57 protein-coding genes and 1 rRNA gene (2 of these 58 cut by a window edge) are annotated in these 57,671 nt (G+C 32.0%); 18 read left to right on the plus strand and 40 right to left on the minus strand.

Annotated elements, in window-relative coordinates; genetic code table 11:
* A 16S ribosomal RNA gene (locus tag SAR11G3_RS00620) occupies positions 1-968 on the minus strand (it extends 518 nt beyond the left edge of the window).
* A gap of 389 nt (positions 969-1,357) precedes the next feature.
* Here SAR11G3_RS00620 and SAR11G3_RS00625 point away from each other — a divergent pair.
* On the plus strand, positions 1,358-2,659 hold the full coding sequence (locus SAR11G3_RS00625; RefSeq protein WP_013694779.1) for a M23 family metallopeptidase: 1,302 nt from the start codon (positions 1,358-1,360) through the stop codon (positions 2,657-2,659).
* A 1-nt stretch (position 2,660) separates the two neighbouring features.
* Here the strand turns inward: SAR11G3_RS00625 and SAR11G3_RS00630 are convergent, their stop codons facing one another.
* The 5 genes from SAR11G3_RS00630 to SAR11G3_RS00650 form a co-directional block, all read right to left on the minus strand.
* Entirely contained in the window at positions 2,661-3,101 is a 441-nt protein-coding gene (locus SAR11G3_RS00630) for a DUF4167 domain-containing protein (protein ID WP_013694780.1), read from the minus strand.
* An 85-nt stretch (positions 3,102-3,186) separates the two neighbouring features.
* Positions 3,187-4,041 (minus strand): peptide chain release factor N(5)-glutamine methyltransferase, encoded by an 855-nt coding sequence (gene prmC, locus SAR11G3_RS00635; protein ID WP_013694781.1) that lies wholly within the window; start codon positions 4,039-4,041, stop codon positions 3,187-3,189.
* A gap of 3 nt (positions 4,042-4,044) precedes the next feature.
* A complete protein-coding gene (gene prfA, locus SAR11G3_RS00640; protein WP_013694782.1) occupies positions 4,045-5,118 on the minus strand; it encodes a peptide chain release factor 1 in 1,074 nt (357 codons plus the stop codon).
* Between the two features lie 10 nt (positions 5,119-5,128).
* Complete coding sequence (gene ispG, locus SAR11G3_RS00645) at positions 5,129-6,232, minus strand: flavodoxin-dependent (E)-4-hydroxy-3-methylbut-2-enyl-diphosphate synthase (protein ID WP_013694783.1); 1,104 nt, start codon at positions 6,230-6,232, stop codon at positions 5,129-5,131.
* Between the two features lies 1 nt (position 6,233).
* Positions 6,234-7,451: an aspartate kinase gene (locus SAR11G3_RS00650; protein WP_013694784.1), complete on the minus strand. Its 1,218-nt coding sequence runs from the start codon at positions 7,449-7,451 to the stop codon at positions 6,234-6,236.
* Between the two features lie 62 nt (positions 7,452-7,513).
* On the opposite strand from SAR11G3_RS00650, the gene ubiG reads away from it, so the two are divergent.
* Positions 7,514-8,242 carry a bifunctional 2-polyprenyl-6-hydroxyphenol methylase/3-demethylubiquinol 3-O-methyltransferase UbiG gene (gene ubiG / locus SAR11G3_RS00655; protein ID WP_013694785.1) on the plus strand — a complete coding sequence of 243 codons (729 nt, stop codon included), beginning with the start codon at positions 7,514-7,516 and terminating at the stop codon, positions 8,240-8,242.
* On the opposite strand, the gene SAR11G3_RS00660 is transcribed toward ubiG, so the two are convergent.
* From SAR11G3_RS00660 to argJ, 4 genes are read right to left on the minus strand one after another with little or no spacing between them, the layout of a single operon-like run.
* Positions 8,239-8,664 (minus strand): DUF1178 family protein, encoded by a 426-nt coding sequence (locus SAR11G3_RS00660; RefSeq protein ID WP_013694786.1) that lies wholly within the window; start codon positions 8,662-8,664, stop codon positions 8,239-8,241. The genes ubiG and SAR11G3_RS00660 overlap by 4 nt on opposite strands.
* Before the next feature lie 19 nt (positions 8,665-8,683).
* A complete protein-coding gene (locus SAR11G3_RS00665) occupies positions 8,684-9,217 on the minus strand; it encodes a DUF3833 domain-containing protein (RefSeq protein ID WP_013694787.1) in 534 nt (177 codons plus the stop codon).
* Positions 9,210-9,626 (minus strand): (deoxy)nucleoside triphosphate pyrophosphohydrolase, encoded by a 417-nt coding sequence (locus SAR11G3_RS00670; RefSeq protein WP_013694788.1) that lies wholly within the window; start codon positions 9,624-9,626, stop codon positions 9,210-9,212. The genes SAR11G3_RS00665 and SAR11G3_RS00670 overlap by 8 nt, the downstream gene beginning before the upstream one ends.
* A gap of 2 nt (positions 9,627-9,628) precedes the next feature.
* Entirely contained in the window at positions 9,629-10,885 is a 1,257-nt protein-coding gene (argJ, locus tag SAR11G3_RS00675) for a bifunctional glutamate N-acetyltransferase/amino-acid acetyltransferase ArgJ (protein WP_013694789.1), read from the minus strand.
* Between the two features lie 83 nt (positions 10,886-10,968).
* Between argJ and secA the strand changes: the two genes are divergently transcribed.
* Positions 10,969-13,572 carry a preprotein translocase subunit SecA gene (gene secA, locus SAR11G3_RS00680; RefSeq protein WP_041862291.1) on the plus strand — a complete coding sequence of 868 codons (2,604 nt, stop codon included), beginning with the start codon at positions 10,969-10,971 and terminating at the stop codon, positions 13,570-13,572.
* Here secA and SAR11G3_RS00685 read toward each other — a convergent pair.
* A complete protein-coding gene (locus tag SAR11G3_RS00685; RefSeq protein WP_013694791.1) occupies positions 13,564-14,649 on the minus strand; it encodes an acetyl-CoA carboxylase carboxyltransferase subunit alpha in 1,086 nt (361 codons plus the stop codon). The two genes, secA and SAR11G3_RS00685, sit on opposite strands and share 9 nt — an antisense overlap.
* Before the next feature lie 142 nt (positions 14,650-14,791).
* On the opposite strand from SAR11G3_RS00685, the gene SAR11G3_RS00690 reads away from it, so the two are divergent.
* Positions 14,792-16,954 (plus strand): malate synthase G, encoded by a 2,163-nt coding sequence (locus SAR11G3_RS00690; RefSeq protein WP_013694792.1) that lies wholly within the window; start codon positions 14,792-14,794, stop codon positions 16,952-16,954.
* Here the strand turns inward: SAR11G3_RS00690 and SAR11G3_RS00695 are convergent.
* Positions 16,943-18,730 (minus strand): hypothetical protein, encoded by a 1,788-nt coding sequence (locus SAR11G3_RS00695; protein WP_013694793.1) that lies wholly within the window; start codon positions 18,728-18,730, stop codon positions 16,943-16,945. The genes SAR11G3_RS00690 and SAR11G3_RS00695 overlap by 12 nt on opposite strands.
* 191 nt (positions 18,731-18,921) lie before the next feature.
* Between SAR11G3_RS00695 and aroB the strand changes: the two genes are divergently transcribed.
* Both aroB and SAR11G3_RS00705 read left to right on the plus strand, forming a co-directional pair.
* A complete protein-coding gene (aroB, locus tag SAR11G3_RS00700) occupies positions 18,922-20,538 on the plus strand; it encodes a 3-dehydroquinate synthase (RefSeq protein WP_013694795.1) in 1,617 nt (538 codons plus the stop codon).
* Positions 20,531-21,811 (plus strand): HlyC/CorC family transporter, encoded by a 1,281-nt coding sequence (locus tag SAR11G3_RS00705; protein WP_013694796.1) that lies wholly within the window; start codon positions 20,531-20,533, stop codon positions 21,809-21,811. Before aroB ends, SAR11G3_RS00705 begins: the two co-directional genes overlap by 8 nt.
* On the opposite strand, the gene SAR11G3_RS00710 is transcribed toward SAR11G3_RS00705, so the two are convergent.
* Positions 21,795-22,058, minus strand: coding sequence for a BolA/IbaG family iron-sulfur metabolism protein (locus SAR11G3_RS00710; RefSeq protein WP_013694797.1), 264 nt, complete (start codon positions 22,056-22,058; stop codon positions 21,795-21,797). The two genes, SAR11G3_RS00705 and SAR11G3_RS00710, sit on opposite strands and share 17 nt — an antisense overlap.
* Before the next feature lie 38 nt (positions 22,059-22,096).
* Between SAR11G3_RS00710 and SAR11G3_RS00715 the strand changes: the two genes are divergently transcribed.
* The 3 genes from SAR11G3_RS00715 to SAR11G3_RS00725 are packed head-to-tail and all read left to right on the plus strand — an operon-like array spanning position 22,097 to position 25,507.
* Entirely contained in the window at positions 22,097-22,747 is a 651-nt protein-coding gene (locus tag SAR11G3_RS00715) for a J domain-containing protein (RefSeq protein WP_013694798.1), read from the plus strand.
* A complete protein-coding gene (locus tag SAR11G3_RS00720; protein WP_013694799.1) occupies positions 22,744-23,742 on the plus strand; it encodes an AAA family ATPase in 999 nt (332 codons plus the stop codon). Before SAR11G3_RS00715 ends, SAR11G3_RS00720 begins: the two co-directional genes overlap by 4 nt.
* Positions 23,732-25,507 (plus strand): cobaltochelatase CobT-related protein, encoded by a 1,776-nt coding sequence (locus SAR11G3_RS00725; protein WP_013694800.1) that lies wholly within the window; start codon positions 23,732-23,734, stop codon positions 25,505-25,507. The genes SAR11G3_RS00720 and SAR11G3_RS00725 overlap by 11 nt, the downstream gene beginning before the upstream one ends.
* Here SAR11G3_RS00725 and SAR11G3_RS00730 read toward each other — a convergent pair.
* Both SAR11G3_RS00730 and rpmB read right to left on the minus strand, forming a co-directional pair.
* On the minus strand, positions 25,481-26,017 hold the full coding sequence (locus SAR11G3_RS00730) for a queuosine precursor transporter (protein ID WP_041862443.1): 537 nt from the start codon (positions 26,015-26,017) through the stop codon (positions 25,481-25,483). The two genes, SAR11G3_RS00725 and SAR11G3_RS00730, sit on opposite strands and share 27 nt — an antisense overlap.
* A 39-nt stretch (positions 26,018-26,056) precedes the next feature.
* Complete coding sequence (gene rpmB / locus SAR11G3_RS00735) at positions 26,057-26,407, minus strand: 50S ribosomal protein L28 (RefSeq protein ID WP_013694802.1); 351 nt, start codon at positions 26,405-26,407, stop codon at positions 26,057-26,059.
* Between the two features lie 47 nt (positions 26,408-26,454).
* Here rpmB and SAR11G3_RS00740 point away from each other — a divergent pair, with 47 nt between their 5' ends.
* Complete coding sequence (locus SAR11G3_RS00740; protein ID WP_013694803.1) at positions 26,455-27,513, plus strand: sulfite exporter TauE/SafE family protein; 1,059 nt, start codon at positions 26,455-26,457, stop codon at positions 27,511-27,513.
* Complete coding sequence (locus tag SAR11G3_RS00745) at positions 27,513-27,950, plus strand: DUF3429 domain-containing protein (protein ID WP_041862292.1); 438 nt, start codon at positions 27,513-27,515, stop codon at positions 27,948-27,950. The genes SAR11G3_RS00740 and SAR11G3_RS00745 overlap by 1 nt, the downstream gene beginning before the upstream one ends.
* Here SAR11G3_RS00745 and SAR11G3_RS00750 read toward each other — a convergent pair.
* Positions 27,915-28,970 (minus strand): quinone-dependent dihydroorotate dehydrogenase, encoded by a 1,056-nt coding sequence (locus tag SAR11G3_RS00750; protein ID WP_013694805.1) that lies wholly within the window; start codon positions 28,968-28,970, stop codon positions 27,915-27,917. The genes SAR11G3_RS00745 and SAR11G3_RS00750 overlap by 36 nt on opposite strands.
* A 5-nt stretch (positions 28,971-28,975) precedes the next feature.
* Complete coding sequence (locus SAR11G3_RS00755; protein WP_013694806.1) at positions 28,976-30,541, minus strand: lysine--tRNA ligase; 1,566 nt, start codon at positions 30,539-30,541, stop codon at positions 28,976-28,978.
* A 112-nt stretch (positions 30,542-30,653) separates the two neighbouring features.
* Here SAR11G3_RS00755 and SAR11G3_RS00760 point away from each other — a divergent pair, with 112 nt between their 5' ends.
* Entirely contained in the window at positions 30,654-32,099 is a 1,446-nt protein-coding gene (locus SAR11G3_RS00760; protein ID WP_013694807.1) for a TrkH family potassium uptake protein, read from the plus strand.
* On the opposite strand, the gene argF is transcribed toward SAR11G3_RS00760, so the two are convergent.
* From argF to SAR11G3_RS00775, 3 genes are read right to left on the minus strand one after another with little or no spacing between them, the layout of a single operon-like run.
* On the minus strand, positions 32,096-33,019 hold the full coding sequence (gene argF / locus SAR11G3_RS00765) for an ornithine carbamoyltransferase (RefSeq protein WP_041862293.1): 924 nt from the start codon (positions 33,017-33,019) through the stop codon (positions 32,096-32,098). The genes SAR11G3_RS00760 and argF overlap by 4 nt on opposite strands.
* Position 33,020: 1 nt before the next feature.
* On the minus strand, positions 33,021-34,187 hold the full coding sequence (locus SAR11G3_RS00770) for an aspartate aminotransferase family protein (protein WP_013694810.1): 1,167 nt from the start codon (positions 34,185-34,187) through the stop codon (positions 33,021-33,023).
* A 5-nt stretch (positions 34,188-34,192) separates the two neighbouring features.
* A complete protein-coding gene (locus SAR11G3_RS00775; RefSeq protein WP_013694811.1) occupies positions 34,193-35,005 on the minus strand; it encodes an ABC transporter permease in 813 nt (270 codons plus the stop codon).
* 155 nt (positions 35,006-35,160) lie between these two features.
* Between SAR11G3_RS00775 and SAR11G3_RS00780 the strand changes: the two genes are divergently transcribed.
* On the plus strand, positions 35,161-35,670 hold the full coding sequence (locus tag SAR11G3_RS00780) for a GcrA family cell cycle regulator (protein ID WP_013694812.1): 510 nt from the start codon (positions 35,161-35,163) through the stop codon (positions 35,668-35,670).
* Between the two features lie 56 nt (positions 35,671-35,726).
* Here SAR11G3_RS00780 and SAR11G3_RS00785 read toward each other — a convergent pair whose 3' ends face one another.
* The 7 genes from SAR11G3_RS00785 to phnA form a co-directional block, all read right to left on the minus strand.
* Positions 35,727-36,947: an NAD(P)/FAD-dependent oxidoreductase gene (locus SAR11G3_RS00785; protein ID WP_013694813.1), complete on the minus strand. Its 1,221-nt coding sequence runs from the start codon at positions 36,945-36,947 to the stop codon at positions 35,727-35,729.
* A gap of 36 nt (positions 36,948-36,983) precedes the next feature.
* Positions 36,984-37,859: a DMT family transporter gene (locus tag SAR11G3_RS00790; RefSeq protein WP_013694814.1), complete on the minus strand. Its 876-nt coding sequence runs from the start codon at positions 37,857-37,859 to the stop codon at positions 36,984-36,986.
* Positions 37,860-37,969: 110 nt separating this feature from the next.
* Positions 37,970-38,818, minus strand: a complete 849-nt coding sequence (locus SAR11G3_RS00795) for a DMT family transporter (RefSeq protein WP_013694815.1) — start codon at positions 38,816-38,818, stop codon at positions 37,970-37,972.
* Between the two features lie 3 nt (positions 38,819-38,821).
* Entirely contained in the window at positions 38,822-39,937 is a 1,116-nt protein-coding gene (locus SAR11G3_RS00800; RefSeq protein ID WP_013694816.1) for a phosphonoacetaldehyde reductase, read from the minus strand.
* A 3-nt stretch (positions 39,938-39,940) separates the two neighbouring features.
* Positions 39,941-41,188 carry an aldehyde dehydrogenase family protein gene (locus SAR11G3_RS00805; protein ID WP_013694817.1) on the minus strand — a complete coding sequence of 416 codons (1,248 nt, stop codon included), beginning with the start codon at positions 41,186-41,188 and terminating at the stop codon, positions 39,941-39,943.
* The gene (locus SAR11G3_RS07410) at positions 41,148-41,381 is read right to left on the minus strand and encodes an aldehyde dehydrogenase family protein (RefSeq protein ID WP_081456266.1); all 234 of its coding nucleotides are present in this window, start codon (positions 41,379-41,381) and stop codon (positions 41,148-41,150) included. The genes SAR11G3_RS00805 and SAR11G3_RS07410 overlap by 41 nt, the downstream gene beginning before the upstream one ends.
* Positions 41,371-42,612 (minus strand): phosphonoacetate hydrolase, encoded by a 1,242-nt coding sequence (phnA, locus tag SAR11G3_RS00810; protein WP_013694819.1) that lies wholly within the window; start codon positions 42,610-42,612, stop codon positions 41,371-41,373. The genes SAR11G3_RS07410 and phnA overlap by 11 nt, the downstream gene beginning before the upstream one ends.
* 79 nt (positions 42,613-42,691) lie before the next feature.
* Here phnA and SAR11G3_RS00815 point away from each other — a divergent pair, with 79 nt between their 5' ends.
* Positions 42,692-43,567 carry a LysR family transcriptional regulator gene (locus tag SAR11G3_RS00815; RefSeq protein WP_013694820.1) on the plus strand — a complete coding sequence of 292 codons (876 nt, stop codon included), beginning with the start codon at positions 42,692-42,694 and terminating at the stop codon, positions 43,565-43,567.
* Here the strand turns inward: SAR11G3_RS00815 and SAR11G3_RS00820 are convergent.
* From SAR11G3_RS00820 to SAR11G3_RS00865, 10 genes are all read right to left on the minus strand, one after another.
* Positions 43,553-44,542, minus strand: coding sequence for an inorganic phosphate transporter (locus tag SAR11G3_RS00820; protein WP_013694821.1), 990 nt, complete (start codon positions 44,540-44,542; stop codon positions 43,553-43,555). The two genes, SAR11G3_RS00815 and SAR11G3_RS00820, sit on opposite strands and share 15 nt — an antisense overlap.
* Positions 44,543-44,546: 4 nt before the next feature.
* On the minus strand, positions 44,547-45,188 hold the full coding sequence (locus SAR11G3_RS00825) for a DUF47 domain-containing protein (RefSeq protein WP_013694822.1): 642 nt from the start codon (positions 45,186-45,188) through the stop codon (positions 44,547-44,549).
* 3 nt (positions 45,189-45,191) lie between these two features.
* Positions 45,192-45,989 carry a phosphonate ABC transporter, permease protein PhnE gene (gene phnE, locus SAR11G3_RS00830; RefSeq protein WP_013694823.1) on the minus strand — a complete coding sequence of 266 codons (798 nt, stop codon included), beginning with the start codon at positions 45,987-45,989 and terminating at the stop codon, positions 45,192-45,194.
* 3 nt (positions 45,990-45,992) lie between these two features.
* A complete protein-coding gene (gene phnE, locus SAR11G3_RS00835; protein ID WP_013694824.1) occupies positions 45,993-46,805 on the minus strand; it encodes a phosphonate ABC transporter, permease protein PhnE in 813 nt (270 codons plus the stop codon).
* Positions 46,805-47,560 (minus strand): phosphonate ABC transporter ATP-binding protein, encoded by a 756-nt coding sequence (phnC, locus tag SAR11G3_RS00840; protein ID WP_013694825.1) that lies wholly within the window; start codon positions 47,558-47,560, stop codon positions 46,805-46,807. The genes phnE (SAR11G3_RS00835) and phnC overlap by 1 nt, the downstream gene beginning before the upstream one ends.
* A gap of 76 nt (positions 47,561-47,636) precedes the next feature.
* Positions 47,637-48,548, minus strand: coding sequence for a phosphate/phosphite/phosphonate ABC transporter substrate-binding protein (locus SAR11G3_RS00845; protein ID WP_148225687.1), 912 nt, complete (start codon positions 48,546-48,548; stop codon positions 47,637-47,639).
* 216 nt (positions 48,549-48,764) lie between these two features.
* Positions 48,765-49,427: an HAD family hydrolase gene (locus SAR11G3_RS00850; protein ID WP_013694827.1), complete on the minus strand. Its 663-nt coding sequence runs from the start codon at positions 49,425-49,427 to the stop codon at positions 48,765-48,767.
* The gene (locus SAR11G3_RS00855) at positions 49,427-50,488 is read right to left on the minus strand and encodes an ABC transporter ATP-binding protein (protein ID WP_013694828.1); all 1,062 of its coding nucleotides are present in this window, start codon (positions 50,486-50,488) and stop codon (positions 49,427-49,429) included. The genes SAR11G3_RS00850 and SAR11G3_RS00855 overlap by 1 nt, the downstream gene beginning before the upstream one ends.
* A complete protein-coding gene (locus SAR11G3_RS00860) occupies positions 50,488-52,170 on the minus strand; it encodes an ABC transporter permease (RefSeq protein WP_013694829.1) in 1,683 nt (560 codons plus the stop codon). The genes SAR11G3_RS00855 and SAR11G3_RS00860 overlap by 1 nt, the downstream gene beginning before the upstream one ends.
* Before the next feature lie 52 nt (positions 52,171-52,222).
* A complete protein-coding gene (locus SAR11G3_RS00865; RefSeq protein WP_013694830.1) occupies positions 52,223-53,554 on the minus strand; it encodes an ABC transporter substrate-binding protein in 1,332 nt (443 codons plus the stop codon).
* A 168-nt stretch (positions 53,555-53,722) separates the two neighbouring features.
* Here SAR11G3_RS00865 and SAR11G3_RS07635 point away from each other — a divergent pair, with 168 nt between their 5' ends.
* From SAR11G3_RS07635 to SAR11G3_RS00875, 4 genes are read left to right on the plus strand one after another with little or no spacing between them, the layout of a single operon-like run.
* Positions 53,723-53,848, plus strand: coding sequence for a hypothetical protein (locus SAR11G3_RS07635; RefSeq protein ID WP_013694831.1), 126 nt, complete (start codon positions 53,723-53,725; stop codon positions 53,846-53,848).
* Between the two features lie 20 nt (positions 53,849-53,868).
* Positions 53,869-54,054 (plus strand): MBL fold metallo-hydrolase, encoded by a 186-nt coding sequence (locus tag SAR11G3_RS07845; protein ID WP_445082401.1) that lies wholly within the window; start codon positions 53,869-53,871, stop codon positions 54,052-54,054.
* Positions 54,042-54,500 (plus strand): MBL fold metallo-hydrolase, encoded by a 459-nt coding sequence (locus SAR11G3_RS06935; protein ID WP_255346862.1) that lies wholly within the window; start codon positions 54,042-54,044, stop codon positions 54,498-54,500. The genes SAR11G3_RS07845 and SAR11G3_RS06935 overlap by 13 nt, the downstream gene beginning before the upstream one ends.
* An 8-nt stretch (positions 54,501-54,508) precedes the next feature.
* Positions 54,509-55,633, plus strand: a complete 1,125-nt coding sequence (locus SAR11G3_RS00875; protein WP_013694834.1) for a sensor histidine kinase — start codon at positions 54,509-54,511, stop codon at positions 55,631-55,633.
* A gap of 2 nt (positions 55,634-55,635) precedes the next feature.
* Here the strand turns inward: SAR11G3_RS00875 and phoB are convergent, their stop codons facing one another.
* The 3 genes in view from phoB to pstB are tightly spaced (at most 11 nt apart) and all read right to left on the minus strand, a layout consistent with a single transcriptional unit that may run on beyond the window.
* Positions 55,636-56,322 carry a phosphate regulon transcriptional regulator PhoB gene (gene phoB / locus SAR11G3_RS00880; protein WP_013694835.1) on the minus strand — a complete coding sequence of 229 codons (687 nt, stop codon included), beginning with the start codon at positions 56,320-56,322 and terminating at the stop codon, positions 55,636-55,638.
* A gap of 11 nt (positions 56,323-56,333) precedes the next feature.
* Positions 56,334-56,999 (minus strand): phosphate signaling complex protein PhoU, encoded by a 666-nt coding sequence (phoU, locus tag SAR11G3_RS00885; protein WP_013694836.1) that lies wholly within the window; start codon positions 56,997-56,999, stop codon positions 56,334-56,336.
* 4 nt (positions 57,000-57,003) lie between these two features.
* Positions 57,004-57,671 carry the 3' portion of a phosphate ABC transporter ATP-binding protein PstB gene (gene pstB / locus SAR11G3_RS00890; RefSeq protein ID WP_013694837.1) on the minus strand. The gene runs 97 nt beyond the window's last position, so the window shows 668 of its 765 coding nt (coding positions 98-765); its start codon lies beyond the right edge, outside the window — the gene reads right to left on this strand; it ends in the stop codon at positions 57,004-57,006.

The raw sequence follows: 57,671 nt of genomic DNA on the forward strand, positions 1-57,671 counted from the left end.
AAGAAACTAATCTCTTAGTTTCGCGACAAACATGTCAAGGGTTGGTAAGGTTCTGCGCGTTGCTTCGAATTAAACCACATGCTCCACCGCTTGTGCGGGTCCCCGTCAATTCATTTGAGTTTTAACCTTGCGGTCGTACTCCCCAGGCGGATTATTTAACGCGTTAGCTATAATACAGAGAAATAATTCCCCACATTTAATAATCATCGTTTATGGTATGGACTACGAGGGTATCTAATCCTCTTCGCTACCCATACTTTCGTATCTCAGCGTCAGTAATGATCCAGAAAGCCGCCTTCGCAACTGGTGTTCTACATAATATCTACGAATTTCACCTCTACACTATGTATTCCGCTTTCCTCTATCATACTCTAGCTAAATAGTTTTAATTGCAGTTCCAAAGTTAAGCTTTGGGCTTTCACAATTAACTTATCTAGCCGCCTACATACTCTTTACGCCCAGTAATTCCGAACTACGCTAGGTCCCTTCGTATTACCGCGGCTGCTGGCACGAAGTTAGCCGGACCTTATTCTTCGGGTACAGTCATTATCTTTCCCGACAAAAGAGCTTTACAACCCAAAGGCCTTCTTCACTCACGCGGCATCGCTGCATCAGGCTTTCGCCCATTGTGCAAGATTCCCCACTGCTGCCTCCCGTAGGAGTCTGGGCCGTATCTCAGTCCCAGTGTGGCTGATCATCCTCTCAAATCAGCTATTGATTATAGCCTTGGTGAGCTTTTACCTCACCAACAAGCTAATCAAATGCGGGCTCATCTTTTGGCATTAAAACTTTCTCCGTTAGGACTTATCCGGTATTAGCACAGGTTTCCCCATGTTGTTCCGAACCAAAAGGCAGATTCCCACATGTTACGCACCCGTCTGCCGCTAGGTATTGCTACCCCGCTCGACTTGCATGTGTTAGGCGTGCCGCCAGCGTACGTTCTGAGCCATGATCAAACTCTCAAGTTTAATAACGGCGTACACAAGCTTTCGTGTATTTTAAAAAAATACACAACTTACATAAAATTACTTTTTTATAAGTTTACTTAAAGCGTGTACGACAAATTTTTTTTTGACAAAAAATAACCGTCCACGCTTCTCTTCCAAATTTACGATTTCAAGAGCTCAACAAAACTACTGAAAATTCTCTGGTTTAAGAAAGAATTTTCCTTAATTTTGTTATGTTTTTTGTATAAATCACACCTAAATAACAGTTATTATTCAGTGCAAGGACTCGAGTAAATATTGATAAATAGGCAACAAGTCAATAGCTAGAAACATAAAAAAATACCACTTTTAAAGGGCTTTTTTTCCTTTTTTAATTATTTATCAACTGTAAGTATATAAAATATAGAAAAATGAAAAAAAATCACCAAAAAATTCCTCGAAATTACCTAATAATATTTTTGATTTTAATTTTTTTTGCTCTTTTATTTTTTGTTTTTTCCTCCAAAGATTTTGTCTCCAAAGGCTATCTAAATGAGCGTGAAGAATCTACAAAAGAATCGAAAAAAGAATTTAAAGATGCCTATTCTTTTTTTTTCAATACCGATTTTATTCCTAATAAAAAAATTATTAAAGTTGTTGCAGGAGATTCACTGCAAAAAATTTTATTAAAAGAAAAAATTTCCAAGGTAGAGGTCAATAAAATTTATCAAAAGACTAAAGGTATAGTTGATTTAACAAAAATAAAGCAAGGGCAAACTATAACTATTATATTTCGAATAAAACAAAACAAGCCATCAATATCTAGAATAACTTTTCAAGTAGATGAACTTTCTACAGCTTACATTTACTACAGCAACAAAACAGATGATTACGAAGTTAGACTTAATCAAAAAAATTTGGAAAAGATAAATTTTTTAGCAAAAGGAGTTATTGTAAATAGCTTGTTTGCTTCTGCTCAAAAAATAGACGTAGATGCTGAAGTTGTAGTTGAGTTTGCAAGGATATTTGGATTTGAAATAGACTTTCAAAGAGACATACGAAAAAATGATGAATTTCGAATTTTTTATGAACGGTTTGAGGATGATGAGGGAGAAAATTTTAAAAATGGAAATATTTTATTTGCTTACTTAAAAAACAGTGGAAGAGAAATTAAACTTTACCGATACAAAGATAGCAAAAATAATATTGGTTATTTTACGCCTGATGGAAAAAGTATTGAAAAAGCTTTGATGAAAACGCCAATTAATGGTGCAAGATTATCTTCTGGCTACGGAATGAGAAAACATCCTATTTTAGGTTATAATAAATTACATCAAGGAACAGATTTTGCTGCACGTAGAGGAACACCAGTTATGGCTTCTGGCTCAGGAACAGTGGAGAGGGCATCGTGGTTTGGAGCGTATGGAAAATATGTTCGAATAAGACACAACTCAACTTATAAAACTGCTTATGCGCACCTATCTAAGTTTGGTAGAAATATTAAAGCTGGAAGAAAAGTTAAACAAGGACAAATTATTGGTTACGTAGGAAGTACTGGTAGATCAACCGGACCTCACCTTCATTATGAAGTGTTGGTAAATAATAAAAGAATTAATTCGCAAAGACTGAAGCTTCCTTCGGGAAAAAAATTGTCACAAAATGAAATGGAAAATTTTAATTTAGAAAAACAAAGAATTGATCAGTTGGCAGAAATTTCTAAGACTACTAAATAGTTTACTTCTTAACAGCTTCTTCAGTTACAGTCTTTGAGGCATCAGCTTCTGCTTTCGCAGCGTCTTGCGAAACTATATCATCTTCAGTTTCTGTATTTTCATTCTCTGGCTCATTTAAAGACTCCTCGCTTTTAATAACTGGCTTTGGTTCTGGTGGTAACAATCTTGCATAATGATCTGCATGTTGAAAATAGCTTTCCGCTAAAATAATATCTCCAACAGAAAGGGCGTCATTAGCCAATGTTTTGTATTTATCAAACATTTTAGTTGCATTTCCGCCCCCACGATTGCCGTTTCTATTTCTTGAAAAATTGTTGTTGTTGCCCGTTTCTCCAAGAGAAACTATTTGACCTGAACCACTATTTCTAAAATTAGCATTAGGTCTGCGACCATTACTTCTTGGGTTATTACGACCTCTCGGTCTTCTTACAAAATTTGGCATTTAGATTGTTTTTTAATTCTATTTTAAAATATTATTTAATAGATGTTTTAAAGTCACATATTCTTAAACATTTGTCAAAAGAAATTTATCCTATTTTAGATGCTAGAATACATCTTATTTCCCCATTGATTAATCGATATTTGTCTAGAACTCTAAAAGAGTTCTCTGCCAAAATCTCTTTTATTTTAAAAAACTGCTGGTCACCCAGCTCCAAAGCTAACAATCCATTTTTTTTCAAAGACATGGACGCAAAGGTAATAATTTTTTTATAATGAGATGTTCCATCATGACCTCCCTTCAGTGCAGTTTTTGGCTCAAAATTTTTAACATCTATTTCTAAATTGTCATACTCAGCTGAAGACAAGTAGGGAGGATTAGATAGAATTACGTCAAATTTTTTCAATGTAAGGAAATGAAAAATACTTTCTTTATGAAGCTCAACTCTTTTATTAAGCTTGTAATTCTTAACGTTAATTTTTGAAACTGCTAAAGCATCTGAACTAATATCTAGTCCGATACCAATACTTTTTTTAAGCTCTCTTAAGCAAGAAATTAGCAAACATCCAGACCCACATCCGATATCCAAAAGCTGCAATACTTTTGATTTGTCTTTAATTTTTTTTAAAACCATTTCAATTAGAATTTCTGTTTCTGGTCTTGGAATTAAAGCTCTCTGATCTACAAAATAAGTTTCATTCCAAAAATCTTTTTTATTTAAAATGTAGGCCACTGGTTCTTTATTTTTTCTTCTCTCTATCAGCTGACTCATTAGAAGTTCTTGAGATTTATTTAGAATCAAATTGTGTTGAGTAGATAGATTAATTCTATCAGTTTTTAAAACTGAAGCTAAAATTATTTCAGAATCTATTTTTGCAGTTTTGATATTAATATTTAATAAATTCTTACAATTTTTTTTTAAAGCCTCTAAAACTGTAGTCATGCATTACTTGACATTTTCTAACAACTCTTCCTGATGCTTTATTTGTAAAGCATCAGACATTTCTGCAAAATCATCACCTGCTAAAAAACCTGTTAGTTTGTGCAAGGTTAAATTAATTCTATGATCGCTAACTCTTCCTTGAGGAAAATTATAAGTTCTAATTCGTTCCGATCGGTCTCCAGTTCCAATTTGACTTTTTCTTGCAACCGAACGTTCATTTTCTAATCTTAATCTTTCAGCCTCATACAGCCTGGATCTTAAAATAGTCATCGCTTTGGCTTTATTTTTGTGTTGAGATTTTTCATCTTGTATTGCAACCACCACACCTGTTGGAATGTGTGTAATTCTAACTGCACTGTCGGTTGTATTAACAGACTGTCCGCCCGGCCCTCCAGATCGAAAAACATCTATTCTTAAATCGTTTTCATCAATCTTAACATCTACTTCTTCCGCTTCTGCTAGAACAGCAACAGTTGCTGCAGATGTGTGAACTCGTCCTTGGGTTTCTGTATCGGGTACACGCTGAACTCTATGCACCCCAGATTCAAACTTTAGTTTAGAAAACACATTTTTTCCTGTAATTGTGAAGACGATTTCCTTGTATCCTCCAGCCTCACTAGCAGAAACACTTAACACTTCTACTCTCCATCCATTGATAGATGATACTTTTTGATACATATTAAATAGATCAGAAGCAAATAAAGAAGCCTCCAAACCACCTGTGCCAGCCCTAATCTCCACGATGGCATTCTTCTCATCTGCCTCATCTTTTGGAAGTAAAAATACTTTGACTTTTTTTTCATACTCCTGTTCTTTTGATTTAATTTCTTCGAGATCATGTTCTGCCATCTCTCTAATTTCAATATCTGAATCCTTGTCTGATAAGATTTTTTTAAGATCTTCTTTGTCTTTTATGGCATCAATATAGCTCTTGATGGTCTCTATTATTTCTCCAATTGAAGAATATTCCTTAGAATTTTTAACAAACTCTTTTTTATCAATATCGGTTTTCGAAAGGCTAGATTCTAAATCATTATAGCGATTAACAATACTTTCTAATTTTTCTAAAGATATCATGAATTACTCCTTAGCTTTCTGCTCTAATTTCAGCAGCTTTATTTTCTACTAAAGATACAACGTGATCAATAATTTCTTCTGATGCCACCTTATGATCTGCGAGACCATGTAAGTAGATCATATTACTTCCCTTACCACCTCCTGTTAGACCAATGTCGGTTTGGGAAGCCTCACCCGGACCATTAACCACACACCCAATAATAGATAAGGTAAGAGATTCTTTAATGTGTGATAATTTTTTTTCTAAAATTTCCACAGTCTTGATTACTTCAAATGCCTGTCTTGCACATGAAGGACAGGAAATTATTTTTACGCCTCTATGTTTTAAGTTTAAACTTTTTAAGATCTCCAGCCCAGCCTTGACCTCATCTACTGGATCTGAAGAAAGAGAAACTCTAATAGTATCTCCAATACCATCCATGAGAAGCATTCCCATTCCGATTGAAGATTTAACAGTACCTACAAAATAACTACCTGCTTCTGTTATTCCAAGATGTAACGGGTAATTACACTTGGAAGCTAAGAGTCTGTAAGAGCTAGTTGCTAGAAAAATATCAGATGCTTTGACGCTAATTTTAAAGTTAAAAAAATCTAAATCTTCTAAAATTTTTATGTTTAGCATGGCGCTTTCAACCAATGCTTCTGGGCATGGCTCTTTGTATTTTTCCAACAACGTACTATCTAATGATCCTCCATTTACTCCAATTCTAATAGAACAATTAAAATCTTTTGCAGCTTTTACTATGTCTGCAACTCTATCCTTAGATCCAATATTTCCTGGATTAATTCTTAAGCAGCTTGCACCAGATTTTGCAGCTTCAATCGCTCTCTTATAATGAAAGTGTATGTCTGCAACAATCGGAATATTAGTTTGCTTTACTATTTGCGATAAAGCTTTTGTAGAATCTTCATCTGGACACGAAACCCTTACAATGTCAGCCCCTGCTTCTTCCAGGTCGTTGATTTGCTTCACAGTGCTGGGAATATCTGTTGTCAGGGTGTTAGTCATAGATTGAACCGATATAGGAGCATCACCACCTACCAAAACATCCCCTACATGAATTTGTTTAGATTTTCTTCTATTGATTGTTCTAAAAGGTCTAATTGTGCTCATTTTATTTATCTAGCTCAAAAATTTGATGAATTGTTTTCACTGCTTCCTTAGTATTTTTTTCATCAATCAATACTGAGATTTTAATTTCGGAAGTAGAAATAACCATAATATTTATTTTTTTGGACGATAATGCATCAAACATTCTATAGGCAACTCCGGGATGAGTAATCATACCAGCGCCCACAATTGAAATCTTAGAAACATGACCATCCGTTAATAGTTTATCAAAATTTAGCTGCTCTTTTAATTTTTCTAAAACTGAAGTAGTTTTTTGCAAATCATCTCTTTTGATTGTAAATGTAACATCTGTTTTAGAATTGTCTGCCGAAACATTTTGAACAATCATATCAATAACTATATTATTTTCATACAAAGGTTTGAAAATTGAAGAAGCAACCCCAGGCTTATCTTTTACCCCTTGCAAAGTAACTTTTGCATCATCACTTGAATAAGCCACTCCTGTGATAACCTTATCGTATGAAACCCTATCCTGGCTGCCAATTTTGGTTCCTGAATTATTAGAAAATGTAGATTTTACATAAATATCGACATCGTTAATCATGGCTTTTTGTACAGAACTGCTTTGCATCACTTTTGCTCCAAGTGAGGCCATCTCTAACATTTCCTCATATGAGATTTTTTCAATTTTTTTTGCCTTGCTCTCTAAATCCGGATTGGTAGTGAATACACCATCTACATCTGTATAAATTTCACAAAAGTCTGCTTCTAAACATTTTGCAATTGCAACTGCGGATGCATCTGAACCACCCCTGCCGATTGTGCTAATTCTGTTGCCTTCCGTTAGGCCTTGAAATCCTGGAATGATTGGAACAATATCTTGGTCTATACAGTCATTTAATACTTTTGAATTAACTGAAATGATTCTACTATTTTTATGATCTCCTTCAGTCACAATAGGTATTTGCCACCCTAACCAAGATCTGGATTTAATTCCAAATTTTTGCAAAGCTGCTGCCAACAGCGTAGCAGTAACTTGCTCACCTGAAGATAAAAGAGCATCATACTCATCGCTAGGAAAACTATCTGAAATTTTTTTAGATTTTTGAATTAAATCATTAGTGACACCAGCCATAGCAGAAACTACCACGGCAATTTTATGATTTTGATCAATTTTTGCTTTAATTATATTGGCAACATGTGAGATTCTATCTGTATCTGCGACAGAAGTACCACCAAATTTCATTACAATTTTAGACATATAAAGTATATTTTTAACATAATTACTCTGCTAAATAAAAATAAGCAATAACACAAAAGGCTATGAATAAAAAAACAGCTAATGAGCAAGAAGTTAAAAAGTTTTCTAATATGGCTTCTGAGTGGTGGGATCCTAATGGGAAATTTTCCCCTTTGCACAAGTTCAATCCTGTAAGACAAGAATACTTAATTGACAGAATTTCCTCTCACTTTTCATTGAGTCTTGATAAAAATTTTTCATTTTCAAACCTAACACTTTTAGATATTGGTTGTGGAGGAGGTTTGCTATGTGAACCTTTTGCTAGATTGGGCGCGCAAGTTACAGGAATTGATGCTTCCAAAAATAACATTGAGGTAGCAAAAATACATGCGCAAAAAACAAATTTGCAAATTCAATATTTAAACAAGCTTCCAGAAGAAATAAAAAATAAAAAATTTGATGTAATTTTATGCATGGAAGTGATTGAGCATGTTGATAATGTTAATTTTTTTGTCGAAAGCTGCTCAAAACTTTTAAATAAAAATGGAATTATTTTTTTTGCAACAATTAATAGAAATCCAAAGTCTTATTTATTTGCAATTGTGGGTGCAGAGTATGTCTTGAGGTGGCTACCTGTAGGAACGCATGATTGGAAAAAGTTTGTAAAACCTCAGGAGATGATTAATTATGTATCCACTCAACAATTGATACACCAAGAAACTAAGGGGGTTACTTTTAATCCCATTCTTAATAAATGGTCACTAAGTAATGATACTTCTGTCAATTATATGACCTGCTTTACAAAAAGCTAACTGTCAGTTTTGTCTACCCAAGGTATAGAATTAATTTCTATCCCCTCTTCGATTAATTCTTTATTTTCTTCTAGGCTAGTTTTACCATAAATATTTCTCACATTTTTTTTATCGTAGTGAATGGAGCGAACTTCAGATGCAAAATTATTCCCTACATATTCTGCATTTTTTTCTACATATTTTCTAAGTTCTGTTAATTTTTTTTGAACATTTTGATAGACTTCTCTTTGCTGGTTATCATCAGTCTCTTTTTTTTTACTACCCACTACTTGCGGGGACATAATTTGTTTAGAAATTTTTTTAGAAACTCCACATATACAACTAAGTAAGTTTTTTTTCTCTAGCCTATCAAACTCTTTGGAACTGCTAAACCAACTCTCAAACTCTTCTCCACATTCACATTTAAGTTGGTATTTGATCATAAATTTAATAGTCCAAGAACTACTCCTTATTAAAAAAAAGAATAACAGTTCCTAAATTAAATCCAAATTTGTTAATTTTTGCGATATTAATCAGATAGTTTTTATCCTGCAGGAACATCCAATCATCAAAATTAACTTTTATTTTTTTTGATCCAATTGGTAAGTTAAATGTATATTTCCAATTAAAGGCGTTCCCACTGGTTGATCCAGAAGCTTTACCAATAACTCCATCTGCAAAACCAGTGTAAAAATTTTCACCTTCTTTGGTAATAGTCCATTCACGAAATTCTTTGCTTCCATCATCATAAATAAAATCTTCTTTTAAAATGAGTGTTTTTCCATCCCAAGTTCCGTCTATATAAACGATAAAAGATTTCTTTATATTCCCAAATCTATCTTCAAAAACACCTCTTGCAGTAGTTTTGCCAGAAAAATATTCCTCTAGTTTTAACTCTGGTTTCTTTAATTTAAATTCTTCAAGTTTCATAGTTGAGCAACTATTTAGCACAGACAGTAAAAGAATTGCTAAAAAAATATTTTTAATTCTACTCATGATTTAAGCCATATAAGTTTGCGTTAATTTTATCTATTATTGTTTTACTACCTTCTAAAAATTTTACCTTACACAAGTCTGCCGCAGCTAACCATTGAATTTGCTGATTCTCCTTAGCTTTCACTATTCCGGTCCATTTTCTCATGTAAAAAACAGCCATTATAACAATGCTATTTAATTCATAGCTATGTGAGACATTGTCAATAATTGAGAGGTCTTTGCTTTTGACTTTAATTCCCAACTCTTCTTCTAACTCTCTAATAATAGCATCGTAAAAACTTTCTCCTCTTTCTAATTTTCCACCAGGGAATTCCCAGTAATGAGGAAAGGGTTTGCCTGTAGGTCTTTTGGTGATTAAAATTTTATTTTTTTTAAGCAGAATGCAAGAAGATACAAATACAATCTTCACAACTAACTTCGATAGTCTGCATTAATTGAAATATATTTTTTGGTCAAATCACAAGTGTAAACTGAAAAATTATTTTTACCCGATCTCATATCCACATGGATTAAAATCTCTTTATTCTTCATGTGCTCTTTCACATCTGACTCTTTGTAATTTTTTACAATCTCTCCATTTCTAAAAATTGAAGTTGGCCCAATTTTTAATGACACTTTTTCCATTTTTATATCAGGACTGGCTTTGCCGATCGCCATCATTATTCTACCCCAATTAGGATCCTCTGCTGCAATTGCTGTTTTTACCAGAGGGGAATTCGCGATTGAAAATCCAATAGTTTTTGCTAAATTTTTATTTTTACAATTAGTTATATTAATGGTTATAAATTTTTGAGATCCCTCGCCATCAGCAACAATTTGTTTTGCAAGATCCAGCATAACTATTTTTAATTTTTGCTCAAATATTTTTGCTGCTGGAGAGTTTTTATTTGTTATTAATTTATTTTTTGACTTATTCGTAGAAAATAACAAAACCATATCATTGGTTGATGTATCGCCATCCACTGAAATGGCATTAAAAGTTTCTTCTACATTTTTTTTTAAAAAATAATTTAACACAGGGGAGGAAATATTTGCATCTGTAAATATAAAACCAAACATGGTTCCCATGTTAGGAAAAACCATGCCAGATCCTTTTGCAATTCCTGAAATATTAATTTTTTTATTATTAACATCGAAAGATTCATAAGCCATCTTGGCAATTGTATCAGTTGTCATTATCGCGTTAGCTGCACCAATCCATTCAAATTTATTGGGCTTTACTGATCTTTCCATTAGCTTGTCTATAGAATATTTAATTTTAAGAAGAGGAAATTTTTCACCAATCACCCCCGTCGAAGCAAACAAAATATCTTTTTGAGAAATATTTTTATTTCTGGAAATTAAATAAGCGAGTTCTTTGATGGCAATATACCCTTGCTGTCCATTTAAAGTGTTTGCATTTTTTGTATTTACAAAAAGAGCTTTGATTTTTTTTGATGTGATACTTTTATTCCATACAATGCAATGAGATTTGGTTGACGATTTTGTATAAACGCCTGCAAAAGTAGCCCCTTCTTTAAAATAAAAAAAACAAACATCGTCTCTTTGCTTTTTATAGAGATCCGCAGAAGCAGTTGATAATTCCATCCCTTCTATTGCTGGAAGGTCTTTAGTAGTCTTGCCTTGCTGGCCTTTAATGCCAAAAATTTCACTAAATTTTATTGCCATAATTAATAATTTGATAAAGAAGTGGTTTATAAGTTAGAAATACAAACTTTACTATTAATAATTTAAGCAAAACCTGAGTAGAAATGTTGAAAAATTTAAATTTTCTAAAAAAAATTTTTGGTTCCACCAACCAGCGAAAAATTTCTGCTTTAAACTCTACAGTTGAGCAGATCAATAAGTTGGAAGAGTCATTTATAAAACTATCTGACACAGAGCTAAAAAGTAAAACTAATGAATTCAAAAAAAGACTCCAAGACAAAGATACCCTCGATATAATTTTGCCTGAAGCTTTCGCAGCAGTTCGTGAGGCTAGTAAAAGAGTAATTGGTCAAAGACATTTTGATGTTCAGTTAATGGGTGGAATTATTCTACATCAAGGAAAAATTTCTGAGATGAAAACAGGTGAGGGGAAAACGCTAGTTGCGACACTTCCTGTATATTTAAATAGTTTACAAGAAAAAGGAGTTCACGTTGTAACCGTAAATGACTACCTAGCAAAAAGAGATTCGGAATGGATGGGTCAGATTTATCAGTTTTTAGGGTTAAGCGTTGGTTGTTTAACAGCAAATGTCCAAGACGAAGATAGGGAAAAAATTTACAATTGTGATGTAGTGTATGGAACAAACAATGAGTTTGCTTTCGATTACTTGCGAGACAACATGAAGCTTTCTCTTGATGAGATGGTTCAAAGAGATTTTCATTACTGCATTGTAGATGAAGTAGACAGCATTCTAATTGATGAAGCTAGAACTCCACTAATAATATCAGGTCCCTCTGAAACAGACTCTTCTAATTATTTTGTATGTAATAAGCTTGTTCAAGAACTAAAGGCAACTGATTACCAGGTTGATGAAAAAGATAAGAATATTAACTTAACAGACTCTGGCATCGATTCGGTTGAATCAAAACTTTCAAAGATGAAACTTTTACAAGGTAGTAACTTTTACGATCCTAGCAATTTATCTCTTGTTCATCATATTAACCAATCTCTTAAAGCGAATATTTTATTCATCAAAGACAAAGATTACATCTTAAGAGATAATCAAGTTCAAATTATTGATGAATTTACTGGAAGAGTGTTGGAGGGAAGAAGATATGGAGATGGATTACATCAGGCAATAGAAGCAAAAGAGGGAGTTCCTATTCAAAGTGAAAATCAAACTTTTGCATCTACTACCTACCAAAACTATTTTAGACTTTATAAAAAACTTGCAGGAATGACAGGTACCGCCATAACAGAAGCAGAAGAATTTTATGACATCTATAGACTGGATGTAGTTGAAGTTCCTACGAATGTAGTGATGTCTCGTAAAGATTTAAATGATCAGATTTTTAGAACTGAGAAAGAAAAATTAAATGCAATTGTGCAAGATATTAAAGAAGCTCGTAATAATAAGCAGCCTGTTTTAGTGGGCACAACTAGTATAGAAAAATCAGAAAAAATATCCAACATATTAAAACAAGAAGGGATTAAGCATAGTGTCCTTAATGCTAAGCAGCATGAAAAGGAGGCTGAAATTATTCAATTAGCTGGGTGTCCTGAATCAGTAACTATCGCAACAAATATGGCTGGAAGAGGAACCGACATTCAGTTGGGGGGAAATCTAGACGTTAGATTAAAGAATGCAACTGATAACGAATCTGAAAAAAAATTACATAAACAAGATAAGGAGGCAGTCATCCAATCAGGGGGGCTGTTTGTAATAGGAACTGAAAGACATGAAAGCAGAAGAATAGATAATCAGCTAAGAGGTCGATCGGGAAGACAGGGAGATGCTGGAAAAACTATTTTTTATTTAAGTCTTGAAGACGACCTCATGAGGATTTTTGGATCAGAAAAAATTGACTATATGTTGCAAAAATTAGGATTTAAAGAGGGAGAGTCAATTGATCATCCTTGGATTAATAAAGCTCTTGAAAAAGCTCAACAAAAAGTTGAAGCAAGAAATTTTGATATTAGAAAAACTATTCTTCAATTTGATGACGTGATGAGTGACCAAAGAAGAGTTATCTATGAACAAAGATTAGATGTTATGAAAACCGAAAATATTTACTCTATTGTAGATAATATTTTCAAAGAAATAATTGATAACATACTTTTGCAGAGCACTCATTTAGAAGAAGATAATGAAAGAAAAGAAAATATTAAAAATAAGATTGAAAGAGTGTGTGGAATTAGAATGTCCGATCTTGATTTTAAAAATTTTATTTCAAGTTCAAAACAAAAAAAAGTAGAGCTTTTAGAAAAAAATTTTAAGAGTAAAAGAGCATCAAGAATTGATAAAATAACAGAAATCAACAATCAGGATATTGAGAGAAAAATATTCTTACAAAACTTAGATTTTGAATGGAGAAATCACCTTCAATATTTAGAGCAGCTTAGGCAATCTGTTGGTTTAAGAGGGTATGGTCAAAAAAATCCTCTAGATGAATACAAAAGAGAAAGCTTTGGATTGTTTCAAAATCTATTAGATAAAATTAAAGAAAATCTAATACTTTTTTTATCAAACCTAGAAGTATCTTTAGATGAAACCAAAAATAAGAACGAACCTACCGATAAAGCATTAGAGCAAAATAAAATTGAAGGCTGTTTATTATCTAGTAATCCTAAAGAAAAAATTTCAAGGAATGAAAAGTGTCCTGCGACTGGAAAAAAATTCAAACATTGTTGTGGATCTTTAGTATAACCACCACATTATAGCAGCTACTAAAACCGAAGCTCCCAAAATAATAAATGCTTTTTTATTCTTAATAAAACTTTTTCTTGAGAAATACATTGCATTTTCGTGGTTAAATATATTAATTTCCTCTGGCAGCTTTGTACCAATGGATAGAAATTTATTTTTTCTTTCTTTAAGAATTTCATCTGCGCTTTTTCCAGAAAAGGACTTTAAATTTTCTACTAAACTTTGCTTGATGTGTATCGCGGCTTCTTTGGGGTTTCTGTGGGCTCCTCCAAGCGGCTCTTGTATAATCTCGTCTATTATCTGATGGCCTAATAAATTTTGTGCAGTTATTTGCATAGATTCTGCTGCCTCTTTTGATTTAGATGCATCCTTCCATAAAATAGAAGCACATCCTTCTGGAGAAATGACTGAATAAATAGCATGCTCAAGCATCAAAACTTTATTGGAAGTAGCAAGTGCAATGGCACCGCCGGATCCACCCTCCCCAATCACTACCGATATAATTGGTTGTGAAACTGAAAGACAACAATCAATAGACTTTGCTATTGCCTCCGCTTGACCTCTCTCTTCTGCTCCTTTTCCTGGATAAGCACCTGGAGTATCAATAAAAGTTATTACTGGAATCTTAAATTTTTCAGCTAATTTCATTAAACGAATGCATTTTCTGTAACCCTCTGGACGCATCATGCCAAAATTTCTTTTTAATCTACTTTCTGTATCACTTCCTTTTTCCTGACCCAAAACTAAAACGGATTGATTTTCTAACTTTGCAAAACCGGCGATGATAGCCTCATCCTCACCAAACAGCCGATCTCCTGAGATAGGCTGAAAATGTTCAAAAATATTTTCAATATAAAAATTCGACTTAGGTCTCTCACTATGTCTTGCAACTTTAGTTTTTTTCCATCCATCAAGACTTTGATAAATTACACTCGTTTTTTTATCAATTTCGGACTGTGCTTTTTGTATTTCTTCATTATTTAAGGAAGACAGTCCCGTATTTTCAAAAGGATTTTTTAGATTCTCTATGTTGGAATCTAGCTGCTCAAGCTCTTTTTCAAAGTCTAAATACTGCATTAATTAAATATAAGTTTTTATTATTGTATATACATGAAACAAAAATAACAATTAATTGATACCTGTAATTAAATAGTATTAATTTTAATATCTTAAATAAATTGACTTTTTGACTTTTTAGTCCATTTTAGCCCTTCAAAAAATGTCATCAAACTTTATTAACGTAGAAAAAACCAAAATTAACGAGGACCTATATAATTTTGTTAATAATGAAATTATTCCAGGCACTTCGATAGACAAAGATATTTTTTGGAAAGGCTTTGTTTCCTCTTCAAATGAATTGGCTAAAAAAAATAAGTCTCTCTTAAAAAAAAGAGCTGATCTTCAAAAGAGTGTGGACACTTGGCATGTTGATAATAAAGATAATTTTAGCCTTAAGTCGTACAAAATTTTTTTAAAAGAAATTGGCTACCTTGTTGATGAGCAGGAAGACTTTAAAATAGAAACTGCAAATGTTGATGATGAAATTTCTAAGATTGCAGGTCCTCAACTTGTTGTGCCTATTGACAATGCGAGGTATGCATTAAACGCAGCAAATGCAAGATGGGGTAGTCTTTACGATGCGCTGTATGGAACAGATGCAATCTCCGATGAGAATGGTTGTGAAAAATTAAAATCATACAATCCAAAAAGAGGGAAAAAAGTCATAGACAGTGGAAGAGATTTTTTAAATCAAATTGCTCCCTTAGATAAAGGTAACTGGAAAGATGTTTCAGGATTTTTAATAGAAAATGGAAACTTAGCTATTCATCTGTCTGATCAATCTAAAACGCAATTAAAAAATAAAGAAAAATTCATAGGTTATGTGGGAGAAAAAAATAAACCTAGTTCAATTCTATTAAAGAATAATTATTTACATGTTGAGCTGCAAATAGATTCCCAACACATTATTGGGAAAGACGATCCATCTCATATTAGTGACATTGTTATTGAATCAGCAATATCAACTATTATGGATTTAGAAGATTCTGTGGCTGCAGTAGACGCTGAAGATAAAATTAATTGCTACAGAAATTGGCTTGGAATCGCAAAAGGAACTCTTCAAGCTGAAATGGAAAAGAACGGAAAAAAAATTATAAGAAAACTAAATTCGGATAGAAAATATTTAGATACAAATGACAATCCAATTAGCCTTCACGGCAGATCTTTAATTTTGTTGAGAAATGTAGGTCATCTAATGACCAATCCATCGATTTTATTAGATGATGGATCTGAAATTCCAGAAGGAATATTGGATGCTTTCATAACTACACTTTGTGCACTTCATGATATGAAAAATAAGCTTAATTCAAGAGCTGGCTCTGTCTATATAGTTAAACCAAAAATGCATGGTCCAGAGGAAGTTGCTTTTGCAGATGAAATTTTTACTCACGTGGAAAAAGTTTTAAACTTAAAACCCAATACGGTAAAAATAGGAATTATGGATGAGGAAAGAAGAACTACTGTGAATTTGAAAGAATGTATTAGGCAGGCAAAAAAAAGAATTGCTTTTATTAATACTGGTTTTTTAGACAGAACTGGAGATGAAATGCATACCTCTTTTCAGGCAGGACCAATGATTTTTAAAAGTGAAATGAAAAAATCTAAATGGCTGTTAGCTTACGAAAATTGGAATGTGGATATAGGATTAAGCTGTGGATTTTCAGGAAAAGCTCAGATTGGTAAAGGAATGTGGGCAATGCCCGATAGAATGAAAGACATGTTGGACCAAAAAGCAGGTCATCCTATTGCAGGAGCTAATTGTGCATGGGTCCCTTCCCCTACTGCTGCTACGTTACATGCCACCCACTATCATAAAATAAATGTTTTTGAGAGACAGCAAGAATTATCGTCAAGAGACAGGGCAAACATAGATGATATTTTAAATATTCCTATGGCAGACAGGCCGAACTGGTCTAAGGAAGAGATTAATAAGGAAATTGAAAATAATGCTCAAGGTATTCTTGGCTATGTAGTTAGATGGATTGATCAAGGTGTGGGATGTTCTAAAGTTCCAGATATTAATAATATCGGTTTAATGGAAGACAGAGCTACTTTGAGAATTTCCTCTCAACACATTGCTAACTGGTTGCATCACCAAATTTGCACAAAGGATAAAGTAATGGAAATAATGAAAAAAATGGCAAAAGTGGTTGATGAGCAAAACAATTCTGACAAACACTATGTTCCCATGGCACCTAATTTTGATCATTCTATAGCGTTTAAGGCAGCTTGTGATTTGGTGTTTAAAGGAATGGAACAGCCTTCAGGATATACAGAGCCGGTCTTGCATCAAAGAAGACTAGAAAAAAAATTAGCTAACTAAAAGCTCATACTTATTAAAATCATTTTTCAATAGATCAAGCCCCAATCGATCAAATATCTTGTTTATTATTCTGAAATCTCTAACGTAATCTTTACTTTCCTTAAGGTTTTTAATTAATTTTAATAATTCTATTGTCGCCAAATCCAGCTGATTTTTTTCCAATAAATTATAAATTTTGTTAGGAATATAAATTTCTTCTGAGTTTAAAGATTTTTTCAATTCTCCAGGAAGTGAGATTTTTTTTTCAGACAACAAATAAATCATGGCAAGATCTTTTTCATTTAATTGATATTTATTTTTTGCCGTTAATTTAGAAAATTTATTTAAAATTTTTACTTTCTTTTTATTTATTTTTTTTTCAGCTAATAAAGAAATTGCATCAGACGTGTGAAGATATGCATTGTTTGTCTCTACACTAGTAATTTTTTTATTACTATTTTCATTATATGTCTGAATTTTACTTAATAAATCTTTGCTTAAATATTTTTTATTAATGTTTTTAACTAATTGGAAATACAAAGCATTTGCAAGCGCAGGAGTTTTGTTTTGAATATAGTTTTTTTTGAGCTCTAGCATAAATGCTAATTTTTGCTCTGGATCTCGTGTTAAAAGAAGAGCCTGGTATAACAGGGCTCTTCCTTTGGAGGGATGATATTTTGAATAAGTTTCCAGCGGGCTAAGCAAATCATCAATTCCAAAAATTATTTTTTTATAAAAAGGAAGGAGCTTATCAATAGGAAAAATATTTGCATCAGAACCACTTTCTAAAAATTTAATTAATTCAAATTCATCTTCGGTAGTATATCCAGATTCTAAAGTATTATTTTTATCAACAACTTTTTCTACAAGGGGGCTTTTAAAAAAATACTTTTTTTTGTTTAAATTATTCTTAAAAATAGAATAACTAGGATCAAACTCAGGGTCAGATAGAATAGACAAGTGAATATTCAGCAAGCTATCTGTATTTTCGATTCCCTTTTTAGACAGTAGCATTCCCTGCAAATAATTTATTTTTTGTACAAAAAAACTGTCTTTAAAACCAGCTTCTTTCATTAGCTCGAGTTGTGCTAATGCTTTTCTGTTTTCCTTTGCCTGAACTAAGCAAAAGACCTTAAACTTTTGTAGTTCAAAATTTGAGATCTCTGCACCTAGCTGTGTAGCGTATTTGCAAGTTTTTTTAATTTCATAAGAAGCAAAGTTATCGTTAATTAAATAATTCAATAATTTTTCATTATTTAAAAGTAAATTATTTTGATTGATGACCGAGTCTATCAAATCTATATCTTTTTGCTTAGCAAGAAAAAGGCTTATGAAGTTCAGATAAGCGATTCCCTTATCGTCAAATTCTAAAAGGTTAACTTTACTAAAAAAAATTTTTTTAATTATGTAATTTGTGGCAAAGCTATTTGGATTACTTAACAAATCTGACGAAAGACCTTGGAATAACTTGCTGTCAATTCCAGACCAAAAATTCACTGGTATACCAGTTGTTGCAGGATCATAAATTCCAAAAATAACTTCGTTCGTTTCTTTTTTAATTTTCACTTCTTGAATACCAGAAGTGCCCAACTGTTGTTGGGATGTTGGATTAATTGTAGTCGGGGGTAATTCTTGCTGACTACCAAATTCAGAATCAGATTTAGATTCAATTTTTTTTATATTTTGGGACTGTTTCCAAATATCCTTTACGTCAGCTAAGGATGGTTGCAAAAATATAGGTATAAAGAATATGGTTAAAAAGATCGCTCTATTTAACAACTTCCAAAATTTTCTCATTAGGTAATTTTTTTTCTACTTGTTTGGAAGGAGGCGAAATATCTAAAGAATTTACAAAAGTTATCGACCCAAGGATCAATGAAGTAAGTAAAATTACTTGCCAGAAGAGTTTATTTTTCAACATTGGTAAATTTAGTATATAAAAATTTAAGTCTAAAATATGTTAATAATTTATATAATAATAAATATCAATGAATAATACCCTGGTTTTAACGGGAATGATGGGTTCAGGAAAAAGCTCTATAGGAAAAGAGCTGTCTAATATCCTAAGCTTAAAATTTTATGATACAGATTTAGAAATTGAAAAAATGTTAAATATGACAATTCCGGACATTTTTAAAAATAAGGGAGAAAACTACTTCAGAAAAATTGAAGAAAAAATATGCATTGACTTGATTAATGGAGATGAGAAAGTAATAGCTCTTGGAGGAGGAGCTTTTTTAAACAAAAAAATTAGAGAAATTGTTTTAAAAAAATCTATATCAGTATGGATTGATGTTGATATTTCAACTATTGTAAAAAGAATGAAGATCTCTAAAAATATTCGTCCTATGCTAGATTACAAAGACCTGAAAGGTTCAATTACTAGTATTCTGGCGAAACGATCTCCTATTTATCAATTGGCTAATATCAAAATCAAAGCAACTAGCATAAGTAAAAAAAAAATTGCCAGTGAAATTAAAAAAAATATGAACTATCCAAAAAAAATTAATATTCGAACGGAGGGTGGTTCTTACCCAATACTTATAGGTAATAATATTTTAAAAAATTTTAATAAAAATTATTTACAATTTTGCCCAAAATCAAAAAAAATTTTATTTATAACAAACACTAAAATTCCTAATAAGTATTTTTATAGCATTAAAAAAATGCTCCCTAAAAAAAATGAGTGCTTTATTATTAATATTCCATCTGGAGAAAAAAATAAGAATTTACTAGAAGTTAACAAAATCTTAAATTTTTTAACGATCCATAATTTTGATCGAAATGATAGTGTGGCTGCTTTAGGAGGTGGTGTTGTAGGAGACACAGCTGGATTTGCTGCTAGTATTTTTAAAAGAGGAATAAATTTTATTCAGGTTCCTACTACTCTTTTATCACAAGTGGATTCTTCTGTTGGCGGCAAAACTGGGGTAAATAATAGTTATGGCAAAAATTTGATTGGGACTTTCTATCATCCTAAGTTTGTATTAATCGATATAGCAGTTCTTGGCTCACTACCCAAGAGAGAGATGGTATCTGGTTTTGCTGAAATTTTAAAATACTCACTTATTATGAATAAAAAGTTTTTTTTATGGTTATGCAAAGAAGGGGCAAATATTATTAACCGAAGCAATACCCTGTCGATATTAAAGGCTATTGAGATCAGTTGCAAAAGCAAATCTATTATTGTGGGTAAAGATGAAAAAGAAAAAGGTCTTAGAGCAATATTAAATTTTGGTCATACCTTTGGACATGCATTGGAATCTCATTTAAAATATTCAAACAAACTAAACCATGGTGAAGCAGTAATTATTGGGATGATGGCAGCATCAACAATTTCTCATAAGAAAAATTTTTTAAAAAATCAAGAACTACAAGCTATAAAAGATTTATACCAAAGGTTAAGTCTAAATGATTCTTTTAAGAGGTATATACAAAATAATCAGCTAAATAATTTCTTTAAAATTATGAAAAAAGATAAAAAAAATAACTCAAAAAATATTAATTTAATATTATTAAAAAGAATTGGAAAAGCATTTATTTACAAAACTACTCTAGAAAAAACACTAATGCCATTTGTGAAAAATGAACTGAAGAATGCTTGAAAATATTTTTTTTTCTATTGTGGCGGTAGTTTTTTTGCTGATTTTATCTGGCCTTTTTTCTGGATCTGAAACTTCCATTACCTCAGTTGCAAAGAGCAAAGTGCACAAGCTATCTATTCGAGGTGACAAAAGAGCTAAAATTCTAATGAATATAATTAATAAGAAAAATGATTTAATTAGCTCTTTGTTAATAGGAAATAACTTTGTAAATATTTTAGCTTCAGCACTTGCAACTGCAATCCTAATTAAATTCTATGGTGATAGAGGGGTTATCTATTCTACTATTATAATGTCTTTGCTGATTGTAATATTTTCAGAAGTTTTGCCAAAAAGTTATGCTCTATTAAGACCTGAGAAATTTGCATTAGGTATGGCAAAATATTTGTCTATTTTTTTAAAAATTGTTTTTCCTGCAATGCTATTTGTAAAATTTGTAAATTGGTTTTTCTTTAAAATCATGCAAATAGATATGGAAAACAAGACCACTTCTAAAACGGCACGAGAGGATATTAGAAATATTATTGATATGCATGAGGATGAGGGAAGACTGCTTAAGGATGAAGGAGACATGCTCAATGCCATTTTGGATTTAAAAGAAATTACAGTGGAAAAAATAATGACTCACCGAAAAAAAATTTATTCCATTGATCTAAATAACAAACAAAATTTTTTTTCTGCTATTGCAAAAAGCTCTTTTAGTAGAATTCCAGTTTGGAAAGAAAATCCTAATAATATTTTAGGACTCATTCATGCAAAAAATGTTCTTACTAATTTAAATGACAATGGCCAGTTAGATATCTCTAAAATTAAAGACAATTTGATCAAGCCATGGTTTATACCCGAAACTACAAAGGCAAAAGATCAATTAAGTGAGTTTATTGCAAGAAAAGAAAAGCTTGCTTTTGTTGTTGATGAATATGGTGAGCTTATGGGTTTAATTTCGATGGAGGACATTATTGAAGAAATTGTAGGAAACATTTTTGACGAAAAAGACTTTTCTACAATCGGGATTAGAAAAACTAGTGCAAGTTCTTATAAAATAAGGGGCGATGTTAATATAAGGGATATTAATAGAGAGTTAGATATTGAAATACCAGACAATGTATCCTCTACAATTGCAGGTTATATAATTGATAAAACAGAATCTTTTCCAAATGTTGGTCAGGTTTTTTCCTTCGATGGTATAATGTATGAGATAATTAATAAAAATAAAAACCAAATTACTCAAATTCATCTAACCCTTCCTAGTAAAAACTCTAATCCTCCAGTGTAATCTCTAGAGAATGGACATAATCATTCATCTCTTCTTTTAACTCCAAATAAATTTTTTTATGAATCTGAATGCGACTCATACCTTCCATGTCTTGGTAAGAAAGTATTATCTGGAAATGACTATTCCCACTTTTGGGAGAGGAGCTATGGTGCTGGTGCAGGTGAGAATTGTTAACAACTTTCACTTTTTTTAATCCAAGAGATCCTTTTATTTTATCTTCAATAATAGTAGCAAAATTTTTTTCCATATTTATATAATTTATTATAGTATCAATATTTACCGCTTATGAAAAAAAATTGTGAAAAATATCTTTGTAAAGAACGTGCTTTTAAACAAGTTTTGATTAAAGATAAAAAAAATAAAGAGTACCATTGGTACTGTTTTGATCACCACAAAGAATATGTTGATAAGCAAAAATTAGAATGTGATTGGGAGCTGTGTGATAAAATAGGAGAATTCAAAGCTCCGAGCAAAAATGAAGATTCTTTTCTTTGGTTTTGTGAAGATCATATTAAAATTTATAATCAAAAATGGGATTTTTTTGATGGAATGTCCCAATCTGCTATAGAAAATTTTATGTATGACGACTTAACATTTCATAAAAAAACTCAAAAATTTGGTAATAAAGATTCTTTTTTTCAAAAACTTTGGAACAATGCCATTGAAGATGAGTTACTGTTTATTAATAAGTTTAAAAACTCCTCCTCCTATTCTGGTCGTAGATACAACCCCACCCAAATCATAGCTTTAAAAAAAATGGAGTTGAATTCAGAAGTAAATTGGAGCGATATTAGGGTTCAGTTTAAAAAGCTTGTTAAAAAATATCACCCTGATATTAATGCTGGCAACAAACAATATGAAGAAAAACTTAAAGAAATTACCCTTGCTTACACTTTCTTAAACAATTCTATAAACAAAAACACTGAGGTTGCATGAGTACCACCCCCACATTTCAAAATGAACCAGATATAAAAGTTTCAGTAAAAAAAGTTTTTAATATCGATAGTGAGATGACTGTTGATGCTTTTTCTAAAAAAAATGACTACGTTCCTGAAATTGACGATAGCTACATTTTTGACCGAGAAACGACCTTAGCTATTCTGGCTGGCTTCTCTCATAATCGAAGAGTTTTGATTCAAGGCTTTCATGGAACTGGAAAATCAACTCACATTGAGCAGGTAGCTGCACGCTTAAATTGGCCATGTGTCCGTGTAAATTTAGATAGCCACATAAGTAGAATTGATCTGATAGGTAAAGATGCAATTGTTGTAAAGGATGGTAAGCAAATTACAGAATTTAAGGAGGGTGTTCTTCCCTGGTCTTTACAAAGTCCTGTCGCATTAGTTTTTGATGAATATGATGCTGGTAGACCTGATGTTATGTTTGTTATTCAGAGAGTCTTAGAGACAGATGGCAGATTTACCCTTCTAGACAAAAATAAGGTTATTAAACAACATAAACAATTTAGATTATTTGCAACAACCAATACGATTGGATTGGGTGATACTAGCGGTCTTTATCACGGAACTCAGCAAATAAACCAAGGACAAATGGATCGATGGAATATTGTATCTACACTGAACTATTTACCACCTGAAAAAGAATCTGAGATTGTACTTTCTAAATGTAAATTTTTAGATACTGCGGATGGAAAAAAACTAGTAAGCAATATGGTAAAAGTTGCCAACTTAACAAGAAAAGGTTTTGCCAATGGGGACATTTCTACAGTTATGAGTCCAAGAACAGTGATTACATGGGCAGATAACTATGATATTTTTAAAGATCTTCCTCATTCATTTAAACTCTCTTTCTTAAACAAATGTGACGAACTAGAACGCTCCATTGTTGCAGAATACTATCAGCGATGCTTTGGTAGTGAACTAAATACTTCTTCTACTGCAAAATCAGTAGAGAAAAATAATGGACAATAAGCAAGAGCTAGAAAAATTTAAAAATGCAGTTTTTTCTACTGCCAAAGCTATAGCAAGAAAATCTATATCTTTAGAAAATCAAAAGCAATTAGATAAGATCACTGCACCCAAGATTATTTCAATAAATAATCATGAAGAAATATTAGAAGTTAGAGCGAATGCAGATTCAGAAGCTCTTCGTATTCGGCATAGTGATGAAGCTATTTTTAAAAAAAATGAGCCAAAAGGAACGGTTAATAAAAGCTTATACAAAATTGCCGAAAAAATTAGATATGAAAAAATAGGATCAGATCAATACATAGGAATTCAAAATAACTTAAATAACTTTTATCAAAAAAAAATTATGGATAGTGACGTCCATTCACAAAATTTTATTGCCGATGCATTTGAGGCTTATTTAAGAAAAAATATGATGAATCTAGAAATCCACAAAAGTAAAAAAGAAGATTTTAAGCAATGGGATGATTTATTTGAAAAAAACATATCTAATAAAATTAAGGATCTCAATTTATCTTTGTATGACCAGGTAGAATATACTTCCTTGATGTCTTCTATTCTTCAAGACCTTCAAATAGAAAATGAAAAAAATGAGCCAGAGAATATAGAAAATGAAAATAATGAAGAAAATAGTGATAATAGCCAAAATCAAGAACAGTCTTTAGAAGATGAACAAAATGATCAGTCTAAAAATCAAGAATTTGATATGGAGAATATTGTTCCTGAGATTGAATTTGATCCTAGTTTAAGTGAACAAGAAACTATGCTTGAGGAAAGTGATGACGAAAATCTTCCCCAGGGACAAAGACAACCATTAAAGGACGGAGATCCAAGAAAATACTCAGTCTTCACAAACCAATTTGATAAAATTATTGATGCAAAAGAATTAGTCACGGAAGATGAGATTAAGAAGCTAAGAAATAACTTAGATTTACAACTATCGAGCCTTCAAAATTTTATATCTAGACTAGCTAATAAATTACAAAGAAAGCTTCTTGCAAAACAAAATAGGTCATGGAGCTTTGATTTGGAGGAAGGTATTTTAGATGCCTCTAAATTACCGAGGGTTATTATGGATCCTTTTAATTCTCTATCCTATAAAAAAGAAAAAGATATCGAGTTTAAGGATACGGTGGTTACTTTATTAATAGATAATTCTGGTTCTATGAGAGGAAGACCCATATCGATTGCAGCTATTTGTGCAGATATTTTATCCAGAACGCTCGAAAGATGCTCTGTGAAAGTGGAGGTTCTGGGATTTACTACATTAAACTGGAAGGGAGGAAAAAGTAGAGAGCTTTGGATAAAAAATAAAAAAACACACCCTGGAAGGCTAAATGACTTGTGTCATATAATTTACAAATCTGCGGACACCCCCTGGAGAAGAGCTAAAAATAATTTGGGTCTGATGCTGAAGGAAGGAATTTTAAAAGAGAATATTGACGGAGAGGCTATTTTATGGGCCTTCAACCGTTTAAAGAAAAGGAAAGAAGAGAGAAAAATTATTATGGTTATCTCCGATGGTGCTCCAGTGGATGACTCTACCCTGTCGGTTAACTCAGGAAACTATCTTGAACAACACCTTAAAAAAGTAGTGAGATGGGTAGAAGAGAGTAATGAGGTTGAAATTAATGCCATAGGTATTGGCCACGATGTTTCAAGCTATTATAAGCAAGCTATTAAAATTGCAGATGTTCAAGAATTAGGAGATGCAATGGTTGATCGATTAGTTGCTTTATTTTTAGCTGATAGAAGAACGTTTAACTGAAACTAAGCTTGCAATAATTAGTCTAAACGGAATAAGCATCGTAATTGCTAATAATAATTTTACAGAAAAATCTCCTAGTCCTAAAGTAACCCAAGGAACACCCGTTCCATAAAAAGCAATCGAGAAGAAAAGAATAGTATCAGCTGCTGAAGAAAAGAGAGAAGAAATAAAGGGTGGAACAAACCATTTTTTACTATTTCTTAATTTATCAAATATTTTAGCATCCATTGTTTGGGCTATTAAAAAAGCAATTCCAGAACCTACAACTATTCGAATTCCAATTAAATCTATAGGGCTTAAAGTAAAAAAGTAGGAAACTCCCACACCCCAAATAAAACCAATAAAAATAATTTTTCTAGTAAATGAAAAACCATATAATCGATTTGCTATATCTGTAACTAAAAATGCAATCGGATAGGTAAACGCACCCCATGTAAGGATATGGCTCAGTTGAAAATATTGAAAAGGAAATTGAACTAGATAATTAGATGCCAATACAATTAGCATCATGGCCAATACAAATGGGATAATTTTTAGGTTTTTCAAGTTCTATTCAGACTTGGAAAGAATTTGTTTTTTTATTTTTTTTACTCTTAATGCTAACTTTGCATTCTTGGCACGAATAAGAAATTCGTCAATTCCGCCTCTAAAATCTACTGCCTTTAAAGCTCTGGTAGAAATTTTAAAGCTAATATTCTTATTCAATAATTCGCTTCTTAAACTTACTTTTTTAAGATTTGGATAGAATTTTCTTTTTGTTTTATTGTTAGAGTGACTCACGGTGTTTCCACTCATTGGTCTCTTTCCAGTTAATTCACATACTTTTGCCATAGCTTCTCCGATCAGGGGTATATTTTGATAAAGTTTTCTGGTCAAGTCATAATTTAAGCAATTTGACATTTGAGTCCTTGAAGAATAATGCACTATTAGGAGTTTTTTTTTAATTAATGCTACAAATTTATTTACCCATTGCCGAAGTAACCATTAACATAGCTACCTTACTCTTTATTAGTGTTATTGTTGGTTTTTTTGCGGGTTTGCTTGGAATTGGTGGTGGTTTTTTACTTACGCCTATTTTGATTTTTTTAGGTATCCCTCCAATTTATGCAGTAGCCAATGGTGCAAATAATATTTTAGCCGCATCTGTTTCTGGTACGATTGGACATTGGTTTAAAGATCAGCTTGATATCAAAATGGGTATGCTCATCATCATTGGTGGAGTCAGTGGAGCCATTTTTGGTATTTTTGTATTTAAATATTTTCTATTACAGGGAAGTGTTAATAAAATTATTTCCATCATGTATTGTATTTTACTATCTGGAATCGGACTATCAATGCTGATTGAAAGTTTAATAGAAATAAGAAGAATTCGACTTAATAGGTTTATCAGAAGAAAATTACATACACACTATTGGGTTCATAATCTTCCTTTTAAAATTAGAATACACAAATCTAAATTATATATAAGCATTGTACCCCCTATTTTTTTTGGAATAGTAGTTGGAATTCTTTCTTCTATGCTTGGTGTGGGAGGTGGTTTTTTACTAGTCCCCATTATGATTTATATTTTAGGTATGCCTGCTCGACTCGTTGCAGGAACTTCTCTTTTTGTAATGATCTTTATTATGATTGTTGTAACGCTCTTACATGCCATCAATCACAACTCTGTGGATATTTTTTTAGTTCTGATTTTAGTGGTTGGTTCAGGTATCGGTGCTCAATTAGGAACTAAAATAAGTATTAAGTTAAAAGGAGAAGAGCTAAGAGCTATGATGTCTGTGTTGGTATTAATTTTTGGATTTAAATTTGGTTATGATTTATTTTTTAATAAAACTATTCCTCCAGCAGATATTACTTCTGTATTGCAGCCTAACAATACCAATGCTCTTGCTGATTTTGCAATACATACTTCTCAAGTCTTTCCTTGGTCATATGCCATAGCATCTATGTCCATTGCAATTTTAGTTGGAGTATTGGCCGCTTTTAGCTTTAAAAAATTTTTATAGTGACATTCAATAAATGGAATAACATTCTTGGCTATGCAGGCCTAATTCCTTTTTATATCTTTTCCATAACAAGTACTTTTGAACATTACAATTTTTTTATTGATATTTTCTTTTTATACTCTGTAATTATTCTTTGTTTTTTATCTGGCTCTTTGTGGATGAAGCTAATTTTACTACCCAAGCAAAAACACAATCTTTTATTCAAGTGTTTATCTGTTCTTTTTCCTCTTATTGGCATGGTATCGGAGATGTTTGTAACTTATATGCTGAAAACAATAGTTTATATTCTAATCTATATACTCATTTATATTTGCGATAAAAAAACTGTTAACAATGATCTTTCGGGCTACATGCGAATGAGATTTTTTTTAACAGGAAATGTTATTTTGGCTCACTTAATTTTACTCTATACAATCTTTACCTATGGCATCTTTTAAACTTTCAAACCCTTCTGCTTCTAATAGCGCTTCTAATTCTTTATTAATTTTATTTACTACATAGGGTCCTTGATAAACCATTGAAGTGTATAATTGGACTAAGGAAGCGCCTGATTTAATTTTATCAAAAGCTGACTTGCCGTCAAAAACTCCCCCCGCTCCAATGATCGGTATTTTTGTTCCTAAAGATTTATAAAACTTTTGGATGATAAGATTTGAAGATTGCTGTAAAGGCTTTCCGGAAAGACCTCCGAGTTCTGCTTGATTACTATTTTGTAATTTTTGGTCTCTAGAAATAGTGGTATTGGTTAATACTACTCCATCAATTTTTTGATCCAAAACTATATTACTTAGCTCCGTAATATTTTTGCTAGTGATATCTGGTGAGATTTTTAATAAAATTTTGGTTTTATTGTTAAGTTGCTTTTGTTTTAGCTTAATAGCTATTAACAATTCTTCAATTTTGCTCTTTTCATGAAGATCTCTTAAATTGGGCGTATTGGGAGAGGATATGTTAATGCAGATATAGTCACATAAATTACAAAAATATTCGAAACATTTTAAATAGTCTTCAATCTTTGATATGCTTTCTTTGTTAGGGCCAATATTAATTCCTAGTATTCCTTTGGGGGGGTTGTTCTTAATAGTAGATCGAACCTTGTCCATTCCTAGACTGGGAAATCCCAATCTATTAATAATTGCCTCATCTTCCATCAATCTGAATACCCTTGGTTTAGGGTTTCCATATTGAGGTAAGGGAGTAACTGTCCCCACTTCTGAAAAACTAAATCCTAATTTAAATATAGAATTATAAATTTCTGCATTTTTGTCAAAGCCTGCGGCTAACCCAACTGGATTTGTAAAATTTTTACCTAATATATTTATTTCTAATTTTGAAGAGGGAACATTGGACAGTAGATTAAATGGTAAATAACTATTTTTTAAAAATTTGATTGCTAGGCTATGCGCAAGCTCTGGGTCTGCTTTTTGAAGCAGTGTGCTTATTGTTTTGTAAATCATGTACTCTAGTTTCTACTTAACGATTTATTAATCAAGTCTATGGTTTCTTGTTTGCCAAAAAAACAAATAAAAGAGCCCATTCTAGGTCCTTGCTCGTCTCCAAATACCACTTCGTAAATAGCCTTAAACCAGTTACGCAATTCTTCTTTGGGATAGTATTTTTTTCCTACGGTAAACACTACTGTCTGCATTTCTTCAGGAGTCATTCCCTCTGGCATCTTTTTAATCTCTTCATTTAATTCTAGCAGAGCCTTTTTTTCCTGCTCATTAGCATTGCGATATTTTTTGTGAATCTTCACATGGTCATTGAAATAAGAAATGGCATTCTTTACTAACTGATTTAATATTGGGTATTTAGACCTGTCTGTATCAGGTGCAAAATTTTGAATAAACTTCCATAAAACTTCCTCATTATCCGCATTGCTTGCGCTAACTAAATTTAAAAGAACACCAAAGTTAATAATGTTTTTTTCTTTTGGTGGGACTCCATTATGGACATGCCAGACAGGATTTCCCAGCTGTTCTTTTGTTGGTTGTGTTTCAAATTTTTCTAAAAAAGACAAATATTCATCTACAGCTTTCGGTATGACTTGCGGGTATAATTTTTTAGCTCTTTGAGGGTTTTGAAACATATACAAAGCTAAACTTTCTGGATTTGCATACTTCAACCAATCTTCAATTGAAATTCCATTTCCTTTTGATTTGGAAATTTTTTCTCCTTTTTCATCTAAGAACAATTCATAGTAAAATCCATTAGGAGGTGTGTGTCCAAGGGTTTTGCATATTTGTTGGGATAATTCAGCGCTTGGAATTAAGTCCTTTCCGTACATTTCAAAATCTACTTCTAGTGCATGCCATCTCATAGCCCAGTCCACTTTCCATTGAAGCTTGCAATTGCCCCCTGTTACTTTTGTTTTAAATTTTTTACCATTGCTTTCGTATACAATTTCTCCATTTGCAACATCTCTTTCTAAAATAGCTACTTCCAATACTTTTCCAGTTTCAGGGCATATAGGAAGAAATGGACTATAAGATTTTTTTCTTTCTTCACCAAGAGTTGGGAGAACGATATTCATAATTGAATCATACTTATCCAGAACAAGTTTTAAGGTGTCATCAAAAATACCAGATTGGTATAATTCTGTGGAGCTCTTAAATTCATAGTGAAAACCAAACTGATCTAAAAAACTCTTTAACCTTTCGTTATTATGCTCTCCAAAGCTATTATACTTTCCAAAGGGATCTGGAACACTTGTTAGGGGCTTATTAAGGTTTTGCTCTAAGACTTCTTTATTTGAAATATTATCAGGAACTTTTCGAAGACCATCCATATCATCTGAAAAAGTAAATAATTTTACAGGTATGTCTGTCAGTTTTTGAAATGCTTGAATAACCATCGTGGTTCTACAAACCTCTCCAAATGTACCTATGTGTGGTAACCCGCTTGGGCCATATCCAGTTTGAAATAAGGCATAACCCTTTTTGTCAAAAAGTTTTTTTCTTTTTTTTAAAAGTGCTCTAGCCTCAACAAATGGCCAGGCTTTTGAATCTAAATACTCAGTATCAATCATTTGCGAATGCATTCCTTATAGCTCAAAAAACAATTTTTTGTCAGGTATTTTACTAGGAATCATTATTTGTTTTAAAAACGAATTGATATATTTTTGAGATCATTAGGAAAATATGAAAGATGGAACCAAAACAGTTTTTTTAGTTATAGGCGCATTGCTTATTATTTTGGGTCTATTTATGCTTATTCCCTACTTGATAGAAATCACCATCGGAGACAAATCTCATAATTTTTTATTTTGGTCTTTTTTTTCCATTTTTATTGGATTTCTTTTGCTCATCACGAACCAGACTGAAGAAAAAAGTCTTAACATCAAGCAGGCTTTTATGATGACCTCATTCTCCTGGATTGCCATAACTTTATTTGCTTCTTTTCCATTAATGTATTCATCTTTACAGCTTTCTTTTACAGATGCTTTTTTTGAATCGATGTCAGGGATTACCACTACCGGATCAACTATTTTAGATGACATAGAAAGTTCTTCTAAGGGAGTATTAATTTGGAGAGCCATTCTACAATGGTTGGGTGGTATAGGAATTGTAGTGATGGCAATTACAGTGTTGCCGCTTCTTAATATTGGTGGAATGTCTTTGTTTAAATCAGAGGGTGCAGAGTTTGAAAAAATTCTTCCAAGCTCAAAAGAAATAGCGATGGTCTGTACTAAAATTTATTTTATCTTAACGGCCATTTGCGCTTTATGCTTTTACTTTTTTGGTATGAATGCTTTTGATGCAGTAGCCCATTCTTTAACTACTATTTCAACTGGTGGCTTCTCTACGTATAGTGGTTCTATTGGACAGTTTAATTCTGTCTCCATAGAAATAATTACTATGATTTTTATTATTTGTGGAAGCGTTCCTTTTTTAACTTATTTAAAATTCTTAAAAGGAGAAAAAGCTGCCTTTTTTAAAGACACTCAAATAAAGGGTTTCCTTTATTTTGTTTCCTTATCGACAGTTATCGTAACTATTTATTGTTATTTTTTTGTGAAAGATTTTTTGCCTGACAATATTCGAGAATCTACTTTTAATGTCATCTCAATTGTAAGTGGCACTGGTTTTACCACTCAAGATTTTGGAACTTGGGGTAATTTTTCATTATTTTTTTTTCTAATACTAATGTTTGTTGGGGGTTGTGCTGCTTCTACTACGTGTGGAATTAAAATATTCAGATTTCAAATTCTGAATTTGTTTATTAAAAAACAAATCAAACAAATTATTTATCCCAACGGAGTATTTCCCATTAAATATCGTGGTGAAGTAATCGGAGATACTTTTTTAACCTCGGTGTTAACTTTTGTTTTTTTGTATATTTTTATTTTCTTTCTTCTTACAGCCCTACTATCATTGAGCAATCTAGACTTTACTACTGCTATTTCTGCTGCAGCCACCTCTCTTTCTAATGTGGGTCCTGGACTTGGAGAAATTATTGGACCCAACGGAAGCTTTAAATACTTGCCTGATCTAACTAAGTGGTATTTGAGTATTGCGATGTTACTTGGAAGGTTGGAGTTTTTTACCGTTTTAGTTTTATTTCTTCCGTCTTTTTGGAGAGATTAGTCTAAACACCAATCAATAATAGCCTTTTGGCCATGCAATCTATTCTCAGCCTGGTGCCACACAACAGACTGCTTTCCATCAATAATTTCTGCCGATACCTCTTCCCCTCTTGCGGCCGGTAGAACATGCATAAAAATTGCATCTTTACTAGCAAGGTTCATCATCTTTTTATTTGCTTGGTAATCTTTTAGGGCTTTCTTTTTTTGTTTTACATTTACTTTGTCTCCCATTGAAATCCACTTATCACTCATAATAGCATCTACTCCTGCTACCGCTTTTTTTGGATCTTGAATAATATTAATTTTACCATTTTTTTTATCTGCCCAATCTAAAGTTTTTTTAGATGGCATGTATCCTTTGGGACATGAAATATTTAACTGAAAATCAAATTGGACCGCAGCTTCAATTGCAGAGTTAGTTACGTTATTACCATCTCCAATCCAGGCAACTTTAGCTCCTTTGATAGAACCTTTATTTTCTTCAAAAGTAAGCACATCGCTCAATAGTTGGCATGGATGTGAATGGTCCGTTAACCCATTAATTAATGGAATATTTAATAAGTTTGACAATTCTAATAATGATTTATGTGAAAAAGTTCTAAACATAACAATATCGGAAAACGAAGAAATAACTTTTGCTGTATCTTCAATGCTCTCCTCTCCTTTTCCTAGATGCATATCATTTGCATTCATAACAATCGTTTGTCCACCCAACTGTCTCATAGCAAGATCAAAAGATAATCTTGTTCTGGTAGAAGGCTTTTCAAAAATCATTAGAAGCAGTTTGTCTTGTGCATTACTAGATTCCGTAACAGACACTTTTTTCTTTATAGAATATTTTTTTTTTCTTCTTTTTGCTTCTTCGACAATATTTCTCAGTTCCTTTTTGTCAATTTGGCTAAGATCTAAAAAGTGGTTCATTTTATTTATAGTTTTTACAGACCTTGCAAATAATACTAATAGCTAAGTCAATTTCATTTTTTTTAACAGTAAGAGGAGGTAGTAATCTTATTACGTTCTCAGCAGCTCTAATAGTTAAGAGCTTATTATCCATTAATTTTTTTATAAATGTAGTCTGATCTTTATGAAGTTGCAAGCCTACGAGTAGCCCAGCGCCCCTTACTTCTTTAATAATTTTTGGATACTGTTTTTGTAATTTTTTTAATTCTAAGTGAAAATAGTTAGATATTTTTGTCACATTTTTTAAAAAACTTTTTTTCAAAATAACCTCTAATACTGCGCTTCCCACCGACATTGCCAAAGGGTTTCCTCCAAAAGTAGATCCATGTGTGCCTGCAACCATTGCCGAGGCTGTTTTTTTATTCATTAATACGGCGCCCATAGGAAATCCTCCTCCAATACCTTTGGCTATAGGAACTATATCTGGTTTGACCTTGGCATGCTCAAATGCAAAGAATTTTCCGGTTCTTCCAATTCCACACTGAACTTCGTCTAGAATTAATAAAATCTTTTTTTCATTACAAAGCTTTCTTAATCCTTTCAAACACCAGTCTGGTATCACCTTGATTCCACCCTCACCCATTACTGTTTCCACCATAATAGCAGCGGTTTTTTTGGTTATTAATTTTTTTAATTTTGTATGATCTCCAAATTTAAAGTGATCAAAGCCTGGAACTTTGGGATAAAAACCTTCTGTCATTTTTTTGGAACCACTGGCAAAAATAGTAGCCAAAGTTCTTCCATGAAAAGAATCTTTTATACAAATAATTCTATTTTTTTTAGGCTGGCCAATAGAATAAAAGTATCTTCTGGCAACCTTTATTGCTGCCTCGGTTGCTTCTGCTCCACTATTTTGAAATAATACATAATCAGCAAACGTGTGTTGGGTTAATTTTTTGGCTAGCTTTTCTCCTTCTGGTATTTGAAATGCATTAGACACATGCCATACTTTTTTAGACTGCTTATTTAAAGCGGCTACTAGCTTGGGGTGAGCATGTCCTAAAGAATTCACTGCAATTCCTTGAACAAAATCTAAATATTTACTTCCATTAGTTGAATAAAGAAAAGACCCTTTTCCTTTTAAAAAAGCAATTTTTTTTCTATTATAATTATTTGCTAAACTACTCATAATTTTTAAGACTTAATTTTATAACCTTTATTAAATAAAAAATAACAACTAAACCATGTGAATATATTCACGCTTATTAAAACAATCAATCCTGTGGTTATGGAGCCATCGGAAACTCCTAAAAATCCATATCTAAATCCATCAATCACATAAAAGAAAGGGTTAAAACTACTAACTGTTTCGATATAAATATTTAAATTTTTAATAGAATAAAACGTCCCTGACAAAAATGAAAGAGGCACAATAATAAAATTTGTAACTGCTGCCATATTGTCAAATTTTTCTGACCACAACCCAGCTAAAAATCCAAGGCTAGCAAGTAAAGAGGATCCTAGTATTCCATAAATTAAAATAAAAAATAAGCTATGAATAGGAACGTGAATAAAAATAATAGAAACCATAACCGAAAAGAAACCTACCACCAGACCTCTGGTAATTCCTCCGCACAACATAGCCACCGTCACTTCGAGTGCGGACAAAGGCGGATACAAAAGATCTACGATGTTGCCTTGCATTTTAGAAATGACCAATGAGGATGATGTGTTGGCAAAAGAATTTTGCATCATCTGCATTACAATTAAACCTGGAACTAAAAAAATAGTATATTCATATCCAAGAACATCTGCTCTCCCATTTCCAATTGCTAAACTAAACACACCTAAAAAAAGAAGGAACGTAACGATAGGTGAAAGAATAGTTTGAATCCAAACATTAAAAAATCTTAACACTTCTTTTAAATAAAGAGTGTAAAGACCAATCCAGTTAACTCTTCCAAATCTTCTAGTTCCAATTTTATATTTTTGCTCAATTGTTGTCATGAACCACTCTAGTATCAATTAAAGTGGTAAAAATGCACAAAAATGTGGATAGAACAGCTATTTATTCAAAAACCTCCATTTACAAGCACTTTTTAATCAACATGTTGTGTTTTCTTTACTTGCATATGCAATATATGGGAATATAACAACGATTAATGGCTTGGACAGAAGAAAAAACAGAAGAATTAAAGAAACTTTGGGCTGAAGGGCATACAGCTAGTCAAATTTCAAAATTACTAGGAAATGGTATTTCCAGAAATGCAGTCATTGGAAAATCTCATAGGCTAAATCTTCAAGGAAGAGCTCAATCAAGAATGATCTCCTCTCCAAAAGTAAATAATAGAACTTTTGATGATGGACAAGGAAATGAGAAAAAAACTAGAAGACCAAGAGGTCTTAGAGCTATTGTTATTGAAAAGGATTTTGAACCAGAAAATCCTATACCATTAGAAAAATTGACGGATAAAGTTTGTAGATGGCCTATTGGTCACCCAGATGAAAAAGACTTTTATTTTTGTGGAAGATCTTCCATGGAAAGCAGAGTGTATTGCAAGTTACATGTAATGCATGCTTACCAACCTAAGGGCTGGAAAGAAGATAAAGTGAATAACTCTCAAAATGAAGAGCTTCCAGATTTTATAGAAAAAAAGATCAAAACTGCGTAATTATAAAAATAAGCCTTTATTTTAAAAGCTTATTTGGGTTCGTTTGTCTCAGCAACCTAAATAAATCGATCTGAGCTGTATTTTGAAAAATTTAAATTTACGCCATCTTTACATATAATTTTTGAAATCACACTTCCTGTAATAGCTGCTAAAGTCCATCCTAAATGATGATGACCAAAAGCATAAAATATATTTTTATGATGTTTAGATTCTCCAATCACAGGAACAAAGTCTGGAAGACTAGGTCTAAATCCCATCCAGCTATCATAAGGATCAGGAAGGTTAGAAATCATTTTTTTAGTTTCTTGTGTAACATACTGTATTCGTTTTGGGCTTGGTGGATTGCTCAAGCCTCCCAACTCTACCGTTCCCGCTGCTCTTAATCCTTGCTCCATAGGAGTAAGATAAATTCCATTGTCTAACGAACATACAGGGCGATTCACAACTCTAGCAGATTCTTTAAAGTGAACATGGTATCCTCGTTCTGTCTCTAAAGGGATAGATTCGCCCAACTGATCGGTAAATTGTTTTGAGAAAGCTCCTGCTGTAATAAGCAATTCTTCAAAGGCATATTCTTTATCTTTTGATTTTAATTTTTGAGAGTCGATTGTTATTACTTCATCTTTAATAAAAGTGGCTCCCATCTCTAAACACTTGGAAAATATTTTATCTGATATTTTCTTAGGGTTTTTTGTATGCATTGAATTGGGAAAATAAATACCCCCTTCATAAATAGGATTTAAATTAGGCTCCATGTCATGAACCTCATGTTTGCTTAACAAATGTTGTTTTATTTTTAACTCTTGTCTCAGCAAATTAGATTCCTTTACTGGTTCTTTGTTATCTTTGCCATAGATATACAAAGTTCCTTTTTGCTCTACCAAATCTTCAGCTCCAATATCTTTAAAAATTTTTTCATATTCAGTAATGGAAAAAACTAACAAATCATTCATTTTTTCAGCAGTATTGCGCATGGATTTTTGATTGCAATTTTTTAGAAACTGGAAAGCCCAAGGGAGTATTTTGAGCAGATAATTAAATTTAATAGAAAGAGGAGAAAAAGAACTAAATAAATATTTTGGCAAATTTTTAATAACTGATGGCTGATTGAGCGCTACTGCAGCATAATCTGAAAAAGCACCAGCGTTACCATAAGAAGCACCATTGCCTGGCTCGTCTCGATCATAAAAGGTAACTTCATATCCCTTTTTTAAAAGATGATAGCCTGAACAAAGACCTATAATTCCAGATCCTAAAATTGAAATTTTTTTACTCATAAGAATATATTTTTTATCATACTGTACTAAAAAAAATTATATTTTTTGGATGACATTGGCACTTTGTTTTCTTGTAGCGATATAAACTCCTACACTAGCAACAGTCAAACCTATTGCATCAAAAATAGTTAAGGTTTCTTTTACAAAAAGCCAAGCCATAACCGCAGCCACAGGGGGAACTAAAAAAAACAATGCGGAGGTTTTGCTAGCAGAACCTATTTTAATTAAAAACATTAAAATAGTAAAAGCGCCAAATGAAACTGCAATAATTTGCCAACCCATGGCTAATAGGAAATTAGGGGTAAAATTAATAAAAGGGCTTTCTAGAAAAAAAGAAAGAATAAAGAGAAAGATACTTGCACTTAAAGACTGATAAATATTATTTACCGAAAGAGGCATGTCCATACTTAATTTTTTTTGCCATAAAGTGCCTGCTGTAATAGCAATTAGAGCGACAAAAGATGCTAGGAGTCCTACAGAGGGTAACGTATCAAAAGAATCAATTCCTAAAACTATTAAAGTTCCACCAAATCCTAAAAGGATTCCTACCCACTGCCTCCAAGTAACAATCTCTCCCAAAAAGGGTCCTGCAAGCGAAGAGGTAAGGATTGGCTGAAGAGTAACTATTAATGCAACAATTCCTGCTGGTATACCTTTAGAAAGAGCAAACCAACATCCACCAAGATATATACCGTGAAACAAAATACCTGTTGCCATAGCCTTGCTGGTTTCAGCGATTGGATAAATTACTTGCTGACTTTTAATTAATGAATATAAAAAAAATCCAAGTGTTACGAGAGTGAAGCGAAAGCACAAGGCTGCAAAAGGTGAGGCATCTACAGTAATAACCTTTCCGGTTATAAAAGCAGAGGACCATAAAAAAATAAAAATTAAAGGAAAAAATCTAACCATTTGAAGGTTCTTTCAAGCTAATTGACAAATGAAGGTATAATTTAAACTTTTAAATAACAAAAGAATAATTAAACAAAAATAATGTGTTAGATGAATATTTAGAGCAAAGTTTACCCATAAAGCTTAATTAAAATAACACCTATAAAAATTAAGCAAGAAGAAATAACTCCCAAAATACCAATTTTTTCTTTTAGAATAAAAACTCCATATAAAGAGGCAAATAGTATGCTCGTCTCTCTTAGAGAGGCTACAGTTGCAACTTTTGCTACAGTAAAGCCATACACTGCTGGAAAATAAGAATAAGATGCTAACACTGCAGATACCAAAATTTCTTTCGAGTATTTTTTAAAAAAACTTAATGTTAAATTACTGTTTTTTAAAAAGAAAATTGCTAGGACATTAAAAATAATTCCGTCGAATGCAAAGTAATAAATAAGATAGATTATGGCATCAGAAGCTCTTGAGCCAAGCGCATCCACAATTGTGTAGATAGCTATCATCAGAGCAACTAGCAATGCATATGAAAGCCCCTTGAAGTTTATTTTTTTAAATCTACTATCTGCAAAAATTAACAAAATAATACCAAGGCATAGCACCAATACTGAAAAAATATTATTAACAGTTAAATCATCAGAAAATATTAGTGGAGTCGCAAACAAAACTAATAATGAAGGAGTTCCTCTGGCCAAAGGGTAACCATAAGATAGTTCCGAATTATCATAAACACGGCACAAAAAGAATTTATAAAGTGTATGAATAACCAGAGTAATGATAAAAAATGAGTATGCTTCAGGAGCAAGCGGGTCTACAAAAAATAAAATAGGTATAAAAAAAATACTAGCAACAAGAGTAAATGCTCTTGTAAATAGAACTTTATCTACAGATTTTTTTAAAAGAATATTCCAAGTTACGTGACATATTGCACCAGATAAAATGGCAAAAAATAAAAAATTATCCAATAGTTACAATCCCATAAAGTCTTGAGCTTTATTTAGGCTTTGTAAATTTCCAATAAAATTTTTTCCTCTTTCTCCTTCAAAGGCCTCTGAAACAATTAAATTCCACTCGTTGGAACTTCCAATATAGCTTTTGGGGTCTATGGAAATATCAATTGATTTAAAAAAATCTTTTAGAATTTTTGGTCCTTGTTCCAAATCCTGTCCAAAAAGAGTTCTGAAATTATCATCGCAAACTTTATCTATTCCAATTACCGATTTTAAGACTGTGGGCAAAGTGAAGGAACATGCAATACCATGAGGTACACCGTGTTTTAGAGTGATTGGATACGATATATTGTGAGAAATGGCAGTTTTTGTATTTGAAAAAGCTAAACCTGCATACATAGATCCCATCGTTAACATTTCTCTATATTTGATATTTGTTGGTTCCTTTAGTACCTGAGGAAGAAATTCCATAATAATTTTAATTGCTTTTATTGCATAGGTATTAGAAAGAGGATTTGAGTTAATATTCCATATACTCTCGAAAGCATGGGACATTGCATCTAATCCAGGCTCTAATGTAATCTTTTTAGGTAACGTTAGCATTAAATTAGAATCAAAAATTGACATTTTTGAATACAGACACTCATGCGCTAATGAATACTTTTTTTGATTAGCACTATCCCATATAGTTGCCCAAGAAGTTAACTCGCTACCCGTTCCGGCAGTTGTGGGTATTGAAATTAAGTCTGGGTGATTTTTTTTTACATATTCATTTTTCTTTTCCAGAAAATCAACTGTATAATTAAAATCTCCAAGTCCGAAAGCTATAAATTTAGCAGAATCAATTACCGATCCTCCACCCAAACATATAATTTGCTTATTCTCTGAACTTATATTTTGGTATTTCTTAGCAATGACTTCTAAGTTTTTATAATCCGGGTTAGGAGATATCTCGTCTACAATTAGCAAGGGTTCCCCAAGTACGTCCGTAATTTTCTTAACCTGATCTTTAAAGATTTTATCTGGATAGGTGAAAATACAATATTTTTTTTTTGGAATTAAAGCTAAGGATTTTAGATTGTCTAAGAATCCTGTTTTAAAAATTATTTTTGACGGATTGTGATAATTCCACATAATTTACCATTTCATATTTATATTTTTTAACTTCGCATAACTTTTCATTTCGTCGAAACATTCCTCGACACCCAAACCGCTCAATTTCCATCCCCCATAGGGAGCTCCTGAATATCTACCAAACGTATTGACCCATACATAACCTGCCTGAATATCTTCAGCTGTCTTCATTGCATTGCTTAAAGAGTTAGTAGCTATCATTGCTGTTAACCCATAAAGAGTTGAATTTGCAATTTCAATTAATTCCTCATAACTCTCCCAAGTTAAAACAGATATCACTGGACCAAATATTTCCTCTTTTGCAATAGTCATGTCAGGCTTTACGTCTGTAAAAATAGTAGGATTAATAAAAAAACCATTTTTTAATTCTGGGTCTTGCGGATTATCTCCTCCAAGAACTAATTTCGCTCCTTCTTTTTTACCTGTCTCAATATATTCCATTACTTTATCAAACTGTCTTTTGGAAACGATAGGGCCTATTTCATTTGTTTCAATCCAAGGCAAACCAACCGGTATTTTTTTTGCTTTTTCTACCAAGTGTTTTACAAAATTCTCTTTTAAACTTTTATGCACTAAAACTCTGGAAGTGGAACTACAAGATTGTCCTTGTCTACTTAAATTCATTCCCTTAATTGCCAAATCAGCTGCAAACTCAGGATCAGCATCATCGAATACCATTAGTGGATTTTTTCCTCCCAGCTCAAGAGAAACATTTTTTAGATAGGGTGCTGCATCTATATTTACTGCAATACCTGTATTGACTGATGAAATAACTCCAATTCTTTTAATTAGAGGGTGTTTAACAAGAAAAGAACCTCCTTCAGGCCCTCCTGTAACAACATTGATCAAACCATCTGGAAAAATATCTTTTAGTAACTCACACCACTTAAGTGGTGAAATTGGTGCTTGTTCAGAATTTTTTATCACTAGAGAATTTCCCATTAGCAAAGGTGCTGCAATTTTTTCAACACAAAATCGAAATGGGTGGTTAAATGGATTGATTTTAAGAACAACCCCATATGGCTGATATCTTGTAAAGTTTAAGTGTTTCGGTTCCATGGAAAATGTTTCACCCTTGACTTCACGAACCAATCCACAAAAATATTTAATATTTTCGATACTCATAGTCACATCTTTCCTCATGCCTGTTAATGCATTTCCTGCATCATACGAGTCTATGAGCGCGAACTCTTCGGCTCTTTCTTCAATTCTAGAACAAAGCTTTAAAAGAGCGTCTACCCTCTGGTTCAAAGATTTTTTTTCCCAAATTTTTTTGAGCTTTTGCTGCAGACTGTACAGCCAATTCTAGTTCTTGGTTGTCAGAGATAGGAACGTCACAAAGTTTTTCCCCATTAGAAGGATTGGTAACCTCGTAAGTATTTGGATTATTCATCCATTGACCATTTACGTAAGTTCCTTTTATTTGAAATAACTTATCGATCATAATTCAAAGCCAAATCAAATATGTCATAATTATTTAATTTCTCTTTTTTCTTATAACTATCATCTAACTTATCTGAGATAAAAATTGGTATTGAGGTTTCGTCTAAACCCCCATGAGATCTCAAAGGCTCTTTTAATTGGCTAAGGTCATGGTCTTTTTCCCCCTTACCAAGAGCAAAGCTGGCCTTGCAGGTTACGACCAAGTCACCAATGCGATCTGCTGGCTGATTTAATTTATTTACAGCTTCTTCTTTTGTCAAAGCAACGTCAATTCCCTCAATGGCTTGAATGTAATTTTTGATTTCATTTATTTTATCTTTATTATCTAAGTAAATTGTAACGAAAGAACCTAGCGCCCCATGGTGAATAACGTACGGATCAGTAATGGTACATATAACATTGCATTTATCTTCAGGATAATCTTTATTCAATAAATCCTGCAAATAAATTACGTTTGGGGTTCCGTCCGGCTTACTTTTTGCCTTCATCCCATGATCAGCTGTAAATGCAACCTTACACCCAAAGCTTAGAAGTTTTTCTATATAACCATCAATCATTTTATAAAATGCATTTGCTATGTCACTTCCTGGAGCACATTTGTGCTGAATATAATCTGTGGTAGATAAATACATAAGATCAATTTTTTCACCTTTTTCTAAAATTTTAACCGCAGCAGCAAAAATAAATTCTGATAAATCTGCACTATAAACTTCTGGAACAGGTTTCCCCACTAACTCTAAAACATTTTCTATTCTGCTATCTTGTAGATTGGCAAGATCAGCCTTCTCAGCAGAAAAACAAATTGATTTTTTTAAGTTTTTACCAAGCAGCTTTTTAAGCTTATCTTTTGCGGTAATGACAGCTAGATTCGCTCCTGCTTTTTCAAAGGCTTCAAAGATAGTTGGTGCCCGTAAAAAAGAGTCATCATTCATTAATGTTTCTTTTTTATCTTCAGGATTATAAAAAAAGTTAGCGCAAATTCCATGCACATCAGGCGTGGTACCAGTTACAATTGATAAATTATTCACATTAGTGAAGCTTGGCATGGCACACTTTCCTATCTCATAGGTTCCTTGGCTGATAATAGACTTCATGCAAGGCATAAAGCCCATTTCTATTGCTTTTTCAATGTAGCCATCTTTACCAGGCTCACTGCCATCTAGACAGATCACTATAGTAGTTTTTTTTGGCCAATTATAAGATCGATTATTTATTGATACTGGATTTTTCATGATTATTTAAAAAGACTTATATCAAATATAATATTTTTAGTCCTCACTCTTTTATATATAATGCTTATAGAAAATTCATATGAACTATACTCAAATTAGAAGTTTTAATGCTGTCACTAAACATCGTAGCTTTACAAAAGCAGCAAAAATATTAAGTGTTTCCCAATCAGCTATTTCAGAACAGGTAAAAAGTGTTGAAAGTAGATTTAAAATAAAATTATTTATAAGAAATGGTAGTGGAATTTTATTAACTGACTATGGGAAAAAACTTTATGATATTACAAAAGATATAGATGACATTCACGAGCAGGCATTAAATCTTTTAAAATCATCTAACAGACTCACAAGTGGAACATTAAATATTGGAACTGTAGCACCCATACATTTAATGCCTATCTTGAGTAAATTCTCAAAAAAATTTCCCAAGATTAATTGCAATATTGTTTTTGGTAATTCAGTTCAAATTAAAGAAAAGCTTTTAAGAAAAGAAATAGATATTGGAATTTTGGCTGATATAAATGATCAAAGTCAACTGTACTCAAAGCCTTTGGTACGTGATAAATTATTATTGTTTGCATCTATTAAAAATACTATTTCAAAAACAAAAAGTATTTCTTTTAAAGACATTGTAAACGAAACATTTATTGTAAGGGAAAAAGGATCTCAAACAAGAGCTCTAGTTGAAAGAGAATTGCTGCATTTAGGGATTAAAAAAAAATTATACACTATTGGAAGTAGGGAGGGAATTTTTGAAGCAGTAAAAAATAATATGGGTGTGGGCTTTGTCTATAGTACTGAGAAGATAAACTTACCAAAGGTAAATTTTGTAAAGCTTACTAATACAAACTTCTATGCTACTGAATATGTTTGCTGTCTTACTAAAAGATATGACTTTAATGCCATAAAAGCTTTTTTTGATATTGTTCCAAGTTTTAAAGACTTATCTAAAAGTTAAAGATAAGTAATAACTAAAAATAAAAACAATAACTGGTAAATAGATCCAGCTACTTATTATGAATAAAGAATTCTTAATATTAGTTTCTCTAAATCCTTTAAATGCAGCTATACCTAAAATGCTAGCCAAAGTTACGTGTGAGGCAGAGATAGGCATTGCAAACAGATTAATTCCAAACTTTAAATTTACATAGTCAATAATTAGCTTCGAAGAGAAAAAAAGTAATATGACTATTTGCGTAGCCAAAATTGCCAATGCCGATACTGGATTAATTTTGGAAACTTTAGTTCCAATATTATGAATAATTTTTTTAGAGAAGAAAAGAGCTCCCAATCCAATACACCCAGAGCCTAAAAAAAATAATAAATTTTCATTAATATGAATTGAAGAATTTATGAAAGGAGAAAAGATACCTACAATTGATGCGGTTAAATTAGAACCTAGTGCAAATGCAGCTAAACAACCAAATAAGATTAGTAAAGCTCTTATGACAAAATCTTTATAAAACATATTTAATTTTAAAATATTTAAACAAGAGTTTATTAGGAGGTGTAAAATAATGACTAAAAAAAATGAGATAAATGGAGTTAAAATCCAAACAAAAACCAATTGTTCAAAAATATTATAATTAACATTTACTTCGGTTGCGATAGCAAAACCGATAATCGAAAAAATTAAAGATTGTGAAATAGAACTTGAAATTTTTAATTTTATAGAAAATAAAGTTGCAACTATGACAGGGACTAAAATAATAAAAGTTTTATCTATTGAAAAATAAGAAGGAATAATATTTTGATAAATGGCGGATGGATATTGAGCATTAACAATAGCACCAAGGATTATAAAAATTATAAAAAATAATATTGCTCGAGAAAACTTAAGCATTTTAGAACCAATAGCTGATCCAAAAACATTTACTGCATCATTCGCACCAACAATGATTCCTAGTACCAAAGCTAGAATTAAATATGTCATGTAATTAGTTTTTAACTGAGGATATTATTAAACGATCAGCAACATCTTCGGCAAGGTTGGCAACCTCATCTACAATTTCAACGAAGTATCTTAAGTGCATTTTTTGAGAAAGATCTAAATTATTGTTATTAAAAATTGCATTTTTAAGTTTAGTGCTAATTTTATCGCCTGTACTTTCATGCTTTGAAACTAACAAGCAATCCTCAATAGTTTTTTTAGGATCAATAAAAAACTGTTTTGATCCACTGATCAAAAGCTTTACGCAGGTACTATTGTTTTGAACAAGATTATTAAAATCATCATGTAATTCTTTGTGAATATCTGGCTTTTCAGTATTTATTCTATGGGCATTTCCTTGTAATTGACCAGGAATTTTATCAAGGTTTTCCAACATCCCTAAAACGTCCCCTCTCTGTTCTGGAATAAGAGTTTCTTGATATATTTTTCTTTCGGTAGTCCTGCGAAGTTTATCACATGCACTTTCTAAATCAGATATTTTCACAGTCAGATCTTCTACTTTTTTGTAATTTTTTAAAAAAAATTCTTTCATTAGATTCTCAAAAAGACTGTTTACTTCTAAAATATTATTTAAAAACAAATTTATAGAATTGATTAGTTCTTTCTGATCATTTTTATAAAAAGACATATCTTATTGAGTTTCTTTTTGAATTTTGTTTCTCATAAAAGCTGACAAAGATTCAGACAAGACAACTAAAACTATAATGGAAACAATAATAGCCGAAACTCTTGCATACTCTAACTGCAACACATTTCTTTTTAAATACCAACCCATGCCACCTGCTCCAAAAAAACCAATGATTGTTGATGCTCTGAAGCATACATCCCAAGTATAAATTAATATTCCTGTAAAGGCTGTTTTTACCTGCGGCCAGACCCCATAAGCAAAAACCTGAAGCTCATTTGCTCCATTGGAGCGAATAGTTTCAACTAGTTTCATATTTACATTTTCCAACTCTTCAGAAAAAAGCTTTCCAAAAAAACCTATGCAATACATAGTAAGAGCCATAACACCTGCCAACATTCCAAAGCCAACAACAGTTACAAAAAGGATGGTCCATATCGTTTCATGAATAGATCGCGAAAAAATAATTAAAAATTTTCCGATAGGATATGCAATTCTCTTACTAGGAGTTATGTTTCCAGCTGCAAAATAAGCTAAAACTGATGCTATAATAACACCAATCACCAGTCCTAGATAACCCATTTGAACGCTGTTCAAGATCGACTGCAAATAACCAGGGTCTAAAGCATATTCTAAATCAACTGGATAATAACGATTTGCTATGAGGCTTCCAAATCGACCAAGAGCAGAAAAAAATCTTTCAAAATCTATTCCTAAGTAAAGGAAACATAAATAAATAACAAAAAAGAATAGGGCTACACCTACAAATTTTTTTGAAGTATTGTTTTGATAAATATCTTTCATAATTTAATTTATTTTCTTTCTTAAAAAGTGTGACAGAATTTCTCCAATAATAATTAGTAAAAAAATAAACATTATTACCGTTGTTACTCCTGGATAATTAGACATGTGCATCTGTCTAAAAAAAGCTAGACCTAATCCACCAGCACCAACCAAGCCCATAATCGCTGACCTACGAATATTAATATCCCACTCAAAAATAATAGTTCCAATTACCGTTGGTAGTATTTGCGGTATAATTCCATAATACATAATATCAAAACCTGATCCTCCTGCTGCTCTAATTGCTTCTATCGGTTTTTTATCAGCTCCTTCTATAGACTCAGATATGATTTTTGAAATAAATCCCACCGATCGAAAAGCCAAAGCTAAAATTCCAGGTAATGCTCCGAGTCCAACCGCTCCTACAAATATTAATGCCCAAATTATTTCATGCACAGACCTACTTATGGTCATTAAAAATCTGGCAAAACCAAAACTTGCCATACCCAAAGGAGTTACATTTCTTGCGCCTAGCCATGCGACAGGTAAGGAAAGAAATAAACCAAGCATTGTACCCAAACAAGCCATTAAAAAAGTTTCAAAAGTTGGTACAATTAAGTGCTTCATAATTGTAAAATCAAGACCAACAAAATAAGATAACTGCTCAAGTATTCCTCCGCCTGAGCCAATTCGATGCCAATCAGTATCTAAAACAATAATAAAATAAACACTAAAAAAAATAATGACTACGAGAGAGATGTAAAAAATTATTTTTTTTATTATCTTTTTAGAATTTTGTTGTGAATAGGTATCTACATCAAGTGTAAATGATTCCATTATAAGACCTCATATTTATAAAGATCTTGAAGAACTTCGTGGGTTAGCTTGTCTGTAGTGTCGTCAAATTTTTTCTTTCCATCTTGAAGACCAAGAATTCTGTTGGCAAATTGTTTTGCCAAATCAATATTATGAATATTGCACAATACGGGAATTTTTAATTCTTCTGCTATCCCTTTAATTAATTCCATCATTTCAATGGCTATTTTTGGATCTAGGCTAGACGTAGGCTCATCTACCAACATAATCTCTGGCTCTTGCATTAAGGCCCTAGCAATACCAACTCTTTGTCTTTGACCACCACTTAATTGATCAACCCTTTTATTTGCAAAATCTTCTAAACCCACCTTTTCTATTAAGGCAATGGCTCTACTGATGTCTTTCTTATCAAACATTCTAAAAAGACTGGTAAAAGTATTCATGTAGCCAAGTCTACCTGTTAAAATATTGTCTATAACTGACATTCTATCGATTAGATTAAATTCTTGGAAAATCATTCCAATTTTTCGTCTTACTGATCTTAATTTTTTTCCACTTAGCTTGGTTATGTTTTCTCCCTTGAACAAAACATTACCGCTATTAGCATCTGCTAATTTGTTAATACATCTAATTAATGACGACTTCCCAGCTCCACTGGGTCCAATGATTGCGTAAAAGTCACTTTTGGAAACTGAAAATGATATATCAAATAAAACTTGGGGACCTCCCTTTTGATATGTTAGGTTTAAATTTTCTACTTTTAATATTTCGTTCATAAAATCCTATCTAGAGTATGCGTGGATTGTTAAACCCACGCATACTACTTATTCAACTAATTAACAGGAGAGTTAATTATTTTTTAGCTTTTTTCTTTTTCTTAAACTCAGCTTTAGCTTTAGCTAAAGTTCTGATTACATCATAATCTTTGTCTGTCATTGCAACAAACTTAGATGATTTAAGATTAGCTAGAAACTTTGCAGCACCTGCATCATTTCCAAGCTCTAGAAAAGTTCTTCTAATATTGTCCTGAATATCCTTACAAAGCTTACCGCTGAATACGAAAGGATCTTGAGGAACTGAAGGTGATCTCCATAAAATATTAAAATCACTCAATTTTACTTTTCCTTTTGCAACTACGTTGTCAAATCGGTGACTTGCTACGAAGCCAGCATCGATTTTTCCACTATAGACTGCTAGAGTTGTAAGGTCATGACCACCTGTGTAAACAATTCGTTTCCAGAATTTGTCTGCATCAGTGTTCATAGAAGGTGCCCAAACTACTCTTGGAATTAAATCTCCAGAAGTACTTCCTGGATCAGCATGACCCACCGTAGTACCTTTTAAAGATTTTTCAGTTGTAAATTTTGACCCCTTTTTAGAAATCAAAACACTTTGGTAACCTGGTCCTTCTTTTTGCATATATCCTTTTTTCTTAGCATATGTAGCAAATACCGTTATTGAAGGTTCTTTCTTTTTAGCAGTTATGTAACCATAAGGTCCCAATACAGCTATATCAACAAAACCACCTATTAAAGCTTCTGCAACTGAAGCGTAAGAAGTTGGCATATAAAATTCAATTTTCTTACCAGTGTTTTGTTTTAATTTTAAAAGAATCGGTTTGTATAAGTCTAATTCAAAAGACGATTCTTCTGTTGGAATAATTGAAAATCTAAGTTGCTTAGGATTGCTACACTTAGCGGCATATGCGCTAGTACCAATCAAACAAATTGAAATTAAAACTCCAATTTTTTTAATTATATTCATTATGTTTTCCCCTTTTTTGTTAATGCTTAACATTACATAACAAGTCTCAAGTTTCGACCAATATTAAAAAAAGATACCCCCTATCGAAAAAAAAGAAATTTTATATTTGTCATAAAAAGCAAGAAATAGCTCAAAAAATGAAAAAAATTTACTAATTGTAGGTTGTGTGTGTATCTTGAATTGTATAATTTTTTTCGTCTGACTCTAAACTCTAAATTAATAAATGAGTTTGTTATTTTTTCTATAGTCTTTTATTTTAGCCGCATTCTTAAAAAAGCTTATTTTTTTGTTAGTGTAGCCCCCTTGTTTAAGGCAAAAATCGATTTTTGAATTTTGAGCTGCATGATAATCATGTTCACTATCTCCTACGAACAGGGCATCTTTTTTATTTATCTTAAATTTTTTTACCACATTGTTTAATACACTTGGATGAGGTTTTTTAAATTTAAAAGTGTCTCCGCCTGCTACAAAATCAAAATATTTTTTTAAATCAGATTTTTGTAATACAATTTTAGTTAACTTTTCTAACTTATTGGAACACACTGCTAGTTTATAATTTTTTTGTAATTTATTTAATAAGTTTTTAATACCAGGATAAGGCTTGGACTTTACATAAACGTTTTTTTTATAATAAGAAAAAAAATAATCATACATATCTTGTTTTTGCTGGTTACTGGCTTTTACTTTTTGCATAGCTAATGATTTTATAATATTGCCCATAATTCCCTGGCCAATAATACTTTTTACCTTGTGGTAACTAATAGTTTTATAACCAAATTTTTGCAGGGTAAGATTGTTAGCTATTAAAATATCTGTTTGAGAATCAACTAAAGTTCCATCCAAATCAAATATAATTAGCTTCTTTTTTTTTAGATCCATTACAAAAACTTAATTTTTTTGGAATCTAAGAACATAGTTATTTTTTCTTTTGGATAGTAAATTTTTTTATCTACCTCATGCAAAGTATCAATAACTAAGGAATGATTTTTAACATTCACAACATACCTTACAATATTTCCAAGAAATTCCTGGTTTTCAACCGTACCCTCAAACTCTTCCAATGATAATCCTCTTAATCCCAATGAATTGTTCTTATTTTCCAAATATAAATTTTGAGGTCTTAATAAAACAGAAGTTCCCTTTGCATCTGCACCAATGCCCTTGATTACCATTCCATTCTTGCTCGTAAAGACAGAATTTTGAAATTCTCCTTCTATTACGTTGGTTGTTCCAAGAAAATTAGCTACGAATGCATTGGTTGGATTGTTATACAAATCTACGGGTCTACCCATTTGCTGGACTATTCCTTCATTGAAAATTGCCAAGTTGGTGGACATGGCATTAGCTTCTTCTTGGTCATGGGTAACAAAAATCGTTGTGATATCTAACTTGTGATGAAGTTCTAACAATTCTTTTCTCATCTGAACTCTTAGTTTGGCATCTAAATTAGAAAGTGGCTCATCAAGAAGTAAAACTTTTGGTTTCACAACTAATGTTCTAGCCAGTGCAACTCTTTGCTGCTGTCCACCAGATAGCTGGTAAGGATATCTTTTGCTCAATCCATCCAGGTCTACTAGCTCCAAAACTTCAGCTACTCTTGTTTCTATTTCTTTGCTATTAATTTTTTTTTCTTCTAAACCAAAACTAATATTTTTATAAACAGTCATATGGGGCCACAAAGCATAGTTTTGAAAGACCATTCCCACATCTCGTTCCCATGGATTCAAACTGCTAACCTCCTGACCTCCAATAAAAACTTCTCCTGATTGAGATTTTTCAAACCCAGCAATCAATCGCAACAAAGTAGTCTTGCCACATCCTGAAGGTCCTAAAAAAGTATAAAAATCTTTATTGTCGATACTAAGATTGACGTCTTTTAAAACATGGTTTGAACCATAAGACACATTAATATTTTTTATTTCAATTATTGAATCGCTCATTAGTCTATCTTAGCCTCCATCCCTCTTTGTTTGTAGTTTTTTTCTATAATTAATTGAGAAAGATATGTTCCTGCAGTTACAATTAAAACTCCGATCACACCAAAACCAGCACCAGGACCTCTTCCTGCGGCTGTTTGCATGTAAGAATAGATTGCATAAGCTAAAGGTGCATCCGTTTCTGTAGATACCAACATAATAGTTGCTGATAACTCGACAGTGGCTGTTGAGAAACTAGTAATAAACCCTGCAAGCAATCCACCCATCATCAAAGGAATTAATATTTTTCTAAAAATCGTGGTTTTTTTTGCTCCCAATGTTTCAGCGGACTCTTCTAAATATTTGCTTATTTGCATTAAGACTGCGTTGCAAGCTCTCAAGGCATAAGGAAGTCTTCGCACAGCTAAAATAATGACAATCATAAACCACCAAGAAGCTAATGGTTTGTCATTCCATGGTAAATTAACTGAATAGAAAGTCCTTAAATAACCAATACCCAAAACAAGGCCTGGGATCGCAAGCGCGCTCATAGCAATATAATCTAAAAGCTGCCTTCCTACAAACTTCGTTCTTAAGACAATGTAAGAAATAAAAAATGCTAGCACAATATCGATCAATGCTGCAATGGAACAATACAGCATGGTGTTTTTAATAAAGACACTATTTTCAAATACAGCTTTATAGTGACTAAAAGTGAATGCGTCTGGCAAAATACTAAATGACCAAACAGTTCCAAAGGATAAAAGAGCCAAAGCAATATGGGGGGATAAAACTAAAAACAAAATAAGAAATACTACCGAATAAGCAAAAAACTTTTGATGAGGTAAAAAATTTCTTTTGACCATACCACCACCACCTTTTTGCAGCATAGAATAATCTTTTCCTCCCAGCGCTAGTTTTGCGACCCAAACCGCAGCGACTGAAGTTAATACTAAAATCACACCAATCACATAACCCATAGGATCGTTGATTCCGATAGAGGAAATTCTAAGATAGGCCTGTGGAGCTAACATATTATTTACATCTAGAAGCAAAGGCGTTCCAAGGTCATCAAATACTTTTAAAAAAACTAAACTTGCTCCCGCAATATAGCCTGGCATAGATAAAGGAAGTACAATTCTTCGAAATAAACGGAAGCCCTTAGCACCAAGAGTTTGAGCTGACTCTTCCATAGTTCGATCAATATTATTTAAGCTACTTATCAAATTAATTAAAATGAACGGAAAGTAATGTATAGATTCCACAAAAATCACTCCGTTCAGCCCTTCCATAAATGGAATTTTAAAACCAAACCATTGATCCAGCATCAAATTAACTGAGCCATTGGTACCAAAGAGGAGCTTCATAGCTACAGCTCCTACAAACGGTGGCATAATTAATGGAATAAAACCCAAACTTTGAATAAGAACGGACCCTTTAAAATTAAAACGTGCTGTAAAATAAGCCAAAGGAATAGCAAAAAATGAAGCAAGAATAACTGACATGGATGCAACATAAAAAGAATTATAAAGTGACTCTATAAAAAGAGCACTCTGAAAAAAATCATAAAAATTTAAAAAAGTAAAATGACCGTTCTGATCTAAAAAGGAAACATAAAAGACTTGAACAATAGGAACGGCTAAAAAAATAAATAAAAATAATCCAATAAAAATAGCAGTAGATTTTAAAAAAAGATTTTTAAACATAGGAAAAGACAATCACGGCCCTAACCATAAAGGTTAGGGCCGCAAGGATATATTATAGAGATTTTAACGCTTGTTCAGCCTTTTGTTTCGCTTGTTTGTAATTGCTAACAACTTGCTTATCCCATCCAGCTTCTACTTCAGCCTGACGAGTACCTGCATATTTTGATATATCTTTAGCTTTTTTTCTTTTCTTCTTAAAGATTTTATTAAAATCAGGATCGTTTGCTTTTGCTTCAGATATAGGCAACTTAGCAACTAAAGCCCTAGCATCTGCTATTAGCTTTTTAGCTTTTGGATTATTTTTATTTCCAAGAGCTTTTTCTGCTTTATAAATTGCTGACATAGTAGCTCTCAAATCATCAAGACGATAAGTGATCATTACATCAAATAAAGAATTTACAAGATTGTATCTTGATTTAGATAGCAAAACATCAAACTTAACGGCAGCACCGATAGAACTATCCTTAAATGGATTAGGAAAGTCTTTAGGAGCTTTTGAATAAGTTTTTGGATTTACTGGCAATCTTCTAATTTTTGGATCCAGAAGGATTTCTTGTCCTTGAGGAGTTAATAAAAAGTCAATAAACAGTTTTGCGTTTGCGCTATTAGGAGCATTTTTTATAACCCCAATATTAGCAGGCACCAAAGTTGTTACTGTTGGATAAACAAATCCTACAGGAAAACCACTTCCGATTGATGAGAGACCAAAAAAGTCAATTACAATTCCAATACCAAAGTCACCACTGTTCACACCATCAGGAACACCGAAGCTTCTTGCAGTAACTGTTTTGAAGTTTCCAGCAATATTTTTCATTTTAGCCCAACCTTTATTAAAACCATCTCCTTGTAATAAAGTTTCAACAGTTAAATGCGTAGTTCCTGATCTTGAAGGAGCACTCATTCCTGTGTGGCCAAAATAAATTGGTTTTGCTAAATCAATCCACTCTTTAGGAGCGGGTAATTTATTTGCCTTTAAATATCTTGTATTCCACATCATGCCGTATCCAGCTGCAGCAAATCCAGTATAAAAACCATCCGGATCATTCACAGGATAAGAACCCACTTTAGATGGAATTCCTTTCACTTTAGATGTGTATTTGGCTAATAAACTGTCCCCCTTTAAAACTTCAAACGCATCTGGTGCGGAAGCCCAAAAAAGATCTGTTCCATTATTTGATTTTGTTTCCTGAATGTATTTAATTCCAGCAGTAGTTTTTTTTCCTACAACTTCAACCGTAACACCAGGATATTTTTTTTCAAATGCTGCTTTAAATTTTCCTGAAAGATCTTTTGGAAAGGAAGTGACTACTACCACTTTTCCAGAAGCTGCGAAAGAATTTGAAGCAAACAATAAAGCAATAAAGATTGCTAATAGTTTTTTCATGTTGTCCCCTTTGTTTATTTAATGTTAAGCGTACTTTAATTAAAATTTGCGTACAATAGGAAAAGAGAAATAAGAGTAAAACAAATTCTTATTCAAAAGAGGTTCTTTTTTGTCAAAAAAGGCTAAAATATTAAAAAAAATAATTTATAACCAGTGCTTAATTTATTAATGAAAAAAAACTATTTACAAATCATAGGTTGTGGTGCCTCTCAGGGAGTTCCTACTCCAGATGGTGATTGGGGGAATTGTAAAAAAATAAAAAAAATATTAGAACTAGAAGTTCCGTTTATTTAAGTCTTAATAATTACAAAATACTGTTTGATACCTCTCCTGATTTACGATTCCAGTTATTGGCAAATAATATTACTGAAATTGATTATGTTTTTTTTACACACTCTCACGCCGATCATATATTTGGAATAAATGAATTAAGAACATTTTGGATAAAAAATAAAAAAAAATTGATATTTTTTCAACTAAGCAATGTATTTTTTATTTAAAAAAATATTTTAGTTACCTTTTTAAGAATAACAAAAATTACCCTGCTGTCTTAAAAAGCAATATAATCAAAAGCCATATCAACATTGGCAATGGTAAGGATAAAATCAGAATAGAAAGATTGGATGTGAAGCATGGATCCACCAAAACTATTGGCTACAAAATTAATAATGATATTGCATATATCCCAGATGTAAAAACTATTCCTAAAAAAACTATAAAAAAAATATTAAATATTAAATATTTAATAATAGATTGCTTTAGGACCAAAGAGCATAACTTGCATGTCAGTTTAAAAGAAACCTTGAATTATATTAATCTAATCAAGCCTGAGAAGGCTTTTTTAACTCATATGAGCAAAGATCTTGATTACAATAATTTAAAAAATAAATTAAAAAAATACAAAAATATTGAACCCTGCTACGATGGAATAAAATTTAATATCTGAATTTAGTTATGTACGAATTATTTTTTTTAATACTTGGTTTTGCTTTATCTTTCTTGTTTATCAAGTTTAAAAATAAAAATTTATTAAATAAAAATATTAGTGAAAAAAATCTTGAATCGAAAGATTTATTTAAAAATCAAAAAAAAATTTTAAATCAAATACCAGATCAAATTCTAGTAATAGATAAATTAAAAAACATAGTATTTGCAAACCAATCAGCTCTAAATAGATTTGGTGGAAATATAAAAGATTCTCATATTGCAGAAGTTATAAGAACATCTAAATTTTTAGATGGAATAGATTTTGTAATAGAAAAAAATATACCCACTGCAGTAAAAACTGAGATTCAAACTCCAACCTACCAAGCTTATGAAGCAAATATTTTTCAAGCTCCAATTTTTGAAAATGAAAGATCTATCATTATATTATTGAGAGATTTAACTGAGATTTATAAAATTCAACAAATAAAGTCAGATTTTGTTGCTAATGTTTCCCATCAATTGAGAACACCTCTTCAGTCAATTAAAATGGGACTAGAAACTATTGATGACAAAGATTCTCAAAAAAAATTCTTACCTATTATGCTTCAAGAGGCATACCGGATGGAAAATTTAATTAAAGATTTGCTAATTCTTTCTAAAATTGAGCAGCAAGAGCATATCAAACCAAAAGATATTATAAATTTAAATGAAATTATTAATTATGTAAAAAGTTCTAACAAAGAATCTCTTGATAAAAAAAATATTACTCTTGATATTGATATTCCTGAAGACGCTACAAATGTGATTGGGGACAAAGATAAGCTAATAGAGGTATTTTCTAATTTAGTTGATAATTCTATCAAATACAGTGAGCCTCAAAAAAAAATTCATGTAGAAACCTATAAAAAAAATTCTCATCAGATTGAAATTGTTTTTAAAGACCAAGGAATTGGTATACCAAAAGATCTACTTCCTCGTGTTAGTGAAAGGTTTTTTCAAGCCGATCCTAAAAAAAGCCGAGTAGTAGGTGGTACCGGCCTTGGATTGGCAATTGCAAAACATATTATCATCCAGCACAGGGGAAATCTAAGGATTGAAAGCGAAGAAGGTATTGGGTCAAAGTTTATTATCAACCTCCCTTTGGCTAGCTAAACTTAAGTGTTGTCTAAAGAATACCCGGTGCTACGCACAGTTCGTATTAAGTCTTTTTTTCCTGGTAAATTAATTGCTTTTCTTAACCTCCTTATATGAACATCCACAGTTCTCAATTCAACATTAATAGAGTTTAGCCAAACATTTTCCAACAACTGCTCTCTTGAAAAAACTCTTCTAGGATTAGTGATAAAAAAATTAATCAATCTATATTCTGTTGGGCCCAAAATAATTTGCTGACTACCCCTAGAAACTCTTTTTTGCAAACGGTCTACTTTCAAATCTTCAAAAGTAACAGAGTCTTCTATAGCTTGAGGTTTAACTCTTCTTAGCAATGCATTGATTCTTGCAACAAGTTCTGAATGACTAAAAGGCTTAACAAGATAATCGTCTGCTCCAGTATTTAATCCTAATACTTTATCTTCTTCCTGTCCCTTGGCAGTTAACATTATAATAGGGATGAATTTAAATTTTTTATCTTTTTTTAGACTCCTGCAAATTTCAATACCCGATAAATCTGGAAGCATCCAATCTAACAATATCAAATCTGGCTCTATCTTTTTTATTTCCTTTAATCCTTCTTCGCCATTGTTAGAAATAAATACTTTATAATTTTCTTTTTCTAAATTATATTTAACTAGAGTTGCAATGGAAGGCTCGTCTTCAACTATAAAAATTTTAGCCTTCATAATATAAATTATTATTTTTTGTAATAATCACCTTCTACTAAATAATAAATATTTTCTGAAATTCTTCTAATATGGTCTCCGGCTCTTTCTAAATTTTTAGCGACAAATAAAAGGTTAGTTGCAAACTCTAAATTTTTATTATCTTTTGATAAAAAGTTTAAAATTTCCTTAATGGATAAATAAGTAAGCTCATTTACATTCTCATCCAATTTAATTACTTCAATCGCACCCTCTTTTGATTTTTTAATATATGCATCTAATGTTTTGTTCAGTTGGTTTTTAACCGTATTGCCAAGACGCTTTAAACTATCTAACAATGTTTGAGACAAATCCTCAGGCAAAGGAACTATTTTTTTTGCACTTCCCTTTGCAAGATCTCCTATTCTTTCCAAGTCTTGTGAAATACGTAAAGCACTTATGGCAACCCTTAAATCAATAGCCATAGGAGCTCTCTTTACTAGTATAGTCATAATTTGGGTGTCAATTTTTGCTCTATACTCATTGATTTTTTTATCGCTTTGGACAATCCTGTCTACCGCATCTTTATCTAAAATAGTAATTGCATTCATAGAATCGGTAAGTAGCGACTCTGTTAGGCTTCCCATTTGAATTATACTATCATTTAAAAATTGAAGCTCTTCTCCGTAAGATTTTACAATATGTGTGTCATTCGTCATAAGTTTATCCAAATCTACCAGTTATGTAATCTTGTGTCATGTTATTCGTGGGATTTTTAAAAATTTGCTCAGTAGTTCCTACCTCGATTATCTTTCCCATATGAAAAAAACCTGTTTTCTGTGAAACACGAACTGCTTGGGCCATGGAGTGCGTGACGATAACAATAGTAAAAGTTTTTTTTAATTCATCAATTAGTTCTTCAATTTTTGCTGTAGCAATGGGGTCTAAAGCTGAGCAAGGCTCATCCATTAAAATAATTTCTGGATTAACAGATATTGCTCTAGCAATACAAAGCCTTTGCTGCTGACCTCCTGACAAGCTTGTTCCAGGCTCTTCTAGTCGATCTTTTACCTCATTCCACAATGCTGCTCTTTTCAAACTATTTTCTACAATTTGATCTAAATCATCTTTAGATTCGCCAATGCCATGAATTTTAGGACCATAAGATACATTTTCGTAAATACTTTTTGGGAAAGGATTTGGTTTTTGAAAAACCATTCCTACTTTTTCTCGAAGCTGAACTACATCGACGCCCGGATCGTAAATATTTTTATCATCTATTTGTATCTGACCTTCCATTCTACAAATATCAATCACATCATTCATTCTATTAATGCATCTTATAAATGTAGATTTTCCACAACCAGAAGGCCCGATTAGTGCTGTAACTT

It is taken from the genome of Candidatus Pelagibacter sp. IMCC9063 (genome assembly GCF_000195085.1).
Taxonomy (GTDB): Bacteria; Pseudomonadota; Alphaproteobacteria; order Pelagibacterales; family Pelagibacteraceae; genus IMCC9063.

Excerpts from the sequence above, each read along its gene's own strand:
- SAR11G3_RS00625 (WP_013694779.1), top strand. The coding sequence starts at position 1,358 with ATGAAAAAAAATCACCAAAAAATTCCTCGAAATTACCTAATAATATTT.
- SAR11G3_RS00630 (WP_013694780.1), bottom strand. The coding sequence starts at position 3,101 with ATGCCAAATTTTGTAAGAAGACCGAGAGGTCGTAATAACCCAAGAAGT.
- prmC (WP_013694781.1), bottom strand. The coding sequence starts at position 4,041 with ATGACTACAGTTTTAGAGGCTTTAAAAAAAAATTGTAAGAATTTATTA.
- prfA (WP_013694782.1), bottom strand. The coding sequence starts at position 5,118 with ATGATATCTTTAGAAAAATTAGAAAGTATTGTTAATCGCTATAATGAT.
- ispG (WP_013694783.1), bottom strand. The coding sequence starts at position 6,232 with ATGAGCACAATTAGACCTTTTAGAACAATCAATAGAAGAAAATCTAAA.
- SAR11G3_RS00650 (WP_013694784.1), bottom strand. The coding sequence starts at position 7,451 with ATGTCTAAAATTGTAATGAAATTTGGTGGTACTTCTGTCGCAGATACA.
- ubiG (WP_013694785.1), top strand. The coding sequence starts at position 7,514 with ATGAATAAAAAAACAGCTAATGAGCAAGAAGTTAAAAAGTTTTCTAAT.
- SAR11G3_RS00660 (WP_013694786.1), bottom strand. The coding sequence starts at position 8,664 with ATGATCAAATACCAACTTAAATGTGAATGTGGAGAAGAGTTTGAGAGT.
- SAR11G3_RS00665 (WP_013694787.1), bottom strand. The coding sequence starts at position 9,217 with ATGAGTAGAATTAAAAATATTTTTTTAGCAATTCTTTTACTGTCTGTG.
- argJ (WP_013694789.1), bottom strand. The coding sequence starts at position 10,885 with ATGGCAATAAAATTTAGTGAAATTTTTGGCATTAAAGGCCAGCAAGGC.
- secA (WP_041862291.1), top strand. The coding sequence starts at position 10,969 with ATGTTGAAAAATTTAAATTTTCTAAAAAAAATTTTTGGTTCCACCAAC.
- SAR11G3_RS00685 (WP_013694791.1), bottom strand. The coding sequence starts at position 14,649 with ATGCAGTATTTAGACTTTGAAAAAGAGCTTGAGCAGCTAGATTCCAAC.
- SAR11G3_RS00690 (WP_013694792.1), top strand. The coding sequence starts at position 14,792 with ATGTCATCAAACTTTATTAACGTAGAAAAAACCAAAATTAACGAGGAC.
- SAR11G3_RS00695 (WP_013694793.1), bottom strand. The coding sequence starts at position 18,730 with ATGAGAAAATTTTGGAAGTTGTTAAATAGAGCGATCTTTTTAACCATA.
- aroB (WP_013694795.1), top strand. The coding sequence starts at position 18,922 with ATGAATAATACCCTGGTTTTAACGGGAATGATGGGTTCAGGAAAAAGC.
- SAR11G3_RS00705 (WP_013694796.1), top strand. The coding sequence starts at position 20,531 with ATGCTTGAAAATATTTTTTTTTCTATTGTGGCGGTAGTTTTTTTGCTG.
- SAR11G3_RS00710 (WP_013694797.1), bottom strand. The coding sequence starts at position 22,058 with ATGGAAAAAAATTTTGCTACTATTATTGAAGATAAAATAAAAGGATCT.
- SAR11G3_RS00715 (WP_013694798.1), top strand. The coding sequence starts at position 22,097 with ATGAAAAAAAATTGTGAAAAATATCTTTGTAAAGAACGTGCTTTTAAA.
- SAR11G3_RS00720 (WP_013694799.1), top strand. The coding sequence starts at position 22,744 with ATGAGTACCACCCCCACATTTCAAAATGAACCAGATATAAAAGTTTCA.
- SAR11G3_RS00725 (WP_013694800.1), top strand. The coding sequence starts at position 23,732 with ATGGACAATAAGCAAGAGCTAGAAAAATTTAAAAATGCAGTTTTTTCT.
- SAR11G3_RS00730 (WP_041862443.1), bottom strand. The coding sequence starts at position 26,017 with ATGATGCTAATTGTATTGGCATCTAATTATCTAGTTCAATTTCCTTTT.
- rpmB (WP_013694802.1), bottom strand. The coding sequence starts at position 26,407 with ATGTCAAATTGCTTAAATTATGACTTGACCAGAAAACTTTATCAAAAT.
- SAR11G3_RS00740 (WP_013694803.1), top strand. The coding sequence starts at position 26,455 with ATGCTACAAATTTATTTACCCATTGCCGAAGTAACCATTAACATAGCT.
- SAR11G3_RS00750 (WP_013694805.1), bottom strand. The coding sequence starts at position 28,970 with ATGATTTACAAAACAATAAGCACACTGCTTCAAAAAGCAGACCCAGAG.
- SAR11G3_RS00755 (WP_013694806.1), bottom strand. The coding sequence starts at position 30,541 with ATGATTGATACTGAGTATTTAGATTCAAAAGCCTGGCCATTTGTTGAG.
- SAR11G3_RS00760 (WP_013694807.1), top strand. The coding sequence starts at position 30,654 with ATGAAAGATGGAACCAAAACAGTTTTTTTAGTTATAGGCGCATTGCTT.
- argF (WP_041862293.1), bottom strand. The coding sequence starts at position 33,019 with ATGAACCACTTTTTAGATCTTAGCCAAATTGACAAAAAGGAACTGAGA.
- SAR11G3_RS00770 (WP_013694810.1), bottom strand. The coding sequence starts at position 34,187 with ATGAGTAGTTTAGCAAATAATTATAATAGAAAAAAAATTGCTTTTTTA.
- SAR11G3_RS00775 (WP_013694811.1), bottom strand. The coding sequence starts at position 35,005 with ATGACAACAATTGAGCAAAAATATAAAATTGGAACTAGAAGATTTGGA.
- SAR11G3_RS00780 (WP_013694812.1), top strand. The coding sequence starts at position 35,161 with ATGGCTTGGACAGAAGAAAAAACAGAAGAATTAAAGAAACTTTGGGCT.
- SAR11G3_RS00785 (WP_013694813.1), bottom strand. The coding sequence starts at position 36,947 with ATGAGTAAAAAAATTTCAATTTTAGGATCTGGAATTATAGGTCTTTGT.
- SAR11G3_RS00790 (WP_013694814.1), bottom strand. The coding sequence starts at position 37,859 with ATGGTTAGATTTTTTCCTTTAATTTTTATTTTTTTATGGTCCTCTGCT.
- SAR11G3_RS00800 (WP_013694816.1), bottom strand. The coding sequence starts at position 39,937 with ATGTGGAATTATCACAATCCGTCAAAAATAATTTTTAAAACAGGATTC.
- SAR11G3_RS07410 (WP_081456266.1), bottom strand. The coding sequence starts at position 41,381 with ATGATCGATAAGTTATTTCAAATAAAAGGAACTTACGTAAATGGTCAA.
- phnA (WP_013694819.1), bottom strand. The coding sequence starts at position 42,612 with ATGAAAAATCCAGTATCAATAAATAATCGATCTTATAATTGGCCAAAA.
- SAR11G3_RS00815 (WP_013694820.1), top strand. The coding sequence starts at position 42,692 with ATGAACTATACTCAAATTAGAAGTTTTAATGCTGTCACTAAACATCGT.
- SAR11G3_RS00820 (WP_013694821.1), bottom strand. The coding sequence starts at position 44,542 with ATGACATATTTAATTCTAGCTTTGGTACTAGGAATCATTGTTGGTGCG.
- SAR11G3_RS00825 (WP_013694822.1), bottom strand. The coding sequence starts at position 45,188 with ATGTCTTTTTATAAAAATGATCAGAAAGAACTAATCAATTCTATAAAT.
- phnE (WP_013694823.1), bottom strand. The coding sequence starts at position 45,989 with ATGAAAGATATTTATCAAAACAATACTTCAAAAAAATTTGTAGGTGTA.
- phnE (WP_013694824.1), bottom strand. The coding sequence starts at position 46,805 with ATGGAATCATTTACACTTGATGTAGATACCTATTCACAACAAAATTCT.
- phnC (WP_013694825.1), bottom strand. The coding sequence starts at position 47,560 with ATGAACGAAATATTAAAAGTAGAAAATTTAAACCTAACATATCAAAAG.
- SAR11G3_RS00845 (WP_148225687.1), bottom strand. The coding sequence starts at position 48,548 with ATGAATATAATTAAAAAAATTGGAGTTTTAATTTCAATTTGTTTGATT.
- SAR11G3_RS00850 (WP_013694827.1), bottom strand. The coding sequence starts at position 49,427 with ATGGATCTAAAAAAAAAGAAGCTAATTATATTTGATTTGGATGGAACT.
- SAR11G3_RS00855 (WP_013694828.1), bottom strand. The coding sequence starts at position 50,488 with ATGAGCGATTCAATAATTGAAATAAAAAATATTAATGTGTCTTATGGT.
- SAR11G3_RS00860 (WP_013694829.1), bottom strand. The coding sequence starts at position 52,170 with ATGTTTAAAAATCTTTTTTTAAAATCTACTGCTATTTTTATTGGATTA.
- SAR11G3_RS00865 (WP_013694830.1), bottom strand. The coding sequence starts at position 53,554 with ATGAAAAAACTATTAGCAATCTTTATTGCTTTATTGTTTGCTTCAAAT.
- SAR11G3_RS07635 (WP_013694831.1), top strand. The coding sequence starts at position 53,723 with ATGAAAAAAAACTATTTACAAATCATAGGTTGTGGTGCCTCTCAGGGA.
- SAR11G3_RS00875 (WP_013694834.1), top strand. The coding sequence starts at position 54,509 with ATGTACGAATTATTTTTTTTAATACTTGGTTTTGCTTTATCTTTCTTG.
- phoB (WP_013694835.1), bottom strand. The coding sequence starts at position 56,322 with ATGAAGGCTAAAATTTTTATAGTTGAAGACGAGCCTTCCATTGCAACT.
- phoU (WP_013694836.1), bottom strand. The coding sequence starts at position 56,999 with ATGACGAATGACACACATATTGTAAAATCTTACGGAGAAGAGCTTCAA.